57 protein-coding genes, 1 pseudogene and 1 riboswitch (1 of these 59 running past the window's edge) are annotated in these 55,322 nt (G+C 65.2%); of the genes and pseudogenes, 31 read left to right on the top strand and 27 right to left on the bottom strand.

What is annotated here, in order from left to right; translation table 11 throughout:
• Both C5689_RS13690 and C5689_RS13695 read left to right on the top strand, forming a co-directional pair.
• Positions 1-286, top strand: a pseudogene (locus C5689_RS13690) (hypothetical protein); the annotation flags it as partial.
• A gap of 198 nt (positions 287-484) precedes the next feature.
• Entirely contained in the window at positions 485-880 is a 396-nt protein-coding gene (locus tag C5689_RS13695) for a DUF3126 family protein (RefSeq protein ID WP_108917832.1), read from the top strand.
• 6 nt (positions 881-886) lie between these two features.
• Here the strand turns inward: C5689_RS13695 and C5689_RS13700 are convergent, their stop codons facing one another.
• Together C5689_RS13700 and C5689_RS13705 are read right to left on the bottom strand one after the other, a co-directional pair.
• Positions 887-1,558, bottom strand: coding sequence for a hypothetical protein (locus C5689_RS13700; protein WP_108917833.1), 672 nt, complete (start codon positions 1,556-1,558; stop codon positions 887-889).
• 518 nt (positions 1,559-2,076) lie between these two features.
• Positions 2,077-2,520 (bottom strand): DUF6678 family protein, encoded by a 444-nt coding sequence (locus C5689_RS13705; RefSeq protein ID WP_108917834.1) that lies wholly within the window; start codon positions 2,518-2,520, stop codon positions 2,077-2,079.
• Positions 2,521-2,716: 196 nt separating this feature from the next.
• Between C5689_RS13705 and C5689_RS13710 the strand changes: the two genes are divergently transcribed.
• Positions 2,717-3,130 (top strand): NUDIX domain-containing protein, encoded by a 414-nt coding sequence (locus C5689_RS13710; RefSeq protein ID WP_108917835.1) that lies wholly within the window; start codon positions 2,717-2,719, stop codon positions 3,128-3,130.
• A gap of 271 nt (positions 3,131-3,401) precedes the next feature.
• On the top strand, positions 3,402-3,929 hold the full coding sequence (locus C5689_RS13715; protein ID WP_108917836.1) for a gamma carbonic anhydrase family protein: 528 nt from the start codon (positions 3,402-3,404) through the stop codon (positions 3,927-3,929).
• Between the two features lie 42 nt (positions 3,930-3,971).
• Here C5689_RS13715 and C5689_RS13720 read toward each other — a convergent pair whose 3' ends face one another.
• The gene (locus C5689_RS13720) at positions 3,972-4,589 is read right to left on the bottom strand and encodes a transglutaminase-like cysteine peptidase (RefSeq protein WP_108917837.1); all 618 of its coding nucleotides are present in this window, start codon (positions 4,587-4,589) and stop codon (positions 3,972-3,974) included.
• A gap of 387 nt (positions 4,590-4,976) precedes the next feature.
• On the opposite strand from C5689_RS13720, the gene C5689_RS13725 reads away from it, so the two are divergent.
• Both C5689_RS13725 and C5689_RS13730 read left to right on the top strand, forming a co-directional pair.
• Entirely contained in the window at positions 4,977-5,468 is a 492-nt protein-coding gene (locus tag C5689_RS13725; RefSeq protein WP_108917838.1) for a Spy/CpxP family protein refolding chaperone, read from the top strand.
• A gap of 124 nt (positions 5,469-5,592) precedes the next feature.
• Positions 5,593-5,964, top strand: a complete 372-nt coding sequence (locus tag C5689_RS13730; protein WP_108917839.1) for a hypothetical protein — start codon at positions 5,593-5,595, stop codon at positions 5,962-5,964.
• Between the two features lie 16 nt (positions 5,965-5,980).
• Here the strand turns inward: C5689_RS13730 and C5689_RS13735 are convergent, their stop codons facing one another.
• The 3 genes from C5689_RS13735 to recA form a co-directional block, all read right to left on the bottom strand.
• On the bottom strand, positions 5,981-6,409 hold the full coding sequence (locus C5689_RS13735; protein WP_108917840.1) for a universal stress protein: 429 nt from the start codon (positions 6,407-6,409) through the stop codon (positions 5,981-5,983).
• A gap of 239 nt (positions 6,410-6,648) precedes the next feature.
• Positions 6,649-9,318 carry an alanine--tRNA ligase gene (gene alaS, locus C5689_RS13740; RefSeq protein WP_108917841.1) on the bottom strand — a complete coding sequence of 890 codons (2,670 nt, stop codon included), beginning with the start codon at positions 9,316-9,318 and terminating at the stop codon, positions 6,649-6,651.
• Between the two features lie 272 nt (positions 9,319-9,590).
• On the bottom strand, positions 9,591-10,670 hold the full coding sequence (gene recA, locus C5689_RS13745; RefSeq protein WP_108917876.1) for a recombinase RecA: 1,080 nt from the start codon (positions 10,668-10,670) through the stop codon (positions 9,591-9,593).
• 310 nt (positions 10,671-10,980) lie between these two features.
• On the opposite strand from recA, the gene pyrE reads away from it, so the two are divergent.
• Complete coding sequence (gene pyrE, locus C5689_RS13750; RefSeq protein WP_108917842.1) at positions 10,981-11,574, top strand: orotate phosphoribosyltransferase; 594 nt, start codon at positions 10,981-10,983, stop codon at positions 11,572-11,574.
• A gap of 12 nt (positions 11,575-11,586) precedes the next feature.
• Complete coding sequence (locus C5689_RS13755) at positions 11,587-11,919, top strand: c-type cytochrome (RefSeq protein WP_244594704.1); 333 nt, start codon at positions 11,587-11,589, stop codon at positions 11,917-11,919.
• Positions 11,920-11,923: 4 nt separating this feature from the next.
• On the opposite strand, the gene C5689_RS13760 is transcribed toward C5689_RS13755, so the two are convergent.
• From C5689_RS13760 to C5689_RS13770, 3 genes are all read right to left on the bottom strand, one after another.
• Complete coding sequence (locus C5689_RS13760) at positions 11,924-12,376, bottom strand: DUF3617 domain-containing protein (RefSeq protein WP_244594705.1); 453 nt, start codon at positions 12,374-12,376, stop codon at positions 11,924-11,926.
• 166 nt (positions 12,377-12,542) lie between these two features.
• Positions 12,543-13,034: a peptidoglycan-binding protein LysM gene (lysM, locus tag C5689_RS13765; RefSeq protein ID WP_036292716.1), complete on the bottom strand. Its 492-nt coding sequence runs from the start codon at positions 13,032-13,034 to the stop codon at positions 12,543-12,545.
• Positions 13,035-13,118: 84 nt separating this feature from the next.
• On the bottom strand, positions 13,119-13,763 hold the full coding sequence (locus C5689_RS13770; RefSeq protein WP_158271811.1) for an SGNH/GDSL hydrolase family protein: 645 nt from the start codon (positions 13,761-13,763) through the stop codon (positions 13,119-13,121).
• A gap of 81 nt (positions 13,764-13,844) precedes the next feature.
• On the opposite strand from C5689_RS13770, the gene C5689_RS13775 reads away from it, so the two are divergent.
• The 4 genes from C5689_RS13775 (at position 13,845) to C5689_RS13790 (ending at position 18,013) form a co-directional block, all read left to right on the top strand.
• Positions 13,845-14,339 (top strand): DUF2165 family protein, encoded by a 495-nt coding sequence (locus tag C5689_RS13775; RefSeq protein WP_108917843.1) that lies wholly within the window; start codon positions 13,845-13,847, stop codon positions 14,337-14,339.
• A gap of 123 nt (positions 14,340-14,462) precedes the next feature.
• Entirely contained in the window at positions 14,463-15,734 is a 1,272-nt protein-coding gene (locus C5689_RS13780) for a cytochrome-c peroxidase (protein ID WP_108917844.1), read from the top strand.
• Between the two features lie 102 nt (positions 15,735-15,836).
• A complete protein-coding gene (locus C5689_RS13785) occupies positions 15,837-17,507 on the top strand; it encodes a mucoidy inhibitor MuiA family protein (protein WP_108917845.1) in 1,671 nt (556 codons plus the stop codon).
• A gap of 71 nt (positions 17,508-17,578) precedes the next feature.
• On the top strand, positions 17,579-18,013 hold the full coding sequence (locus C5689_RS13790; protein ID WP_036292728.1) for a GlcG/HbpS family heme-binding protein: 435 nt from the start codon (positions 17,579-17,581) through the stop codon (positions 18,011-18,013).
• Here C5689_RS13790 and C5689_RS13795 read toward each other — a convergent pair.
• Together C5689_RS13795 and C5689_RS13800 are read right to left on the bottom strand one after the other, a co-directional pair.
• The gene (locus C5689_RS13795; RefSeq protein WP_108917880.1) at positions 17,979-18,605 is read right to left on the bottom strand and encodes a GDSL-type esterase/lipase family protein; all 627 of its coding nucleotides are present in this window, start codon (positions 18,603-18,605) and stop codon (positions 17,979-17,981) included. The genes C5689_RS13790 and C5689_RS13795 overlap by 35 nt on opposite strands.
• Positions 18,602-19,306, bottom strand: coding sequence for an RluA family pseudouridine synthase (locus C5689_RS13800; protein WP_108917846.1), 705 nt, complete (start codon positions 19,304-19,306; stop codon positions 18,602-18,604). The genes C5689_RS13795 and C5689_RS13800 overlap by 4 nt, the downstream gene beginning before the upstream one ends.
• 144 nt (positions 19,307-19,450) lie before the next feature.
• Here C5689_RS13800 and C5689_RS13805 point away from each other — a divergent pair, with 144 nt between their 5' ends.
• Positions 19,451-19,633 (top strand): hypothetical protein, encoded by a 183-nt coding sequence (locus C5689_RS13805; protein WP_108917847.1) that lies wholly within the window; start codon positions 19,451-19,453, stop codon positions 19,631-19,633.
• A 64-nt stretch (positions 19,634-19,697) separates the two neighbouring features.
• On the opposite strand, the gene C5689_RS13810 is transcribed toward C5689_RS13805, so the two are convergent.
• Positions 19,698-20,816 (bottom strand): HupE/UreJ family protein, encoded by a 1,119-nt coding sequence (locus C5689_RS13810; RefSeq protein WP_108917848.1) that lies wholly within the window; start codon positions 20,814-20,816, stop codon positions 19,698-19,700.
• Between the two features lie 190 nt (positions 20,817-21,006).
• Between C5689_RS13810 and nikR the strand changes: the two genes are divergently transcribed.
• The 3 genes from nikR to C5689_RS13825 all read left to right on the top strand — a co-directional run bounded on the left by nikR (position 21,007) and on the right by C5689_RS13825 (position 25,298).
• Complete coding sequence (gene nikR, locus C5689_RS13815; protein ID WP_108917849.1) at positions 21,007-21,465, top strand: nickel-responsive transcriptional regulator NikR; 459 nt, start codon at positions 21,007-21,009, stop codon at positions 21,463-21,465.
• Positions 21,466-21,570: 105 nt separating this feature from the next.
• Positions 21,571-23,841 (top strand): TonB-dependent receptor, encoded by a 2,271-nt coding sequence (locus C5689_RS13820; RefSeq protein ID WP_108917850.1) that lies wholly within the window; start codon positions 21,571-21,573, stop codon positions 23,839-23,841.
• Positions 23,842-24,092: 251 nt separating this feature from the next.
• Entirely contained in the window at positions 24,093-25,298 is a 1,206-nt protein-coding gene (locus C5689_RS13825) for a DUF2235 domain-containing protein (RefSeq protein ID WP_108917851.1), read from the top strand.
• A gap of 13 nt (positions 25,299-25,311) precedes the next feature.
• On the opposite strand, the gene C5689_RS13830 is transcribed toward C5689_RS13825, so the two are convergent.
• Positions 25,312-25,578, bottom strand: a complete 267-nt coding sequence (locus C5689_RS13830; protein ID WP_108917852.1) for a BrnA antitoxin family protein — start codon at positions 25,576-25,578, stop codon at positions 25,312-25,314.
• A 178-nt stretch (positions 25,579-25,756) separates the two neighbouring features.
• On the opposite strand from C5689_RS13830, the gene dnaG reads away from it, so the two are divergent.
• The 6 genes from dnaG (at position 25,757) to C5689_RS13860 (ending at position 33,148) form a co-directional block, all read left to right on the top strand.
• On the top strand, positions 25,757-27,673 hold the full coding sequence (gene dnaG / locus C5689_RS13835) for a DNA primase (RefSeq protein WP_108917853.1): 1,917 nt from the start codon (positions 25,757-25,759) through the stop codon (positions 27,671-27,673).
• Positions 27,674-27,912: 239 nt separating this feature from the next.
• Positions 27,913-29,922 (top strand): RNA polymerase sigma factor RpoD, encoded by a 2,010-nt coding sequence (gene rpoD, locus C5689_RS13840; protein WP_108917854.1) that lies wholly within the window; start codon positions 27,913-27,915, stop codon positions 29,920-29,922.
• Positions 29,923-30,020: 98 nt separating this feature from the next.
• A complete protein-coding gene (locus C5689_RS13845; protein ID WP_206605369.1) occupies positions 30,021-30,302 on the top strand; it encodes a DUF2442 domain-containing protein in 282 nt (93 codons plus the stop codon).
• Between the two features lie 43 nt (positions 30,303-30,345).
• Positions 30,346-32,115, top strand: coding sequence for an Eco57I restriction-modification methylase domain-containing protein (locus tag C5689_RS13850; protein ID WP_108917856.1), 1,770 nt, complete (start codon positions 30,346-30,348; stop codon positions 32,113-32,115).
• A 39-nt stretch (positions 32,116-32,154) separates the two neighbouring features.
• Positions 32,155-32,772: a Uma2 family endonuclease gene (locus C5689_RS13855; protein WP_108917857.1), complete on the top strand. Its 618-nt coding sequence runs from the start codon at positions 32,155-32,157 to the stop codon at positions 32,770-32,772.
• A 4-nt stretch (positions 32,773-32,776) separates the two neighbouring features.
• The gene (locus C5689_RS13860; protein ID WP_108917858.1) at positions 32,777-33,148 is read left to right on the top strand and encodes a DUF983 domain-containing protein; all 372 of its coding nucleotides are present in this window, start codon (positions 32,777-32,779) and stop codon (positions 33,146-33,148) included.
• Positions 33,149-33,169: 21 nt separating this feature from the next.
• On the opposite strand, the gene C5689_RS13865 is transcribed toward C5689_RS13860, so the two are convergent.
• The 5 genes from C5689_RS13865 to xoxF5 form a co-directional block, all read right to left on the bottom strand.
• Complete coding sequence (locus C5689_RS13865) at positions 33,170-35,635, bottom strand: TonB-dependent receptor (protein WP_244594706.1); 2,466 nt, start codon at positions 35,633-35,635, stop codon at positions 33,170-33,172.
• Positions 35,636-35,778: 143 nt separating this feature from the next.
• Positions 35,779-36,351 (bottom strand): PQQ-dependent catabolism-associated CXXCW motif protein, encoded by a 573-nt coding sequence (locus C5689_RS13870; protein WP_108917859.1) that lies wholly within the window; start codon positions 36,349-36,351, stop codon positions 35,779-35,781.
• Positions 36,348-37,244, bottom strand: a complete 897-nt coding sequence (locus C5689_RS13875) for a substrate-binding domain-containing protein (protein WP_108917882.1) — start codon at positions 37,242-37,244, stop codon at positions 36,348-36,350. Before C5689_RS13875 ends, C5689_RS13870 begins: the two co-directional genes overlap by 4 nt.
• A gap of 14 nt (positions 37,245-37,258) precedes the next feature.
• On the bottom strand, positions 37,259-37,738 hold the full coding sequence (locus C5689_RS13880; RefSeq protein WP_108917883.1) for a c-type cytochrome, methanol metabolism-related: 480 nt from the start codon (positions 37,736-37,738) through the stop codon (positions 37,259-37,261).
• A gap of 137 nt (positions 37,739-37,875) precedes the next feature.
• Positions 37,876-39,711 (bottom strand): lanthanide-dependent methanol dehydrogenase XoxF5, encoded by a 1,836-nt coding sequence (gene xoxF5 / locus C5689_RS13885; RefSeq protein WP_108917860.1) that lies wholly within the window; start codon positions 39,709-39,711, stop codon positions 37,876-37,878.
• A 311-nt stretch (positions 39,712-40,022) separates the two neighbouring features.
• Between xoxF5 and C5689_RS13890 the strand changes: the two genes are divergently transcribed.
• Together C5689_RS13890 and C5689_RS13895 are read left to right on the top strand one after the other, a co-directional pair.
• Positions 40,023-40,946, top strand: a complete 924-nt coding sequence (locus tag C5689_RS13890; protein WP_174800222.1) for a quinoprotein relay system zinc metallohydrolase 2 — start codon at positions 40,023-40,025, stop codon at positions 40,944-40,946.
• A 51-nt stretch (positions 40,947-40,997) separates the two neighbouring features.
• Positions 40,998-41,846, top strand: coding sequence for a quinoprotein dehydrogenase-associated SoxYZ-like carrier (locus C5689_RS13895; protein WP_167398725.1), 849 nt, complete (start codon positions 40,998-41,000; stop codon positions 41,844-41,846).
• Here C5689_RS13895 and C5689_RS13900 read toward each other — a convergent pair.
• From C5689_RS13900 to C5689_RS13925, 6 genes are all read right to left on the bottom strand, one after another.
• The gene (locus C5689_RS13900; protein WP_108917861.1) at positions 41,812-42,459 is read right to left on the bottom strand and encodes a thiamine phosphate synthase; all 648 of its coding nucleotides are present in this window, start codon (positions 42,457-42,459) and stop codon (positions 41,812-41,814) included. The genes C5689_RS13895 and C5689_RS13900 overlap by 35 nt on opposite strands.
• Complete coding sequence (locus C5689_RS13905; RefSeq protein WP_108917862.1) at positions 42,456-43,256, bottom strand: thiazole synthase; 801 nt, start codon at positions 43,254-43,256, stop codon at positions 42,456-42,458. Before C5689_RS13905 ends, C5689_RS13900 begins: the two co-directional genes overlap by 4 nt.
• A 7-nt stretch (positions 43,257-43,263) precedes the next feature.
• Complete coding sequence (thiS, locus tag C5689_RS13910; RefSeq protein WP_244594707.1) at positions 43,264-43,413, bottom strand: sulfur carrier protein ThiS; 150 nt, start codon at positions 43,411-43,413, stop codon at positions 43,264-43,266.
• Complete coding sequence (locus tag C5689_RS13915; RefSeq protein ID WP_108917864.1) at positions 43,382-44,443, bottom strand: FAD-dependent oxidoreductase; 1,062 nt, start codon at positions 44,441-44,443, stop codon at positions 43,382-43,384. The genes thiS and C5689_RS13915 overlap by 32 nt, the downstream gene beginning before the upstream one ends.
• A 27-nt stretch (positions 44,444-44,470) precedes the next feature.
• Positions 44,471-44,619, bottom strand: a riboswitch (TPP riboswitch).
• 55 nt (positions 44,620-44,674) lie between these two features.
• Entirely contained in the window at positions 44,675-46,963 is a 2,289-nt protein-coding gene (locus C5689_RS13920; protein WP_108917865.1) for a glycosyltransferase family protein, read from the bottom strand.
• Positions 46,964-47,049: 86 nt separating this feature from the next.
• Positions 47,050-47,460 (bottom strand): winged helix-turn-helix transcriptional regulator, encoded by a 411-nt coding sequence (locus C5689_RS13925; RefSeq protein ID WP_108917866.1) that lies wholly within the window; start codon positions 47,458-47,460, stop codon positions 47,050-47,052.
• Positions 47,461-47,537: 77 nt separating this feature from the next.
• Between C5689_RS13925 and C5689_RS13930 the strand changes: the two genes are divergently transcribed.
• On the top strand, positions 47,538-48,155 hold the full coding sequence (locus tag C5689_RS13930; protein WP_108917867.1) for an FMN-dependent NADH-azoreductase: 618 nt from the start codon (positions 47,538-47,540) through the stop codon (positions 48,153-48,155).
• 125 nt (positions 48,156-48,280) lie between these two features.
• On the opposite strand, the gene C5689_RS13935 is transcribed toward C5689_RS13930, so the two are convergent.
• Positions 48,281-48,475: a hypothetical protein gene (locus C5689_RS13935; RefSeq protein ID WP_108917868.1), complete on the bottom strand. Its 195-nt coding sequence runs from the start codon at positions 48,473-48,475 to the stop codon at positions 48,281-48,283.
• A 210-nt stretch (positions 48,476-48,685) separates the two neighbouring features.
• Here C5689_RS13935 and mch point away from each other — a divergent pair, with 210 nt between their 5' ends.
• The 5 genes from mch to fae (C5689_RS13960) all read left to right on the top strand — a co-directional run bounded on the left by mch (position 48,686) and on the right by fae (C5689_RS13960) (position 52,916).
• Complete coding sequence (mch, locus tag C5689_RS13940) at positions 48,686-49,663, top strand: methenyltetrahydromethanopterin cyclohydrolase (protein ID WP_024881061.1); 978 nt, start codon at positions 48,686-48,688, stop codon at positions 49,661-49,663.
• Positions 49,617-50,588, top strand: coding sequence for a RimK family alpha-L-glutamate ligase (locus C5689_RS13945; RefSeq protein ID WP_108917869.1), 972 nt, complete (start codon positions 49,617-49,619; stop codon positions 50,586-50,588). Before mch ends, C5689_RS13945 begins: the two co-directional genes overlap by 47 nt.
• Positions 50,581-51,444, top strand: a complete 864-nt coding sequence (locus C5689_RS13950; RefSeq protein WP_108917870.1) for a triphosphoribosyl-dephospho-CoA synthase — start codon at positions 50,581-50,583, stop codon at positions 51,442-51,444. Before C5689_RS13945 ends, C5689_RS13950 begins: the two co-directional genes overlap by 8 nt.
• A 137-nt stretch (positions 51,445-51,581) precedes the next feature.
• Positions 51,582-52,091, top strand: coding sequence for a formaldehyde-activating enzyme (gene fae / locus C5689_RS13955; protein ID WP_108917871.1), 510 nt, complete (start codon positions 51,582-51,584; stop codon positions 52,089-52,091).
• Positions 52,092-52,349: 258 nt separating this feature from the next.
• Positions 52,350-52,916, top strand: a complete 567-nt coding sequence (gene fae, locus C5689_RS13960; protein WP_108917872.1) for a formaldehyde-activating enzyme — start codon at positions 52,350-52,352, stop codon at positions 52,914-52,916.
• 251 nt (positions 52,917-53,167) lie between these two features.
• Here fae (C5689_RS13960) and C5689_RS13965 read toward each other — a convergent pair whose 3' ends face one another.
• Entirely contained in the window at positions 53,168-53,884 is a 717-nt protein-coding gene (locus C5689_RS13965; RefSeq protein ID WP_108917873.1) for a HisA/HisF-related TIM barrel protein, read from the bottom strand.
• A gap of 167 nt (positions 53,885-54,051) precedes the next feature.
• Entirely contained in the window at positions 54,052-54,654 is a 603-nt protein-coding gene (locus C5689_RS13970) for a TetR/AcrR family transcriptional regulator (RefSeq protein WP_108917874.1), read from the bottom strand.
• Between the two features lie 101 nt (positions 54,655-54,755).
• Between C5689_RS13970 and C5689_RS13975 the strand changes: the two genes are divergently transcribed.
• Positions 54,756-55,322, top strand: the 5' end (the start) of a protein-coding gene (locus tag C5689_RS13975) for a coniferyl aldehyde dehydrogenase (protein ID WP_108917875.1). Its footprint extends 861 nt past the window's final position; 567 of the gene's 1,428 nt are visible here — the first part of the coding sequence; the start codon lies at positions 54,756-54,758; its stop codon lies off the right edge, out of view.

A 55,322-nucleotide genomic window follows, 5' to 3' on the forward strand; every position in this document is an offset into this window, starting at 1 on the left:
GCCGGGGCCGGGGCATGAGTGGGAGCCGGCTCCCGCCCCGGCTCCCACTCATGCCCCGGCCCCGGCAGAAACGGCTCCCGCTCCGACGCCGGCTCCGGCCCCAACGACCGCCGCTCCCGCGGCGAAGCCCGCCACCGAAGGCAAGGCCGCCCAGGCCGCGCGCCAGAAGAAATGCGGCGCCGAATGGAAGGCGAAGAAGGCCGAGCTGCTGAAGGCCAATCCCAAGGCCACATGGCCGAAATATTGGAGCGAATGCAACAAGCGCCTCAAAGCCGCGGGCGAGTGACCGAGCGAGCGAGGCGAGATTTTCGACAGGCCCGGCGCAGCGCGCGCCGGGCTTTTTCGTTCGAGCGGAGATGGGCGAGCGGAGACGAGCGAGCGCCCGCCCCTCTTGCGGCGCGGCGGCGATTCATGGCACAGGCAGCAGGCCGCGAGACGACGGCGAGGCGCTCGGCAAGAGGCGCGTGAAGCGGGGGAACCGGAATTGGACAAGATCGAGCTGCGTAAGCTGCAGGCCTTCTTGCGCCAGTCGCTCGGCAACGACGGGATTCGCGTGACCGCCGATCCCAAAAATCCCGAGGACGCCGCCGTTCATCTCGGCGAACGCAAGATCGCCTCCATCATGGTGGACGACGAGGACGGCGACCGCTCCTTCGCCTTCGGCATGAAGCTCCCGGTCGGGCGCGAGACGCTGCAATCCTATCTGCGCAAGCTGTTCGAGAACGACAAGCTCACCATCGCCCCGCGCGGCCGCAAGACCGATTCGGTGGAGCTCAACAGCGGCGAAGATTTTCTCGGCGTCATCTCCGCCGACGACGCCAAGCAGACGAGCTACACGCTGCAGATCGCCATTCTCGACTTCGACCTCGACGATTTCTGACAGCGCTCAGCGCGGCCGCGGGGACGCGCCGTCGATCGAGGCCAGAAAGGCGCGCAGGCCCTTCGCCAGCTCCTCCCAATCGCGCAGCAGCGGCGCGGAAAAGCGCGCCTCCACATCCACGGTCTTCCAGCGCAGCGCCCAGATGCAGGGGGCCGAGCCGAGAAAGCCGGCGTCCCGACGCGGGCAGCGCGCGAAGAACGCGCGCCCGTCCGGCGGCGCGAGATAGAGCTGCTCGAGCTCATAGGGCGAGCCGGCCTCGAAGCGCCGCAGGACGAGGCCGCCCGGCCCGCTCCAGACCTCGCTCTCCAGAAAGCGCGCATAGAGACGCGACGGCCGCTCGGCCGGATCGAGCGCCTCCTCGCGCGGCGCGAGCGTGACGAAGACGCGCATCGGATCGAGCTCCTCGGCCGCGCGCCGGCGCGGATCGAGGCTGGGCTTCGGCGGCGGGGCGAAATCGGGAGCCACGGCGATGAAGGAAAGACGATCGACCGCCCCGCCATAGCGCGTCGACTCGTCGCGCGCGTGGGCCGGCGAATAGACGAAGCGCGCATCGCCGAGGCTGGCGGCGACGACGGCCGGCGCGGCCTCGTCGGCTCTTCTGAGGAGGCGAAAGGCGCCTGCGCCGAGAAGCCCCAGCGCGAGAGCGAGAAGGACGAGAACGAGGACGAAGAGACGCATGGCTCTTTGGAAAGAGGAGCGCGGAAGATTCGCGAAGCTTAGCCCATTTTCGCCGGCGCCGCTCGCGCTCGCCGGTAGTGGGTCAGTTTGAATTTCACGTCATGACCCGAAGCCGTCACGCACCTTTGCTGACCTGAAGGTCTCAGATGGGGTGAGAAGCGGAGGCCTATGCTCGGCTACCGCGGAACCAGGGCGTAGCCACTATGAATTTTTCCGCATCCGCTGGCGAAGCGAACGGACCTACCAACCTACCGGAATGCCTGTTCTTGAATGTGGTCCCTTCGACCCATTCCTGCTCGTCGAGATATGTTTCGCCGTTGCGGAACTCCAGCACGTCGGCTGCTCGTTTCCCGTCCTCGCTGTAGAGCTTGAACGCGCTTCGACATTCTTGCTCTGGCATCGGGGGCTCACTCATTCGCCGCCTCTCTGCGTCGGGTCAATCCCAGTCGTTCGACGGTTTGCCTCAGAATGCGCGCTCCTGGCGAGACGTCCCCATTCGGCAACGCGTAACTCTACATTCAACGAGAATGTGTCTCTGTCACGTGTCCCATGATCAATAAACCTCGTTCTGTGAGTTGGACTGGATATTTTCCAAACCCATCGATCGCATTCATGATTGCCTCGACGTCTTGCTCGATTTCTCCATCGGGAACGCCAGGATTGCCCCGCTTATATTTCGCTATACGGGGAACAAGCATCCATTCGATGGAGCGCAAAGGTATCGGGCCGAAGCCAAAGATGTCGACCCAAGGACGCGGGGACCATAAGCCTATCGGGAAATAGACCCTTTTTTCTTCGGTAACGTCGATAAATTTCACGATGCAATATTCCAGCCGCCACTCGGGCTTGTTGAGTTCCGAAAACACTTTCCGCCATTTCGTATCCGACATGAGCGAGGCGTGCGCGCGCGCCTGGACCCTGCGGCCAACGCACTGAAGTTCCTCACGCCCATGTGTCGCCATACCAGCACTCCTCCGCGCTAAAAAATACCTGCATAAAATTGCCTTCGCACGGCGCGAATTTTGCTCGGCGGCCCCTTTAAAGAATAGCGATTATGAGGGTAGGATTCCGGTAATCAATAGGGCTCCGAAAATTCGGACCGCACCGCCGGACACTACTTACGCCCCATTTGCTGCATTGGGAAGGCATTGTTGCTCGATGTACCAAGTGGAAAAAGTGTGCCTCGTCGTGATCCGAACGTTTGAGTGCGGGCTGGAAGTCCTTGCCTTTGTGCATCCTTCGGCTGGGAAGCAGTTCGTGAAGGGAACGATCGAAACAGGAGAGACGCCGGTCGAAGCTGCCGAGCGCGAGTTGCGAGAAGAAAGCGGACTGACCATTCAGTCGCCATTGATGTACCTCGGACAACACCAGATCGGAGCTGATCGTCAGCTGTGGCATTTCTTCCATTTTCGTTCTTCTGGCCTACCCGACACTTGGCAACATAAGGCTGAGGACGACCACGGTCATACTTTCTCATTCTTCTGGCATCCGATCGATTTGCCGCTTGATCGAGACTGGCATCCGCTCTTTCACGAGGCCTTTGAGTTCTTTGCGCCTCTTGTACCTCACTAATGTCCATACATGGCGCGACGCGGGAACGGCCAAGCGCGACCTATGCCGGACACGATGGATGAAACGTGATGGAAATTACAGTGATCGATAGGATGCGCTCGTCGAACCGCCAGGAGCTGTTGACGCTCCTTGCGACGTCGATCACGGAAATGACCATTCAAACCGACCCATAACGCGGTTTCCTCTTCGCGGCAAAAACTCTAGAAAGTCCGGCGAAGCCCCTGCGCGTCTCTCCGAGACGTCGCCGAAAGGGGCGCGGGAGACGAGGATCATGCCGCTCTACAAGCTCGACGGCGTCGCGCCGCGCGTGCCGGCTTCCGGCCGTTTTTGGGTCGCGCCGGACGCTCGGATCATCGGCCGCGTGCAGCTCGACGAAGACGCCAACATATGGTTCGGCTGCGTGCTGCGCGGCGACAATGAATGGATTGCCGTCGGCGCCCGCACCAATGTCCAGGACAACTGCATTTTCCATACGGATATGGGCTTTCCGCTGACCATCGGCGCCGATTGCACCATCGGCCATGGCGTCATTCTGCACAGCTGCGTCATCGGCGAGGCGAGCCTCGTCGGCATGGGCGCGACGATCCTCAATGGCGCGAAAATCGGCCGCAACTGCCTCGTCGGGGCCAATTCGCTGGTGACGGAAAACAAGGAATTCCCGGACAACAGCCTGATCGTCGGCTCGCCGGCCCGCGTCGTACGCACGCTCGACGAGGGCGCGCTGGCGCGCAATCTCGAATCGGCGAAGCATTATGTCGAGAACGCCGAGCGCTATGCGAAAGGGCTGGAGGCGATCTGACCGTCCCGGCGCGCCCTTCGCGGGGGCGCGCCGACCGCCGGCTCAGCGCGCGGCGAAGCGGGGCGCGTTCGGATCGTCGATCGCCACCCAGACATTCTGATCGAGCTGCGACTGCCGCTTGACGAAACGATAGGGCGTGTTGGTCCAAGGGCGCACGGCGTCGTTCATATTGTCGAGGACGAACTCGCCGCGATTGGTCTTGACTGTCAGAATCGCGTGACCGTCGCCATTCTTCTCCTTGACCACCGTCATCAGCAGCGCGGCGCGCGGATAGCCGAGCTCGACCAGCAGACGGCGCTTCATCAGCGCATAATCCTCGCAATCGCCCTTGCCGTCGGCGGGATAGTCCCAGCGATCGACGACGCCCCAATGCTCCATGTCGGAGACGGGCTCGATCGCGTGATTGACCTTCGCGTTGATGCGCTGGAGGTCCTTGTAGGCCTTGGCGGTGAGATCGATATCGCGCGGAGCGGAGGCGTCGACGTCGCATTCGCCGCGATAGCGATGACAAAAGTCCAGCCATCCGTATGGGACGCTGGTCTCGGCTCCGAGAGCCGCATGGAGCAGGGGCTCGGAGGCTGCGCGCGCAGGCGCTCCCCAGAAGGAGAATGCGCCGGCCAGCGCCGCGCTCATCGTCAGTCTCGCCACTCTACGCAACATTCTCGTCGTCTCCCCGATGTGAAGACGAGAATAGATTTATTGTTTTGCCCGCTCCGTAAGTAGATAGCTCAGTTTTTCAGCGAACACGTTTAGATTTTATGGGTTTTTTCGTAAGTATAACGAATTGCGACCGAAATAGGCGAAATTTCGCGGTATTTTCGATATGCTATTGAAAATATGCGATATCGATGGCCGCCCGAGGGGCCGCCGCGGATCGTTCGAGGCGCCGCGCCTGCTCTCGCGGGGCCCATTCGTTAACGCCGGAGCCCTATTCGTCGTTAACGGGCTCGCCTCGGCGGCGGCGGGGGAAATCACGGCGGCGGCCATGGTTCGGTCTCAAAGGCGGCGTAAGAACTCGAGCCGGGTTTCCATCGGGGTTCGACGACGATGTTGCTGCGCTTTGCAATTGCCTTGGCGGCGAGCTTTCTCGCCTTCGTAGTCTGCGACGCGCCGATCGCCGAGCCGCTCAACCGTGTGGCGGAAAATCCCTTTGTCGCGCGCCGCAGCCCGCTCGAGAGCCATATGGACGAATGGCGGCTCGCTCTGCGTCTCTCGGGTGAGCAGGACCGGCTGTTCTCCACTTTCGCGGAGCAATTGCATATCGTGGTTCGGGACCGCGACGCCGCCATCGTCGCCGCCGCGATCGACCGCAATCGGGAGGGCGCGCCGCGCGATCCCGGCGAACCGCTCCGCGCGCGCGCCGATCGTCTGAGCCGCCATGTGGAGAATTTACGCGCGCTCGCCGACGCCGAAACGAGCTTCTTCGCCTCTCTGTCCGTCGAGCAGCGACGCACAGCGGATCGCGTCATGCCGCGCGATGTGCTCGGCGCTCATGACCTGTTCCGCCGCCGCGGAATTCGCCCGGACCGAAATGGCTAGAATTTCCATGCGCACGCTCGCCGCAGCCCCCTCCCCTCGTCGGACGCAGGGAATGAAATCCGTTTCGGACGCCCGCGCCGCGCGCTGTGGGGGACTTCGGGTTCTTTTGGCCTGCGCTCTCTCTATGATGGCGCTCGCGCCTGCGGCCTCCGCCGCCAATGGCCCCGACAGGCCGCCGACCTTCGAGCCCGCCGCCCCGCCCGCGCTCGCCGGAAAATCGGCGCAGCCGGCGCAAGCGCGCAAGCGCCTGACCAAATTCGAGGCGCGACGCATTCGTCACGCCTGCCAGGGGCGCGCCAATGAGCGCGGCCTCGGCGGCCCCGAGCGCGAAGCTTTTTTGGGTCGCTGCTATTTCGGCCGCGTCTCGACCCGCGTCGAGCGCCAGCAATGCCGCCAGGAGGCGGCGGCGCGCGGCGTCGAGCGAGGGAGCCTGCGCGCCTATATCCGCGACTGCGTGCGGGACCGTCTGCGCGCCAGGGAAGAGAGAAAGAACTGATAGGCGGCCGGCGCGCTCAGCGCCGCACCACCAGCACCGAGCATTTGGCGTGGCGCACGATCGTCTTGGCGTTGGAGCCGAGAAGATAGGTCGACATCGCCGGCCGATGCGAGCCGAGCACGATGAGATCGGCGCCCCACTCTTGCGCTTCCGCGAGCACCTCCGGATAGATGGCGCCGAAACGCACCACTGTCGTCACCTTGTTCTTGGGATAGTCGAGCTTGGCGGCGACATCGGCGATTTCCTGCTCCGCCGCGGTGCGCAATTCCTCGTCGAAATTCGGCGGGATGTAATCGAGAAACGCCACCGGCACGAGAGATTGCACATTGACGAGGCGAAGTTCGGGCTGCGCCTGGCCTTTGGCCAATGCGAGCGCTTCGTCGAGCGCGAGGCGCGTCAGCTCCGGCTCTGTCAAATCGAGGGGAATGAGGATTTTCTCATGCATGGGCGCTCCTCCGCTCGGGTAACCAACCGATCATGGCCCCGAGATCGTGATGTAAGGCTCGCGCTCCGGCGTTTCAGCGCTCTAGCGCGCGACCGAACGTCGCGCGCGGAACGGTCGCCTCTTACGATGGGACGACGTCGGCCGGCGCGCCGCCAGCCGATTATATGGCGTCCGACTCGCGATTGCGCTGCGGGAAAATATTTAGGAGACGAGTGACGCCGGCGCGATCGCTCTCGGCTTCACTGCGCGGCCTTTTGGCGGAGCGTCTCCTCGACCGCCGCGAGCGCCGCATCGAGCGCCGAAGCGTCGGGACCGCCGGCCTGGGCGAGATCGGGCCGCCCTCCTCCGCCCTTGCCGCCGAGCTTCTCGGAAGCGGCGCGCACCAGATCGATGGCGTTGAAGCGGGCGGTGAGATCGGCGGTGACGCCGACGACAACTCCGGCCTTGCCGTCCGTGGAGGCGTTGGCGATGGCGACGACGCCGGAGCCGATCGTCTTCTTGGCCTCGTCGACGAGGGACTTCAAATCCTTCGCGTCTATGCCGCCGACGGCTTTGGCGAACAGCTTGATTCCAGCGACGTCGCGAACGGGCTCCGCCGCGCCATTGCCGCCGCCGCCGCCCATGGCGAGCTTGCGCTTGGCGTCGGCGAGCTCGCGCTCCAAAGTCTTGCGCTCCTCGATGAGGCTGGCCAGCCGCGCCGGGGCTTCCTCGACGGAGGCGCGGACGAGAGCGGCGATCTCGCGCAGCGCCTTGGCCTCGGAGACGAGCTGCGCGCGGGCGCCTTCCGCCGTCTTCGCCTCGATGCGGCGCACGCCCGAGGCGACCGCGCCCTGCGAGACGACGCTGATGAGGCCGATGTCGCCGGTGCGGCGCACATGCGTGCCGCCGCAGAGTTCGACGGAAAAGGCGCGATCGGCGTCGACGGGCGCATGGCCCATGGCGACGACGCGCACCTCGTCGCCATATTTTTCGCCGAACAAAGCGCGGGCGCCGGAACGAATGGCCTCGTCCTGGCCCATCAGCCGGGTTTCGACCGGGGCGTTGTCCTGCACCACTTCGTTGGCGATCTGCTCGACGGCGGCGATCTCTTCCTCGGTCAATGGCTTGGGATGGGTGAAGTCGAAGCGCAGCCGATCCGGCGCGACGAGCGAGCCCTTTTGCGCGACATGATCGCCGAGCACGCGGCGCAGCGCCTCGTGCAGAATATGCGTCGCCGAATGATTGGCGCGCACGGCGTTGCGGCGAGCGTGCTCGACCTCGAGCTCGAGCGCGAGACCAGGCGTGAGCGCGCCCTCCTCCACCACGCCCTCGTGAACGAAGAGGCCGTGAACCTTCTTTTGCGTGTTGGTGACGCGAAAGCGCACGCCCTTGGCGCGCATCACGCCGATGTCTCCGATCTGGCCGCCGGATTCCGCGTAGAAGGGCGTCTGATTGAGCAGCACGGCGCCGCGCGCGCCGGTCTCGAGCCGGAAGGTCTCCGCCCCTTCGTGGAGAAGGGCGACGATCTGGCCCTCGGACTTCTCCCGGTCATAGCCGAGAAACTCGGTCGCGCCGAGACGCTCCTCGAGCGCGAACCAGACGGCCTCGGTCGCCGTCTCGCCAGAGCCGGCCCAGGCCTTGCGCGCCTCGGCGCGCTGGCGCTCCATGGCGGTCTCGAAAGCGGCCTTGTCGACGACAATGCCGCGCGGACGCAGCGCATCCTCGGTGAGATCGAGCGGAAAGCCGTAAGTGTCGTAGAGCTTGAACGCCGTTTCGCCGGAGAAGCTCGCGCCGGCCGTGAGCGAGGCGCTCTCCTCGTCGAGGATCGAGAGGCCGCGCACGAGAGTCTGGCGGAAACGCGTCTCCTCGGTCAGCAGAGTGTCGCGAATGAGGCTTTCGGCGCGGGTCAGCTCGGGATAGGCGAGGCCCATTTCGGAAACCAGCTCGCCGACGAGGCGATGCATCAAAGGCTCGGCGGCGCCGAGAAGCTGCGCATGGCGCATGGCGCGGCGCATGATTCGGCGCAGCACATAGCCGCGGCCCTCATTCGAAGGCGTCACGCCATCGGCGACGAGAAAGGCCGACGCGCGCAGATGATCGGCGATGACGCGGTGGCTCGCCGCCTGCGGTCCGGCGGAATCGACGCTTGTCGCCTCCGCGACGGCGCCGATGAGGCGCCGGAAGAGATCGACCTCGAAGACCGATTGCACGCCCTGCAGCAGCGCGGCGATTCGCTCGAGGCCCATGCCCGTGTCGATGGAGGGACGCGGCAGCGGCGCGCGCTCGCCCGGCGCGATCTGCTCATATTGCATGAAGACGAGGTTCCAGAACTCCAGGAACCGATCGCCATCCTCGTCCGGGCTGCCGGGCGGGCCGCCGGCGACGCTGTCGCCCTGATCGAAGAAAATCTCGGAGCAAGGGCCGCAGGGGCCGACGTCGCCCATGCTCCAGAAATTATCTGCGGTGGGAATGCGGATGATGCGATCGTCAGAAAAGCCGGCGATCTTTTTCCACAGCGAAAAGGCTTCGTCGTCGTCGTGATAGACGGTGACCAGCAGCTTTTCGCGCGGCAGGGCCAGCTCGCGGGAGACGAAATTCCAGGCGAGTTCTATGGCGCCTTCCTTGAAATAATCGCCGAAAGAGAAATTGCCGAGCATCTCGAAAAAGGTCAGATGCCGCGCCGTATAGCCGACATTGTCGAGATCATTGTGCTTGCCGCCGGCGCGCATACATTTTTGCGCGGTGGCGGCGCGCGCGTAATGGCGCTTCTCGAAGCCGGTGAAGACATTCTTGAACTGCACCATGCCGGCGTTGGTGAACATCAGCGTGGGGTCGTTCTGCGGGACGAGCGGCGAGGATGCGACCTTCTCGTGTCCATTGCGCGAGAAATAGTCGAGGAAGGTCGAACGGATCTGGTTGACGCCACTCATATCGGTTCTTGTCGCCCGCTTGTTCGGCTCGAAAAGCCATCGAACGCGCGCTCGGCCGTAACCGTCGCAGGGAAAAGGAAAAGGCCCGGCGCGAACCGAGCCCTTCTAGAGCATTTGTCCGCGAAGTGGAACAGGCGGCGCGGCTCGCGGAAGGGGATGACGCTTCGGAAGTCTTCGCGCCGCCACCCCACCCCGGACGGCCACGCCGTCCGACCCTCCCGCTGAAGGGGAGGGTGGGCCGTCCTCGCTTCACCTTCGGGCGATCGCTCGACTCACTCCTCGCCGGCGTCGCCCTCGCCCTCGCCGCCGGCGTCGAGAATGCGCTCGGCGATGAGGCCGGAATTTTCGCGGATCGCCTGCTCGATCCGCTCGGCCGCCTCTTTGTTCTGCTTGAGAAAGGTCTTGGCGTTCTCGCGGCCTTGGCCGAGTCGCTGGCTGTCGTAGGAGAACCAGGCGCCGGACTTCTCGACGACACCGGCCTTCACGCCGAGGTCGATCAACTCGCCGACCTTGGAGACGCCCTCGCCATACATGATGTCGAACTCGACCTGCTTGAAAGGCGGGGCCACCTTATTCTTGACCACCTTCACGCGGGTCTGGTTGCCAGTGACCTCGTCGCGGTCCTTGATGGAGCCGATGCGGCGAATGTCGAGACGCACGGAAGCGTAGAACTTCAAGGCGTTGCCGCCCGTGGTCGTCTCCGGCGAGCCATACATGACCCCGATCTTCATGCGGATCTGATTGATGAAGATGACGAGCGTGTTGGAGCGCGAGATGGAGGCGGTGAGCTTGCGCAGCGCCTGGCTCATCAGGCGGGCCTGCAGGCCGGGCTGCACCTCGCCCATCTCCCCCTCGATCTCGGCGCGCGGCGTCAGCGCGGCGACCGAATCGATGATGAGCACATCCACCGCGCCGGAGCGCACGAGCGTGTCGGTGATCTCCAGCGCCTGCTCGCCCGTATCGGGCTGGGAGATCAGCAGCTCCTCGAGATTGACGCCGAGCTTGCGGGCGTAGACCGGATCGAGCGCATGTTCGGCGTCGACGAAGGCGCAGACGCCGCCCTTCTTCTGCGCCTCGGCGATCACATGCAGCGCCAGAGTGGTCTTGCCCGAAGATTCCGGCCCGTAAATCTCGACGATGCGGCCGCGCGGCATTCCGCCGACGCCGAGCGCTATGTCGAGGCCGAGCGAGCCGGTGGAGATCGTCTCGATCTCGACGGCCTTCTGATTCTTGCCGAGCCGCATGATCGAGCCTTTGCCGAAGGCCCGCTCGATCTGCGACAAAGCGGCGTCCAGCGCCTTGGTCTTGTCCACGGATGTTCCTTCCACGAGGCGGAGATTGGCTTGGCTCACGGCGATGATTCCTTCTGGCACGGGGCGGGCGGCAGGCGCAACGCGAGATGCGGCCCTGAAGCGAAAGAGCGGTGAAAGACTTGTGAGGATCGGACCGGTATCGGACGCGAAGATCGGATGGGCAGATTGTATCGCATTTGTTCTCTTCGCCAAGTTCTTTTTTTGTTCCGCTCGCATTTTTCGCCCCGCCTCCCGCGCCGGCGCGGGCCGAGGGAAGGAACCGGCTTGAAGTCCGCGAGTTCCTCGGCGTAAGGGACGCGAGCCGGCGCCCGGCGCCGTTCTTCTATCGACAGCGGAGTTTCGACAGCCAATGAGCGATTTGCGCGCTTCCCGTCCCGACGCCGTTCTCGATCCCGCCGATCCGCGCTGGGGGCGGCTGCATCGGCTGATCGACACGCATTCGCTGCTGCGCGGCGATTTCACGCTCTCCTCGGGCCGCAAGAGCAATTATCTCTTCCAGCTGCGCCAGACGACCATGCTGCCGGAGGGCGCGCATCTCATCGCCGATATCGTCGTCGACTATATGAAGGCGCTGGGAATAAAGGGCGTCGGCGGGCTGGCCGTGGGCGCCGTGCCCATGGTGGCGGCCATCGCCGCGGTGAGCTTTCCCAAAGGCGCGCCGGTCGAGGCTTTCTTCGTGCGCAAGGAGGCCAAGGGCCATGGCGCCAAGGAGCGTATCGACGGCTATGTGCCCAAGGGCGGCGAATCGCTGATCGTGGACGATGTGGCGACGACGGGCGGCTCTATATTGGAGGCCATCGCCGGCATGACGGAAGAGCATCCAGAGGCGAAAGCGACGCGCGCGCTGGTGGTGATCGACCGCGAGGAAGGCGCCGCGGAAAAGCTCGCCGAAAAGGGAATCACGCTGGCGTCGATCTTCAAGCGGAGCGATTTCACCATATAGAGGAGCTGCGACATGATTTGCCCGACGCCGATGATTTTTGCATTAGTCGCTTCCATAGCCGTCGCGGCGCCCGCGGCCGCGCAATCGAGCGATCCGACGGCCGGGCGACGCCTCGCCGCCTCGCTCTGCGTCGAATGTCACCGCATAGACGACAAGACGCCGGCCAAGGACGAAGCCTCCAAGGCGCCGAGCTTCGTCGATGTGGCGCGCATGCCCTCGACGACCGAGCTGGCGATCAAGGTTTTCCTGCGCAGCTCGCATCGCAACATGCCCAATCTCATCCTCACGCCGGACGAGATCGACTCGCTCGCCGCCTATATCGTCGGCCTCGCGCCGAAGCATTGACGCCTCAGGGCTGCGGACATTCCGGGCGAAGATATTTCGCGTCTATGGTGAAGCCCGAGCGCTCGCGCGTGACGCCGCTCTTTTGCGTGAGCGTCGTCTTCGATTGCGCGCGATACCAGCTCGAGAAATCGCCGGTGAACAAGAGGCTCGTCACTTCGCGCGCGCCATGGAGATCGCAGGAGAAGGTGACGATGACCTCGCCGCCCTGCGCGGATTCGACGCTCGGCTTGGTGCAATTGTCCTGCGGAACGCCGAGCAGGCCGTCGCTCGCCTCGATGCAGACGTCATGCGCCTGCAATCCCACTTCCGGCGATATGGTCTTTATGCGCCACAGGCCGGGACGACGCTGCGGGAGATCATCCGCGCGCACCGAGGACGCGCCCGCGACGACGGCGAGAGACAAGGTCGCAGCGAGCATGGCGAGATGCGGCGCGCGACGATAGATGCGGAGGTTCAACGCTTCGCCTCGATCTATGATCTTTTACGGCGCGGAATATGTGACGCGCGCCTTTGCGAGGCAATTCGTTTTCGATATCGCGCGCGATTTCGAGAATAGCTCCCGCGTGCGCATCCCTATTTTTCCCGCATGACGCGGCCTCCCGAAGGAGGCCGCGCGACAGAGATCAGGCCTGGCCGGCGGCGCCTTGGGCCTTGGGAATGCGCAGCACCTGGCCGGGATAGATCTTGTCGGGGTCAGAGAGCAGCGGCCGATTGGCGGCGAAAATCTCCTCGTATTTTCCGCCCTTGCCCTGGCCATATTGCGTCTCGGCGATCTTCCACAGCGTGTCGCCTTGGCGCACCTTGTAGAAGAAGGATTCCGTCTCCTGCTTGCCGACGACGATATTGCTCTCGACCTGCGAGACGCCCTTGGTGTTGCCGACGGCGAGCACGATCTTCTCGGCGTCGCTGGTGGAGGCCGCCTTGCCGCCGAGCTTCACCTTGTCGCCCTCGACCGAGATTTCGATCTTGGAGGCGTCGAGACCTTTCTTCTCGATCTCCTTCTTCAGCTCATCGGCGGGCGCGGCGGCGTTCTCGGTCGCGCCCTTGGGCGACGGCGCATTCTTGTCGATCTGCTCGCCGCTCTTCGAGTTGTTCCAGAAATTGAAGAGACCCATTTTTACGACCTCCTTCGCGCTTTGGCGTGAGCGCGAGCGCCGGTGGAATTGCGCCCGCGCCGCGTTACATAGGGCGCGCCGCGCTCAGGCGAGCCCATCGCGAAGAAGGCGCTCGCGCGCCGCCTGCACCCATAGCTTTGCGGCGAGCGGCGAGAAATGCAGGCCGTCATCGGTCATCTCGGCCCGCCGCGCGCCGTCTTGCGAAAGCTGCGGCGCGAGATCGACGACCGCGAGCCCGCGCGCTTCGGCGAGCGCGCGCATCAGCCGATTCATCTCGTCTATGCGCGGCGCCTGCGCCGCGTCGGCGATATGGGGCGCGAGCATCAGAACGCCGCGCGCATCCTCCGGCAGGCGGCGCAGCAGCGCGCGAAAATCATGGTCGATCTGCGTGAGCGGCGCCGCGTCGAAAAGAAGATCGTTCAAGCCGCCGTCGATGACGAAGCAGCGCGCGCCCATCATGCGCGCCTCGACGATTAGCGCGCCTATATCCTTCAGCGTCGCGCCGCCGAGGGAAAGGCGCAGCACGTCGAAGGGCCGCCGACGCAGCGGGCGCCAATCGCATTGCGCCGCGAGACTGTCGCCGACAATGGCGTAGCGCGGCGGCCGCAGACGCGCGACCCGCCGATGCAGCGCGATACGAAAGGCGCGCCGCGCGCCGGCGTCGGAGACGACGAGCAGCGCGCCGAGGAGCAGCAGGAGAAAGACGAAAATGAAAAGAATTTGCGTCACTGTCGCGATCATCGCCCTCGCCGCCTCGCCCGCGTCATCGGCGGGACATAGATCGGAATCGACTCCGGGGAGGACCCACGCATGATCGCCCGCATCGCCAAGATCCTGCTCACCGCCTGCGCCGGCCTGCTCGGCCTCGTCACCGGGCTCGGCAATATTTTCGATTATGGCACGAATTTCGAGGTCCTTCGCCATGTCGTCTCCATGGACACGACTCACGCCGACGCCGCGCTGATGAGCCGCGCCATTCTCTCCGACACGCTGCAGCGGCTGTTCTATGCCGGGATCATCGCGACGGAGCTCGCCTATGGGGCGCTCTGCCTCTATGGCGCGCTGCGGCTTTTTGGCGCACGAAAGGGCGATGCGGCGCGCTTCGAAGCGGCGAAACAATGGGCCATAGGCGGGCTCGCGCTCGGCTTCGCGCTCTATTTTTTCGGCTTCATGATCATCGGCGGCGAATGGTTCCAGATGTGGCGTTCCATTGATTGGAACTTCCAGCAGCCGGCCTTTCGATTCATCGGCTCGCTCGGCCTCATCCTGCTCTTCGTCGCTCAGCCGGAGCCCCCGCGCGGCTGAAGCGGCGAGAGCATTGTTTGGAACCGATCCAATCTATGGAGTTTGACGGAATTAGCGCTTCTTCACTAGATTTCGCGCGCCTCGCTCATTCGGAGAGTCCGCTCTCCCGATTGGAGACTCTCAATGGCGCTCGCCATTCGATCGCGCCTCTCGATAGTGTCGCGCGCCTTTTTCTTTCTGCTCGCCGCGGCCGCGCCGGCGGCGAGCTTCGAATCGACGACGAGCGACGCGCGGGCGGCCGATGAAGCCGGCCTCACGCCGCGCGAGCTGCTGGGCAAGCGGATTTTCGAGGACAAGAGCCTGTCCGAGCCCGCCGGCCTCTCCTGCGCCTCCTGCCACGATCCCGCCAAGGCGTTTCAAGGCAATAACGGCTCGCCCGTCGCGGCGCTGGCGCGCGGCAGCCGGCCGGATGCGCTCGGAACGCGCAAGACGCCTTCGCTCGCTTACGTCTCCTTCAGCCCGCGCTTTCATTTCATGAAGAAGGAGGACGAGGAGACCGGCGCGACCGAGCTCGTTCCCGCCGGCGGCCAATTCTGGGACGGACGCGCGGATGATCTGGCTGCGCAAGTGGAAGGGCCGCTGCTCAATCCGCGCGAGATGAACAATCCGTCGAGAGCCGCCGTCGTCGAGAAGATCAAATCCGGCGCCTATGCCGATCTCGCGCGGCGCGTCTATGGCGCGAAGATTTTCGACAGCGACGCCGCTTTCGACAAATTGGCGCGCGCCGTCGCCGCCTATGAGAGCAGCGCGCGCTTTCATCCCTTCTCGTCCAAATTCGACGATGTTCTGCGCGGCCGCGAGAAATTGACCGCTGAAGAAGCAAAGGGCTTCGCTCTGTTCAAGGACAAGAACAAGGGCAATTGCCTCGCCTGCCATGTCGGCGAGGAGAAATCGCGCCGGCCGCAAGACTGGCTGTTCACCGATTTCAGCTATGACGCGCTGGGCGCGCCGCGCAACGCCGCCATTCCCGACAACAAAGACCCGGCCTTTGTCGATCTCGGCCTCTGCAAACGCGAGGGCCTCGCGAAGATCGCGCCGAAAGGCTTCGACATCGACAGTCTCTGCGGCCAGTTCAAGGCGCCGAGCTTGCGCAATGTCGCCGTGACCGGGCCCTATCTGCACAATGGCGTTTTCGCCAGCCTGCGCGATGTCGTCGCCTATTATGCGACGCGCGACACCGACCCTGCGCGCTGGTATCCGAAAAAGGACGGCGCGACCGCGAAATACGACGATCTGCCGGAGAAGTTCCACGACAATGTGAACGTCAAGGAAGTTCCCTATGATCGCAAGCCGGGCGAGACGCCGCGGCTCGACGAGGGCGAAATCGACGCCATCGTCGCCTTTCTGCGCACGCTGACCGATCGGCCCGCGCCGGTCGCCAGAGCCGAGAAATAAAGCCGAGAAACAGAACGTCTCCGGCCGAAGCGCCGGCTCCGCCGCGAAAAGGACATAAGCATCGGGCCGGATGGCTCCGTCTTTCCTCGAGGAGGCGGCCCCATGCGGCTTCGTGTTTCCGCTCTCGTTTGCGTATCATCGATCGCGCTGTCCTCCGCATGGGCGAAGGAGACGATCGTCGAGGCGGCCTCGGCGGTCGAAGGCGTCGTCGTTCATCCCGACGCCGCGACGGTGACGCGCAGAGCGACGATCGATCTTCCCGCGGGGGCTTCGACCATCGTGCTCGCGAACCTGCCCGCCGGGCTCGACGCCGATTCGCTGCGCGTCTTTGGCGAAGCCGATGGCCGCGTGACGATCGGCGCCGTCGAGACGCGATTCGCTCCGGCGGATGCGCGCGCGCCGGATACGGCGATCGAGATCAAGCTGAAGCAATTGCGCCGGGCGCGCGAGAGCCTGCAGGCGACGCTGGATGCGCTCGCCGGCAAGCAGGCGATGATCGTGCGCTATTCGCAGGCCGGGCCGGAGAAGCTCGGGCCCGAGGCGCGCCCTCTCGCGATCGGCGAATGGAACGCCGCTTTCGAGACGATCGGCGCCGCGCTGGCCAAGACCGGCGAAGAATTACGCACGGCGCGCGCCAGGGCCAAGGATCTCGACGATGAGATTCATGCGCTCGAAGCGGGAGGCGGCGAACGCAAAATGCAGCGCCCGGCGCGCGAGGTCGCGATCGCCGTGGAATCGGCGAGCGGCGGAAAGCTGCGATTGACGCTCACCTATCTCGTCGCCGGCGCCTCTTGGCGGCCCGCCTATGACGCGCGGCTCGACACCGGCGGCAAGGACGGCAAGCCGCAGATCGAGCTCACCCGTCGCGCCGCGGTGACGCAGAACACGGGCGAGGACTGGAGCGACGTCGCGCTCTCCGTCTCGACGACGCGCGCGCATCGCGGCGCATCGGCGCCGGATGTGCAGCCGCAGCGCGTCGGCTTCTACGAGCCGCCCGTTCTCTATGCGGAAAAGCTCGCCGCTCCGGTCGCCGCAGCGCCCGAGCGCCAATTGCGCAGAGCCGACGCCAGGGCTTCGGCGCCCGCGCCCGTCCCCTTGGAACAGCAGACGGCAACGCTCGAATCCAACGCCTATCAGGCCAGCTTCAACATCGCGGGCCGCGTCGGCGTCCCCGGCGACGGAAGCTCGAAGAGTTTCATTCTCTCGTCGCGCCGCATCGAGCCGACGCTCGCCGCGCATATCGCGCCGGCGCAAGATCCGACCGCCTTTCTCGAGGCGCGCATCGTCAATGACGAGGACGCGCCGCTGCTGCCCGGCCCCGTCGCCGTGCAGCGCGACGGCGTTCATGTCGGGCAGAGCCGCATCGCTTTCGTCGCGCCCGGCGAGGCGGTCGAGCTCGGCTTCGGCGCCGACGACAAGATCAAGGTGACGCGCGCGCCGGTCAAGCGCGTCGAAAACGAGCCGAGCTGGTTCGGCCAGACCAAATATGAGACGCGCGACTTCAAGACGACGATTCGCAATCTGCATGATTTCGTCGTCCCGGTGACGGTGGTCGATCGAACGCCTTTTTCCGAAAACACGGCCATTACGGTGGAGACGCTGCCACAGACCACTGCGCCCACGACGAAGCAGGTGGCGGACAAGCGCGGCGTGATGGCCTGGAGCTTCGACGCCAAGCCCGGCGAGACGAAAGAGCTGCGCCTCGCCTATCGGGTCAAATGGCCGGCGGAGCGCGACATTGTGACACAGCCGGCGCCGATCGCGCAGAGATGACGGACTTGAAAGGGACTTCGGCGTAGCCATTTGTGTGGTGTCGCGGCGCTCGCGCGACGAGGAGAGTCCCCATGCATGTCAATATCGCCGCGGCGGAGGCCGCCATCACCGCCGCGCGCAAGCGCGCCGCCGAGCTCGGCACGAAAATGTGCATCGCCGTCGTTGATTCCGGCGCCGATCTGAAAGCCTTCTATCGCATGGACGACGCCTGGGTCGGCAGTATCGACATTGCGATCAAGAAGGCGAAGACGGCAGTCTTCTTCGGAATGCCGACCGGCGAGATCGGCAAGCTGTCGCAGCCGGGCGGCCCGCTCTTCGGCATAGAGCATTCCAATGACGGGCTCATCACCTTTCCCGGCGGCCTGCCCATCGTCGACGAGGATGGCGTGCTGGTCGGCGCGATCGGCGTGAGCGGCAGCTCGGTGGAGAACGACCACGCCGTCGCGCAGGCCGGCGTCGCCGTCGTCGGCGTCAGCGATCTGCCGGCGCATCCTTGGCGGACGTGAGCGCGCCGTCGAGCCATGCGCGCCATTGCGGCGCCGCGCCGATGAAATCGGCCAGCGCCGCATAGCCGCCGCTATTGGGGTGGGCGCCGTCGCCGGCGGCCGCCTCGCTCAAAAGCACGCCGCAATGCGCGGCGAAGCCGTGCGTCTCGATATAGGGAATGCGCTGCTCGGCGCAGAGCCGCTGCAATTGCGGACACAGGCGATCGATGCGCGCCACGTCCGGCAGAAACGGGCCGACCATCAAAACGGGCGCGAGCGTCGCCGCCTCGCGCAATATTTCCTGCGCATGAGCGAGCGTCTCCTCGAGCGGAACGCGCGCACAGCCCGCTTCCTCTATGCAATCATTGGCGCCGAAGGAAAACAGCAGACGCGCGTCGCAGTCTCGCGGCAGACGGCGCCGCGCCTCCTCGCGCCAACGCGCCGCGATGTCGGCGCTGGTGTCGCGGCGGACGCCGAGATTATAGGCGGTGACGTCCCGCCCGCCCCGGCGCTCCCGCGAGACGAGCCGACCCACCCAGCCGAGACCATCGTCGTCGCCGGTTCCATTGACGAGGCTGTCGCCGAAGAAGCAGATGCGAACCGGCGTGGTCATTCCGTCTCCGCGCGCCATCCGCAGAGCGCCAGCGCCTCACGCATATGCGCGGGCGCCGGGGCGCGCACGACGATGCGCTCCTTGTTCTCGCGCATCGGAATGTCGATCTCGCGCGCATGAAGATGCAGCGGCGGCGCGCCTTCGCGCTTGCCATGGCCGTAGACGGGATCGCCGAGCATGGGCCAGCCCATCGCCTGGCAATGCACGCGTAGTTGATGCGTGCGGCCGGTCTGCGGCTTCAGCTCGAGGAAGGCGAGGTCATTGCCCTGCGCGTCGCGGGCGCGGCCGAGCACGCGCCAATCCGTCTGCGCCGGCAGGCCCAGCGGATCGGGCCGCATCCACCAGCCGCGCGTCGAATCGAGCCGGCCGAGCGCCATGTCGATATGGCCCTCCTCCTCCGAAGGCGCGCCTTCGACGATCGCCCAATAGGTCTTCTCGATGCGCCCATCGTGGAACAGTCTGCCGAGCCGCTCCAGCGCCTTGCGGTGGCGGCCGAGCACGAGGCAGCCGGAAGTGTCGCGATCGAGCCGATGCGCGAGCGCCGGCGCGCGCGGCAGGCCGAAGCGCAGAGCGTCGAAATGATCCTCGAGATTTTCGCCGCCCTTGGGGCCGCGATGCACGGGCAGGCCGGCGGGCTTGTCGACGACGAGCATCAGCCCGTCCCGATAGAGGAGGCGCGAGACGAGATCATCCGGTGTCATAGGCCTCATCCTAATCGAAACATGCGGCGATTTCGCGGGGCGTCACGCGGCCCGCCCTTGCCGCCGCGCGGCGCGCGCTAGCTAGAGACATGCGGAGCCAGCCCTTGGTCCAAGGGCCAGCGATAGAGAACAACGGAGAGTACCATGGCCGAAGAAGATCAAGTCGACCGCCTGATGTCGCGGAACGCCTATATTTTCGGAGGAGTCGGGGCCGTGCTCGGCGGCATAATGGGCGCCGGCGTCGTCGGTTTCCCCGCCGCGATCGGGACAGTGATCATCGGCGCGCTGCTCGGCGGCATTCTCGGGTCCTTCATCGTCACCAAATGACCCGGGCGAGCGACGCCCATTCGACGGAGCGCGGCCGCACGAAGCCGCCGCGCTCCCGCAGCGCTCAGGCCGAATGGCCGAGATGCGCGAGCACGAAGTCGAGCGCGCCGACGCGCTCCAGCAGCCAATAGGCGCCGAGCAGCGCGATTGCCGCCGACAGCGCATAGACGAGCCGCGGGCTGCGCTTGCCGCCGGTCTGCTTGTCGATGAAGAGCAGCGCCGGCACGAAGACCAGCACGATCGCCACTTGTCCGAGCTCCACGCCGATGTTGAAGGAGGCGAGCGCCGGCAGCACGGCGTTCGCCGGCACGCCGAGCTCCTTCAAGCTGCTGGCGAAGCCGAAGCCATGGATGAAGCCGAAGAGAAATGTGTCGCGCCAGCGCCCGTCGACGCGGCGTGAGAAAAAGTTCTCGACTGCGACATAGATGATCGAGGCGGCGATCGCCGCCTCCACCCATTGCGAGGGCAGCGTCACAATGTCGAGCGCCGCCAGCGACAGCGTGATCGAATGGGAAACGGTGAAGGCGGTGACGATCTTCACCACCGGCCAGACGCGCGTCGCCCATAGAAGAATGGCGATCAGAAAGCAGACATGATCGTAGCCGGTCAGAATATGTTCGACGCCGGCCTGCACGAATTTCCACATCAGCTGCCAGACCGTCTCCAACGGCTTCGACAGATCGAGCGGCGGATCGGCGGGATAGAGCATGGTCTCGCCGGCGTTTTCGCCGGTCAGCGTCACGAGATGCTTGGCCTTGGAGCCGGCGACGGCCAGCAGCTCCTTTGCGTCGTAGAAAATCTGGCCGGCGACGCCGGAGCAGTCGAATTTCAGCTTCACCAATGCGCTGTCTGCATTGGCGGGGTCCTCTCCGGCGTAATCGACGCGGCCGGCGCAGGCGTGTCCCTCGGCGTCATGCATGGAGACGCGGCGCTGAACGAGCTTGCCGATCTGCGTCTCCAGCACGCCCGGCTGCGACAGCTCGACGCCGGCGCGCTCCGCCATGGTCTGCGAGAAGATGCGCTCGAGATCGGTCGCCAGAAAGCCGACATCGATCTGATAGGAACGATCTTTCTCGGGCGTGATCTTGGCGGTGGAAATATCCGCCGTATGGGCGAAGGCCGGCGCGAGCGATGCGAGCAATGCGGCGACGACGAGCGGCAAGCATTTCGACGACCAGCTCATTTTCGAAAGACTCCGGGACAAGCCTGAATGGCGGGGCCGCGACAATGCCCGACGCCGCGAAAATGGACAAGACCGCGCGCCGCTCGGCCCGCGCGCGATTGCGGGGCCGCTCCCGAACGGGTAAAATCAACGACATGCGGCCGAAGCTTTTCATTGGAATGCAGGGCCGCCGCGCGGGGGAGCGTCCGATATGCAGCGTGTCACCATGACCATAGACGACGATCTCATGGCCGCTCTCGACAAATATATGGAAGCCGGCGGGCATCAGAATCGATCGGAGGCGGTGCGCGATCTCGTGCGCGCCGGCCTCATGAAGCAGCCGAAGCTCGACGACAGCGATCGCCCCTGCATCGGCGCGCTCGTCTATCTCTACGACCATGAGACGCGGCAATTGTCGAAGCGGCTGATGCACGACCATCACAGCCACGCCGATCTCTCCATCGCCGCCCTGCATGTGCATGTCGACGCCGAGACCTGCCTCGAGGTCTCGCTGCTGCGCGGCGCAAAGTCGGAGGTCGAGCATTTCGCCCAGCATGTGATCGGCGAGCGCGGCGTGCGCTACGGCCAGCTCGTCGTCGCGCCGGCGGAGGCGCATTCGCCCGAGAGCGCCTCGGCGCCGAAACCGCACCACGGCCATAGCCACGCCTGAGGCCTGTGACACAAATGCAACGCTTCGGGCAAATCCGTAGGTGGGTCGTTGCCACAGCTACGTTCGTATGATCTGATAATAAAAAAATCATACGGGGGAGCTGCGATGACCGGCTGGCGAGTTGGCGAAATTTCCGCATTGGCCCTGGCGGTCGCGCTTTTCGGCGCGGACGCCGTCGCGCAGGAGAGCTTGCCGGACATAGACATCGGCGCGCCGATCGCGGCCGCGACTCCGGCGGCCGCCGCGCGCGCGGAAGACGCGCAAAAGGCGAAGGTGAGAGTCGAGGCGGCCAGCGAGACCGTCTTCAGCGGCCAGCAGGTCAACGCCGTTCCCTTCGCGCGTCCGGGCGAGGCGCTCGAGATCGTGCCCGGCCTCTCGGTCACGCAGCACAGCGGCGAGGGCAAGGCGAACCAGTATTTTCTGCGCGGCTTCCAGCTCGACCACGGCACTGATTTCTCGCTGACGCTGGACGGAATGCCGATCAATATGCGCACCCACGGCCATGGCCAGGGCTATGCGGACGCCAATTTCCTGATCCCGGAGCTGCTCTCCTCCGTCGTCGGCCGCAAGGGCCCTTATTACGCCGACAAGGGCGACTTCTCCTCGGCCGGCGCGGTCGATATGCAATATATCGACAAGCTCGATCACGGCTTCTTCCGTGCGACGGGCGGCAGCTTCGCCTATGGCCGCCTGCTCGGCGCCAAGAGCTTCGAGGTGAATGGCGGCAATCTGCTCACCGCCATCGAATCCAGCATATACAACGGCCCGTGGACGCGGCCCGACGAGATGCGCAAGATCAATTCGGTGCTGCGCTGGTCGCGCGGGACGCAGGAGGACGGCGTCTCCATCACCGCTATGGCCTACGCCAACCGCTGGTTCTCCACCGACCAGATCCCCTCGCGCGCCGTCTATGGCGGCGTCCTTCCGCTCTGGGGCAATGTCGACAGCACGGACGGCGGCGACGCCTCGCGCTTCAGCCTCTCGGCGCGCTGGAGCCAGACGGAAGGCGCGCATTCCTCGCGCGTGGAAGCCTACGCCATCCGCTCGACGCTCGATCTCTACAACAACTTCACCTATTTCCTCTCGCATCCCGACCTCGGCGACCAGTTCCGCCAATTCGACCGGCGCACCGTGCTCGGCGTCAACGCGCAGCACGCCTATAAATACGAGCTCGCCGGCCTGCCGATCGAATCGCGCATCGGCCTCGAGAGCCGCTACGACAATATTCGTCTCGGCCTCCAGGACAGCTGGCGGCGCCAGCCCTATGACACGATCACCAACAGCCATGTGGCGGAAGGCAGCGTCGGCCTTTGGACCGACACCACTGTTCGCTTCACGCCCTGGCTGCGCGCCACCGGCGGCGTGCGCTTCGATTATTTCGCCGCCAGCGTCGGCAGCCTCCAAGACCCACTCTCCGCGCCCAAGGACGAGAATGGCGCTCCGATCTGGACCGGCCCCTGGAACAGCGGCTCCAAATCGGCGACGATGGGGAGCCCGAAGGTCGGCGTCGTTATCGGCCCCTTCGAGCAGACGGAGCTCTTCCTCAATTTCGGCGAGGGACTGCATTCGACCGACGTGCGCGGAACCGTGACCCGGCTGAGCCCGGCCGACGGCTCGTCGGTGGCGACCATCCCGCTGCTGGTGAAGCAGCGCGGCGCCGAGATCGGCGTGCGGACCACGCGCCTGCTGGAAGGGCTCGAATCCTCGGTCGCCCTCTGGTGGCTGAACAATGATTCGGAAAATCAGTTCGAGGGCGATTCCGGCAGCACCTCCTTCGGCCGGCCGAGCCGGCGCTACGGCATAGAGATCATCAACCACTACACGCCCGCCTCCTGGCTGCGGATGGAGGGCAGCGTGTCGCTGTCTCATGCGCGCTTCCGCGGCGTCGATCAGCAGCAGGCGCTCGCCTGGATCGATCTTCTCTCGCCCGACGCGATCGGCTACGGAACCTATGTCGGCAACGCCCCCGGCAATTACATTCCCGATTCGCCCAACATCGTCGCCATGGGCCAGATCGAGGTGGGCGAGGCGACCGGCCCCTTCGCGGCGCTGCGCTATCGCTATCTCGGCGAGCGCCCGCTGACCGAGGACGGCTCCTTCAAATCGCCGGCGACCGGCACGCTCAATCTGCGCGCGGGCTATCGCTTCGACAATGGCTGGAGCATTCAGGCCGACGCTTTCAACGTCACCAATTCGCGCTCCGACATGATCACCTATGGCTATGGTTCGCTGATCCCCTCCGATCCGCTCTATGGCCTGTGCAAGGCGGGCGTCGCGCCGAGCAATGTCTGCTCGGTCGGCGTGATGGGCCGTCATTTCAAGCCGATGGAGCCGCCGGCCGTGCGCGTGTCGATCACCGGCCCGCTGCCCTTCTGAGCTGCGGTCGCATCAGTTTCTCGCACTGATCTGGCGCCCCGCGGAAAGCTCGGCTAGGCTGAGCGTTTCGCTGGGCGGCTTTTTGCGCGCCGCAGCGATCCGCTAGAGTGATTCCGGTTCGGATCGAACCGGAATCACTCTCCTTGTTCTGCCGTGTTTTCTTCCCGCGAACCGGTTCCCACTTCGCTCGAAAACACTCTATTGCGGCGCGCGATTTTTTCGACGCTCCGGTTTTTGCGAAAGAGACGTTTATGACCGCGACCAAGCCCAAGAAGAAGCTCGTGATCTTTTGCGACGGCACGTGGAACGAGCCGACCGAGCGCGGCACCAATGTCGTGCGAATGCTGCAGGCCACCGATTTTCTCGACGCCGACGGCAATCCGCAGCTCACCCATTACATCGCCGGCGTCGGCACTCGCAAAGACGAGAAGGTCATCGGCGGCGCATTCGGCTTCGGCATCTCCGACAATATAAAGGACGCCTACGCCTTCATCGTCAGCAATTACGAGCCGGGCGACGACATCTATCTCTTCGGCTTCAGCCGCGGCGCCTATACGGCGCGCAGCATCGCCGGGCTCATTCACAATCTCGGCGTGCTGAAGCGCTGGAATCTGCCGCTCGTCTCCATCGCCTATGACCATTACAAGGACAGGGCCGCGGAATGGCGCCCGGGCGGCGCCTCCGCGCAGACATTCCGCGACGAGAATTGCCACCCCTATCCGACCAAGATCAAATTCCTCGGCGTGTGGGACACGGTGGGCGCGCTCGGCGCACCCTATGGCGAAATTCTCGGCCGGCTGTTCGACAAGCTCTTCAAGACGAGCTTCCACGATGTGACTCTGAGCGCGAGCGTCGATTCCGCCTATCACGCGCTGGCGGCGGACGAGCGTCGCTGGCCGTTCCGGCCGACGCCGATCGCGCTCACCGATTATCATCTGGAGCGCGATGCGAAGAACATCGCCGAGAAAGGCTTTCCGCTCTACAAGCAGCGCTGGTTCCCCGGCGTCCACTCCAATGTCGGCGGCGGCTATCAGGAGCACGGCCTCTCCGACTATGCGCTGGTGTGGATGGCCGAACGCGCCGCGGAGAATGGCCTGAAGCTGTTGAAATTCGCCGATGTCAAATTCTCCGTCGACCGGCCCTTTTCACCCGATCCGACCGAGAAAATTCAAAACAGCCAGACGCTGGGCTACAAGCTCGCCACGACGCTGCTCGTCAAGCTGCCGGCGGCTTTCGGCCTGCCCTCCGTCTATCCGAAAGCGGATCAAGGGCTCGCGAAGCACGCCAGCTGGGGCGGGGATTACATCCGGCCGATCGCCCCCGACGAGGATTTCGCGCCGGTTCGCGAGAAGGCCGAGATCGACCCCTCCTATCGCCCGAAGCAGCTGACGACGATCGGCGTTCCCGTCGCGCAGGAGCAGGAAAAGGCGAAGGAGAAAGAGCGCGAGCCTGCGTGAGAAGCGCCCGGGCTCAGCGCAGGCGCTCTCTCATATAGCCGCGCAGGACGGCGTTGATGCGCCGCTGATAGCCGGGACCTTCCTTCTTGAAGAAGTCGATGAGGTCCTGGTCCAGGCGGATGGAGATCGCCTGCTTCTTGGGCGGAATGACGACCTCGGCCTTGCTCCAGTCGATCGGCTCGAATTCCGCCCAATCGGGATCGCTCGCGATCGCCGCGTCGATTTCAGCGTCCTCTCGATCGCCCGTGCGCTGCGCGGTCCCGCTCGATCTGTCCTTCATTCCGCTTCGCCCCGCATTCCGGTTCGCCCCGCGGCTCGAGCCTAGCGCTCGACGAAGGGATGCGTATATACAACCGCATTGCATGTCGAGTGGGCTGCCGACCGACCGTGTTGTGGGTAGCGGGCACAAAGCCGACGCCGCGCGCGCCGAATGCGTCGACAATGCTACTAGGGACACGATGCGATACCCTCCCTCCTTCCTCGATGAAATTCGCGCCCGCGTGCCGGTCTCGGCCGTGGTGTCGAAGAAGGTCAAGCTCAAGAAGGATCGGCGCGAATGGCGCGGGCTTTCTCCCTTTCAGGCGGAGAAGACGCCCTCCTTCTATGTCAACGACCAGAAGGGCTTCTTTCATGACTTCTCCTCCGGCAAGCATGGCGACGGCTTCACCTTTCTGATGGAGACGGAAGGCCTCACCTTCCCCGAGGCGGTCGAGCGGCTCGCCGGCATGGCCGGCCTGCCCATGCCGGTGGAGACGAAAGAGGCGCAGGAGGCGGAGCAGCGCCGCGGCTCTCTGACCGAAGTGCTGGAATGGGCGGCGCAATTCTTCGAGAAACAGCTGCGCGGGCCCGCCGGCGCCGAGGCGCGCGCCTATCTCGCCCGCCGCGAGCTCGGCGAAAAGGAGCAGACGCAGTTTCGTCTGGGCTTCGGGCCGAGTGAGCGCTATGCGCTGCGCGACCATCTCGCCGCCAAGGGCGCCAGTGTCGAGACGATGATCGAGGCTGGACTGCTCGTCCATGGCGAGGACATCGCCGTCCCCTATGACCGTTTCCGCAATCGGATCATCTTTCCGATCTCAGACCGCTCCGGCCGCGTCATCGCCTTCGGCGGGCGAGCGATGGAGAAGGACGCCAAGGCCAAATATCTCAACTCGCCGGAGACGCCGCTCTTCCACAAGGGCGCCAATCTCTACAATCTGCACAACGCCCGCAAAGCCGCCCATTCAGCGGGAAACATCATCGCCGTCGAGGGCTATGTCGACGTCATCGCCATGACGGCGGCCGGCTTTCCGCAGACGGTGGCGCCGCTCGGCACGGCGCTGACGGCGGACCAATGCGCTCTGCTCTGGAATCACGCCGAGGAGCCCATTCTCTGCTTCGACGGCGACAAGGCCGGCCGCGCCGCCGCCTTTCGGGCGATCGACACGGCCCTGCCGCTGATCGGCCCCGGCCGCAGCCTGCGCTTCGTGCTGCTGCCGGACGGCCAGGACCCGGACGAGCTCTTGCGCTCCGCCGGCCCTTCCGCCTTGGCCGCGGCGGTGGCGGCGGCGCGCCCTCTGGTCGATCTGATATGGGCGCGGGAGACGGAAGGCGCGCTGCTCGACACGCCCGAGCGCCGCGCCGGGCTCGAGCGTCGCCTCGCCGAACTCGCCCGCGCCATCGCCGACGAGAGTTTGCGCCGGCACTATCAAAAAGAATTCTCCGACCGCTGCGATTCGCTGTTCGGCCGCACGCGCGGCCAATTTCAGCGTCGGCCCGAGGGGCGTCGCCCCGGCGGACAGCAGCAGCGCTTCCGCCGCGATGCGGAGCCCATGCGCGGCCCGCTGACCATCGGCGCGGCGCTCGCCAATTCCCCGCTCTATCGCGGCACGACGCCCGCCATCGCCCCGCGCGAGGCGCTCATTTTGTTGATTCTCTTGAATCACCCGGAGCTGCTCGCGGCCAATCTCGAGGCGGTTGCGGCGCTGGACTTCGCCTCCGCCGAAGGCGAGCGGCTGCGCGCCGTGCTGGTGCGCAGCCTCGCCGACGGAAGCGGCGCGCGCGAAGAATTCGCTCGCGCCGCTTCCGAAGCCGGGCTACAAGCATTTTGCGAGAAATTGGCCGGCATGGGAGCCCATGCGACGCTGTGGAGCGTGCGCGCAGAGGCGGCTCCGGCGGACGCCGGCGAGAGCTTGCGTCAAGCTCTCGTCTTGCAACATCGCGTGCGCGCATTAGATAAAGAACTTCGGAAAATCGAGGCGAGGTTGGCGATTGCCCCCAACGACCACGATTCCGCGCGTTTAAGCGATATTCAGGCGCAATTGAACGCGCTCGATGGAACCGAAGCCGCTCTCGACGGGTTCGGTTCCCAATCGGGCCGTTCGCTGAGAAGCCTTTGACCGGCAAGCCGAACGGCCGACGAGCCAAAGCTCTACGGATTTGGTTAGGCGGACGTTAAGCCCTGGCCGCGACTGTGGGCTGGAGCGAATCGGTCGGGTCCGTTGCGGGGTCCGCCGGCTTGTCATGCGGTCGGCGCTGTGGTTTTCGTTAAAATGCGGCGAGCGAGAAAGTAAACGATCCCGGCATGGCGCAGCCTTCGGCTCGGGAAGGCGGCGTGGGGTGGGGCTTGGAGCGAAGAATGGCGAAAAAAGACGACGAGAAGGTCGAAAACGAGGGCGCAGTGGCAGTGGAGACCGCCGACGGTCCGCTGCTCGACCTCAACGACGCCGCCGTCAAGCGGATGATCAAGCTCGCCAAGAAGCGCGGCTTCGTCACTTATACCGAGCTCAACGCCGTTCTGCCCTCCGAGGAAGTCTCCTCGGACCAGATCGAGGACGTCTATGCGATGCTCCAGGAGATGGGCATCACCGTCTCCGAGGGCGACGATCCGGACGACGCCGAGGGCGAGGAGCAGCAGGAGGAGGAGGAGGCCGAAGGCGGCGAGCTCGTCGAGTCGCCCCGCGCCACAGCCGTCGCCACGCGCAGCTCGGAGCCCGCCGACCGCACCGACGATCCCGTCCGCATGTATCTGCGCGAAATGGGTTCGGTCGAGCTTTTGTCGCGCGAGGGCGAGATCGCCATCGCCAAGCGCATCGAGGCCGGCCGCGAGGCGATGATCGCCGGTCTCTGCGAGAGCCCGCTGACCTTCCAGGCCATCATCATCTGGCGCGAGGAGCTCGAGGCCGGCAAGGTCCTGCTGCGCGACATCATCGACCTCGAGGCCACCTACGCCGGCCCCGAGGGCAAGAACGCCGGCAAGCCGCCGGTCACGCCGTCCGATCTCGCGCCGGCCACCGCGCCGCGCTCGCCGCCGGCCGCGCTGGGCGACGCCGGCGCGCCGCCGGAGGAGGCTTTCGAGGAGGAGGACGACCTCGAGAATTCCGTCTCGCTCTCCGCCATGGAGACCGAGCTGAAGCCCAAAGTGCTGGAGACCTTCGCCCGCGTCGCCGACGCCTATAAGAAGCTGCGCCGGCTGCAGGATCAGAATGTCGAGAACAAGCTCAAGAACGAGACGCTGACTCCGGCGCAGGACCGCAAATACAAGCAGCTCAAGAAAGAGATCGTCACCGACGTCAAATCTCTCTCCTTGAACCAGAACCGTATCGAGGCGCTGGTCGAGCAGCTCTACGACATCAACAAGCGCCTCATCGGCTATGAGACCAAGCTGCTGCGCCTCGCCGATGCGCAGGGCGTGCAGCGCGAGGACTTCATCGACAAGTTCCAGGGCTCGGAGCTCGATCCGAAATGGATCATGCGCGTCTCCAAGCTCGGCTCGCGCGGCTGGAAGGAATTCGTCGCCAACGAGAAAGACCGGATCAAGGAGCTGCGCGGCGAGATTCACGCGCTGGCCACCGAGACGGGCCTCGAGATCGCCGAGTTCCGCAAGATCGTCCATATGGTTCAAAAGGGCGAGCGCGAGGCCCGGCAGGCGAAGAAGGAAATGGTCGAGGCCAATCTGCGCCTCGTGATCTCCATCGCCAAGAAATACACCAATCGCGGCCTGCAGTTCCTGGACCTCATCCAGGAGGGCAATATCGGCCTGATGAAGGCGGTCGATAAGTTCGAATATCGCCGCGGCTATAAATTCTCGACCTACGCCACCTGGTGGATTCGGCAGGCGATCACGCGCTCCATCGCGGATCAGGCGCGCACGATCCGCATTCCGGTGCATATGATCGAGACGATCAACAAGATCGTGCGCACCTCGCGCCAGATGCTGCACGAGATCGGCCGCGAGCCGACGCCGGAGGAATTGTCCGAAAAGCTCGCCATGCCGCTGGAAAAAGTGCGCAAGGTGCTGAAGATCGCCAAGGAGCCGATCAGCCTGGAGACGCCGATCGGCGACGAGGAGGATTCGCATCTCGGCGATTTCATCGAGGATAAGAACGCCGTTCTGCCGATCGAGGCGGCGATCCAGTCCAACCTCCGCGAGACAACGACGCGCGTCCTGGCCTCACTGACGCCGCGTGAGGAGCGCGTGCTGCGTATGCGCTTCGGCATCGGCATGAACACCGACCATACGCTCGAGGAAGTCGGCCAGCAATTCTCGGTGACCAGAGAGCGCATTCGCCAGATCGAGGCGAAGGCGCTGAGGAAGCTCAAGCACCCGAGCCGAAGCCGGAAGCTGCGGAGCTTCCTGGACAATTGAGCTATTGGCGATGCCGACGATCGCTTCGTTCTACGGCATCGCCATTCGGATGTACCTCGAATCAAACTGGCGTCGCCGCGAGACGTTGGAGCAGATCGATGGGTTCGATGCCGAACGAGGTCGTTCAGATCGCGGCAGTAGGCCATTACTGCATCGCTGTCTGTTTTCAGGATGGCGCCTCGGGCCTTCACGACTGCTCCTCGCTCCTTCGGGAGGAAGGTCCGATGGCAATTCCGTTTCGTGATCCCGATTTTTTTGCGAAGGTCCGGCTCGAGGACGGCGCGCCGACATGGCCGAACGGCTACGACATGTGCCCGGATTGGCTGCGGATGGAAATGGAAGCCGGCGGCGAATTGTCGGGGCCGCTCGCAGCGGAATAATCTGTCGCCGCTGTAAGCGACAACAGTCGGCGCATTCGCATTCATGGATGAATCAGTCTCCCGAGAACGGCTTTCCGAAGGACGCAAGCGCCGCGGCGTCGTCTACACGCCCGCCCCCATCGCCCGTTTTCTCGTCGCCCGCACCATTGCGCTGTCGCTCGACGAGCGGCGCGCGGCGCTCCTCGTGCAGCATGGCGGATGCGAGACGCCCGCCTTCTGGCGCGCATGGCTCGACGCTCTTCGTTCCTTCAAGATCATCGATCCCGCCTGCGGCGACGGCGCGCTTCTCGACGCCGCCTTCGACGAAATGGCGCGACGCTATGAGGAGATTACGTTCGGCGCCATGATCGCGCTCGATGCGGCGCGCGAGACGATCGCCAATAATCTCTTCGGCATGGACATAGATGCGCGCGCGGTGGAAGCCGCCCGCCGCGCGCTATGGAGCCGATGCCCGCAGATCGCTCTCGATCCAAACAATCCGCACGACAATTTGCGCGTCGGCGACAGCCTCATCGACGATATTGCGGCGCGCGGCCGCTTCGATATCGTCATCGGCAATCCGCCCTATGTGCGGATGGAATATCTGAAAGCGGCGAGGCCCCATCTCGCGAAACATTACGCCGTCGCCGCCGAGCGCGCCGATCTCTACGCCTATTTCTTCGAGAAAGGCGTGCGCTTGCTGAAAGACGGCGGACGGCTGGGCTTCATCTCCTCGTCGAGCTTTTTCCGCACCGGCGCCGGCGAGACTTTGCGCCGCTTCCTCACTGCCAATGCAACGATCGAAAGCGTCGTCGATTTCGGCGATTTGCGCGTCTTCGACGGCGTCGTCACCTATCCGGCGATCGTGACGCTGAGGAAGTGCGCCGAGCGCGGCGATCTATCCTTTCTGCTGTTGAAGGATCGCGCGCCGCAGGACCTCGAATCGGAGTTTGCGGAGAATGCGCGGCCCATGCCGCAGGCGCGGCTCGGCGCCGCCTTCTGGCGCTTCGAGGAAGAGGCGCTGGCGCTGCTGCGCGACAAGATCGCGCGGGGCCGCAAGACGCTGCACAAGGTCTATGGATCGCCGCTCTGGGGGATCAAGACGGGGCTCAACGACGCTTTCGTCATCGATGGCGCGACGCGCGACGCGCTCGTCGCCGCCGATCCGCGCAGCGCCGAGATTTTGAAGCCCTATATGCGCGGCGCGAGCATCGGCCGCTGGCGCAGGGCGAGCGAGGACTGGCTCGTCGATGCGCCGAAAGGCGCTTTCGACATTGCGGAATATCCGGCCGTGGAGGCATGGCTCACGCCTCTGCGCTCGCGGCTGGAGCGCCGCGCCACGCGACAAAAATGGTTCGAGCTGCAGCAGGCGCAGCTCGCCTATCGCGCCGGCTTCGCGGCGCCGAAGATCGTCTTTCCGGACATTTCGCAAGGGCCGAAATTCGCGCTCGACGAAAGCGGCGGCCTCATCGACGCCACCTGCTTCTGTCTGCCCTGCGCCGATCTCGCGCTGCTCGCCTTTCTCAATTCACGGCTCTGCTGGTTCCTGCTGCATTCGGTGTCCAATCCGCTGCGCGGCGGCAAATGGCGGCTGCGGCTGAAGGCGCAATATTTGGAGCCGCTGCCGCTGCCCGACTTCGACCCGCAGGCCGCGGACCGGCTCACGGCGCTGGCGCGCGCCAATTGCGATGCGGCCGCCGACCCCGACGATGCCGAGCGCCTCGCCGAGATCGAAATCCGGGAGAGGGAGATCGATGCGATCGTCTACGATCTCTTCGGCTTGTCCGCGGCGGAGGCGGAATTGCTGGAAGCCTCGCTCGCCGGCCAATATTGACACGCGAAATCCCGCCGGGATTGCGCTATATTGCGCTGCATGAACCCGCATCTGCGCCCGATCGGCCTTCCGCTCGAGACTCAGGCCGCCGAGGGACTCCCCCGGCGCTGCTGGAGCGTGGCGGAAATCGAGGAGATGCTGCGCGCCGGCATCATCGATGACGACGAGCGGTTCGAGCTGATCGGCGGGGAGGTCGTGCCAATGTCGCCCAAGGGCGCCCGACACGAATGGGTGAAGATCGCGGTTAATCGCTTCCTTATCAAGGCAGCGCCCCCACATCTCGAGGTTGCCCCGGAAACGACGCTGCGCCTCGACGCCCGCACTTTCGTCGAGCCGGATTTCTGCGTCTTTCCACGCGGCCTCCCGCTGACGGCCCTCGACGGGCCGGCGCTGCTGCTGGCGATCGAGATCGCCGATTCGAGCCTCGCCTATGACAAGGGCCGCAAGATCGGCGTCTACGCCGCTTTCGGCGTGCGCGAGGTCTGGGTCGTCGACGCCGTGCGGGCCGTGACCTTCGTTCATCGCCGGCTGGGCGCGGCGGGCTATGCCGAGATCGTCGAGCTCGCCGGCGGAGCGCGCCTCGAGCCCATGCTCGCGCCCGAGCTCTCCTTCAGCCTCGCCGAACTCGGCGTAACGCCCGGCGCGGAAACGCAGTGATCCCATGACGCCGACGACGATCGCCCGGCCCTCGACGACCACCGCGCTGCTGCGCGGCTTTCTGCGCAAATGCCCCCGCTGCGGGCAGGGCGCGCTCTTCGACGGCTATCTGAAGCGCGCCGACGCCTGCCCGCATTGCGCGGAGAGTTTCATCGGCGTCGACGCCGATGATGGCCCGGCCTGGCTCACCATCGGCGTCGTCGCCCATATTATCGTGCCGCTGCTCATATTTCTGGAGACGCGCGGAACGCTGTCCTACGGCGCGGAGGCGGCGCTGGTGCTGTCCGCGACCGTCGTCTCCACCCTGCTGCTGCTGCCGCTCTGCAAAGGCTTTTTCATCGCGGCGGTGTGGGCGTTGGCGAGAAAGGCCGGCTGATCGCCTCGCGCCGATCCTCGATCAGAAAAACTTCACGCGCAGCGTGCCGCCGACAGTCCGCACCGTGTCGGGCAAGCCGATCGTCGTCGGACTGGTCGCCGTGCCGGGACTGAAAGAGGTGGCCGGCCGGACGTCCGCAATGTTCTTCGCCCAGACGTTGAGGCTGTAGCGGTCGTCGTCGGTGCGAACGCCGAAGCCGAGGTTGATCAAAGCGTAAGCGTCTTGCCAATAATGAATGACCGCGGTCGGGTCCGTGAGCTCGGATTTGTCGCGCCAGGCGACATTGGCGTAGGTGAATCCGGTGACAGGACGATTCGCCCAATCGCCGAGGCCGTCGAAAATCACGCCGAGCGGACGCTCGTAGTTGAAACCCACGTTGAAGGCGAACGTCGGCACATCGTTGAAGCGCGAATGCGACCTCGACACCTGGGTCGGCGCCGCCACGGCTCCGCCGCTCCATGTCCAGGCGGCGTCGAGCGGAGCATCGTCGAAGTCGATCCAGCGCGGCTCGGTGATGGCTCCGGCGAAATTCACCCACAGGCCTTCATAGGCGTTCCAGCGGCCGTCGAACTCGAAGCCGCGCAGGCGGGCGTGCTTGGCCGTGCCGAGATAGGTCTGCCGCGTCGGCACGCCGTTGGCGTCGACGACGGAGGTGTCGACGAAATTGGTCTGGAAATTATAGAGATCGTTCCAATAGAAATTGGCATTGATGATCAGCGTCTCGTCGAACCAATTGGTCTTGACGCCGATCTCATAGTCCCATGAGATCTCGGGTTTGGTGATGACGGGCTGGAACTTCTGGAACACGCCGCCGACGAATATGGCCTGCGCGCCGGTGTTGACGGCGCCCGCCTTCTCGCCGCGTCCGACGAGACCGTAGAAAGTCACATTCTCGGTCGCCTTGTATTGCGGATTGAAAATGCCGGTGAGCGCGTTTAGCGTCGCCTTCTGTCCGCCTGTGTCGTAGAAGCGCTGCCCGCCGCCGGCGACGATCGCGTCGACCTGCTCGACGATCGTGCCATTGCCCGGAACGATCGTGTTCCAGCTGAAATTGGAGCCCGAGCGCACCTCCCAGCTGTCGCGGAGCCCTAGGGTCAGGCTGAACTGCTCGTCGATATGATAGGTGGCGTTGCCATAGGCGGCGATCTGCAGGTCTCGCGCCTTGCCGTCGCGATTGTTGGTCATGTCGCGCAGCAGACGCGGTGCGCTGAACCAAGCCGCGGCGTCCGAGCCGAAATTCGTGTAGGACCGGTTCCAGACATATTCGTAGAAGGAGAAAAGGCCCACCTTCCACTCCAGTGGCTGATCCTCGGGGGAGGAGAGTCTGAACTCCTGGGAGAACTGCTCCACATAGGTGTTCGAGGCGGTGTTGGTGATCTCGGTCAGATTATTGCCGCCGGTGTTGCGCGGCAGCAGGCGGAACTTGCCGAAGGCGGTGATAGACGTGAAAGTGTTCCGGCCGACCTCGACGTTCAGCTCGTTGGAGACGAGATGCTGGCGCTCGTCGAGCGTGCCGAGCCTGGTGTTGAGCGACTTGTAGGGATCGAGCGTCAAGACCGAGCGCCCCAGCCGGCTCTGGAGATTTTGGAAATAGCTGCGGGCCGGCGTCGTGCCATTGGCGTAGATCAACGACGTGTCGCCGATCGGACCGCTGGCGCTGTTGTTGTATTCGTGCGAGGCCGAATAATTGAAAATCAGCCGGTCGGTGAAATTCTCGCCGACATAATAGAGCTGCCCGCGCACGCCCCAACGATTGTCGCCCGGCATGCTCGCGCCCGATATCTGATCGAAGAAATAGCCGTCGCCCTTGTCGTAATAAGCGGCGATGCGATAGGCGAGCTTGTCGTCGATGATCGGCCCGGTGGCGTTGAACTGCTGGAGAACATGCAGATGATTGCCGAACTGGGTCTCGAAGACTTCTTTGCGCTGGAAGGACGGAAGCTGCGTGCGGATCACGATGGAGCCGACCGTCGTGTTCTTTCCGCCATTCGTTCCCTGCGGGCCGAGTGCGACCTCGAGCGATTCGGTGTCGATGAAATTCGCCCATTGGAAGCCGACATGCTTCAGGAACACATTGTCGACCATGAAGCCGGTGTCGAACTCCGATCCGTCGCCGGCTCCCGCGCCTTTGGCGACGCCGCGGATCGCCGGACGCGAGGTGCGTGGATTGCCGAGGCCCGGATTGTAGCTCGGCAGTTTTTGGGCGAAATCGCGCAGATTGTAGAGCTGCTCGCGCTCGGCGGTCTTGGGATCGACGACGACGATCGGACGCGGGATTTTCAACACCTCGACCTTTCGCTTCGACAATTCACCCGGGAGCCCCGGGGCGCCGGCTCCGACGACGACATCGGCGATTTGCGCCTCCTCGGCGCGCGCGAGAGCGGCGACGGCCGCGGCCAAAGCGAGCGCGGACGACATGGTCAGCATCGCGCGCAGAAGCGCGGGGTAGGCGAGGAAGCAGCGGCGCGGCGCGAGTTCGAAAGTCATGAAGGCCCCCATATATATCTATAATCATACTAGATAAATATATTTATGTAACGCGTGCAAGCACGAATCGTCTGCAGTGACGCGTTCGATGTCGGCCGCTCGCTTCGTCCAGCGAGGCTATTATCCCATCACTGCAACAGGATTTAGTCCGGGCGCAGCGCCGGCTCGCGCAGCTCCAACGGATGGCCGGCGGCGGACCAGCCATCCGTGCCGCGAGAAAACCAGGAGACATTCGAATAGCCGAGCGCGAGCGCCCGCTTGGCGGCGTTCCACGACATCCAGCAATCGGCGAGGCAATAGAAGACGAGCGGCCGGCTTTTGTCTTCGGCGGTCGCCCTGGCGAGGCCGCTTTCGAAATAATGCAATGCGGCCGGCGCCAATTCGCCATAGCCGGTCTCGGGAAGCCAGACGCTGCCCGGAATGTCGAAACGCGGCTTGTCGCGCCAGACGGCGTCGGGCGGCAGGCCGGCGGGCCTCGGCGGGCGCGGCAGAACATCGACGAAAACCGCCGCCTTGTCCCGCCAGATCGCGAAAGCCTGCGGCGTGTCGATGACGCGGGCGCCGCGCAGAGTGGCGGGAACGGCCGCGCGAAAATCCGACATCCTGTAGCCGTCGGGCTCCGGGACGGTCTCGGCGGCCGCCGCCGTCGCGGCGAGCAGCGCGAGGCCGATCGCGGCGACGACCCCACGGGCGCCGGTCGGCCGCCGCCGCGTCATGGGGCGGGCGTGACCGGGGCGGGCGTGATCGGCGCGTCCGCCTCGTCGATCATCGGCACGCCGAAATCGGCGAGCAGCCTGTCGATCTCGTTCTGATTTTGGGCGATGAGCCGATTGAGCTCGCGTTTCCATTCCTGGTCGGAATGGCGCACCCCCATGGCGATGCGAAAGCTCATGCGCGCGCCCTTGTCCCCCGAAAGCAGCGCCAGCTTCAGCCGGCCCGCGGATTTTTTCGCATGATAGCCGGCGATCGGCCCCCAGAGAATAGCGACGTCGATCGCGCCGCTTTCGAGATCGCGGATCATATCGGCGCCCGGCGCGTCGACGCGCGTGTCGACGACGAGCGGATAGGGCTTCACGGCTCCGAGCAGGCCATAGCGCGCCAGAAGATTGCCCGGCGGCGTGTTGGCGACGAGGCCGATACGCTTGGCCTCGGCGAGGCGCGGATCGGCGAGAGAGGTCAGCCCCTCGAGGTCGGAGCCGGCGCGATAGACCGCCGCATAGGAGGTTCGGTAATAGGGATTGGTCGGCTGAACGAGATCGTCGCCCTGCGGCATTCCCATCACCACATCGCACAAATGCGCATTGAGCGTGTTGCGGATGAAGCCGGTCGCGCCCGGATAATAGGAATAGGCGAGATCCTTGCCGAGCTTCTTGGCCAGCAACGCCGCCAGCCGATTCTCGAAGCCGTCGCCGGCGCGGTCGGAGAAGGGCAGATTGCTGGGATCGGCGCAGACGCGCAGAACTTTGGGATCGACGAGTTCGATCGAGCCGCGCGCGTCATCGGCGGCGCCCCGAGGGCGCGCGACGAGCCCCGGCGATTGGGAATGGGCAGGGGCCGTCGCGAGCAGGCTCGCGACGGCGACCAGGGAAAAAGCGAGACGGCGCGACATGGCGCGCGCGGACGCTATTTGGCGCTCATGCACTTCGATTCGGCCTCGGCGAAAGCCGCGGGCTTCTCGGCCTTCTTCTCTGGACGACCGCGGCCGACCGCCTCGGTCGAGCGGGCGCGGATGTAGATGTAGAGGTCGTCGATATAGCACATGGCGTTCTTATTGTCGGCGAAAGCCGGCATGACGCTGTCATTGCCCGCCTGCTTGTTCTCGCGACCGCCGACGACGATGCCGTAGAATTCTTCATAGTTGAAGTTCTTCAGCGAGTTCTTCAGCGCCGGAGCATAGGTCGAGCCTTCGGCGTTGGGGCCGTGGCAGACGTGGCATTCGGCATGATAGCGGCGATAGCCGGAGAAAGTGTACCAGTCGACCGTGCCGTCCGCCTGCACCTTATAGGTCGGCTTGCCCTGGGCGTCGAACCACTTGCCGTCCACTTCCTTGACCGCGGTCGGGTCTCCCGGCGCTTCGGCGCGCGCGGTCGTTCCAACACCCATGAAGACGCTCAGGGCGAGGGCCCCGACGAGCGGCAGTCTCATTACTCCATCCTCCAGCTTTCCATCCACTTAAACACGAGGCGCCCGGCGACGCGCCACGGGGCGTTCGCCGAGCGCCAATCTTATTTTTGGCCTTATCAGTTCGCCGGAGCGACGATCGGCAGCGCGTAGTCGGGCAGAGCGAAGACGGTCAGCACGCCGCCGAGGGCGGTGTAGTCGGACAGCGCCTTATAGCCGCCGACCGCGCCGAGGCCTTCATTGCTCTTGGACAGGCCGGCCGCGAGGCCGATGCCGGCCCAGCCGCCGACGCCGGACAGAACCGCGACATACTGCTTGCCCTTGTGCTCATAGGTCATCACATTGCCGATGATGCCCGACGGAGTCTTGTACTTATACAGCTCCTTGCCGGTCTTGACGTCGACGGCCTTCAGATAGCCCTCGAGCGTGCCGTAGAAGGCGAGACCGCCGGCCGTGGTGACCGTGCCGGACCAGACCGAGAACTGCTCCTTGTTGGACCAGACGATCTTGCCGACGCGAGCGTCCCAAGCGATGAAATTGCCCATATTGGTGTCGCCGGGCGGCGGGAACATCTCCAGCGTCGCGCCGACATAGGGCTGACCCGCCGTGTAGCTGACGCGGAAGGGCTCATAGTCCATGCAGACGTGGTTGGTCGGCACATAGAACAGGCCGGTGTCCGGGTTGAAGGACGCGGGCTGCATGTCCTTGGAGCCGAGAGCCGCCGGGCAGACGCCCTTGGTGTTGACGTCCTCGCCGTTCTGCTGCGTCGAATATTTCGACACGACGAGCGGACGGCCATAGGTCTTGGAGTTCTTGTCCATGTCGACCTTGGTCGCCCAATTGACGGCCGGGTCATATTTCTCGGCGACGAGCAGCTCGCCGGTCACGCGGTCGAGCGTGTAGCCGAAGCCGTTGCGGTCGAAGTGGACGAGCGTCTTGCGCTTGGCGCCGCCGATCGTCTGGTCGGCGAGGATCGTCTCATTGATGCCGTCATAGTCCCACTCGTCGTGGGGGGTCATCTGATAGACCCATTTGGCGACGCCGGTATCGAGATCGCGCGCCCAGATCGTCATGGACCAGCGATTGTCGCCGGGACGCTGAGACGGGTTCCAGGTCGAGGGATTGCCCGAGCCGTAATAGACGAGGTTCAGCTCCGGGTCATAGGAATACCAGCCCCAGGTCGTGCCGCCGCCGATCTTCCACTGATCGCCTTCCCAGGTGTTCAGGCCCGAGTCCTTGCCGACCGGCTTGCCGAGATGGGTGGTCTTCTCGCCGTCGATCAGCGTGTCGCTGTCCGGGCCCATGGAGTAGCCGCGCCAGGCGAGCTTGCCATCGGCGACATTATAGGCCGTGATGCTGCCGCGCACGCCGAACTCGCCGCCGGCGATGCCGACGAAGACCTTGTCCTTGAAGACATGCGGAGCGGCGGTCGAAGTGGCGCCCTTGGACGGATCGCCGTTCTTCACCGACCAGACCAGCTTGCCGGTCTTGGCGTCGAGAGCGACGAGGGTGGTGTCGGCCTGGGCGAGGAAGATCTTGCCGTCGGCATAGGCGAGGCCGCGGTTGACCGTGTCGCAGCACATCACCGGAACGACGCTCGGATCCTGCTTGGGCTCATACTTCCAGAGGATCTTGCCTTCGTTGTTGAGGTCGAGAGCGTAGACGATATTGGGGAAAGGCGTATGCAGATACATCACGTCGCCGAGGACGAGCGGGGCGCCTTCGTGGCCGCGCAGCACGCCGGTCGAGAAGCTCCAGGCGGGAGCCAGCTTGCCGACGTTCTCGGTGGTGATCTGCTTCAGTTTCGAGTAACGCAGATTGGCGTAGTCGCCCGTCGGCGACACCCAGTCCTTCGGGTTCTTCTGGAGCTCGAGAAGCGCGTCGGCGGCGTTCGCCACGCCGGCCCCGAACAGCGCGAGAATCCCCACCGAAGTCGACAACAACAGCTTATGCATGAGCTTTTCCTCCTGACGACATCACCGTGCGAAAGGCCCGGCGACGCCGCCGACATCGCGCCTTTTCGACGCCCTAAGGCTTTGGGAAGCCGTTTCCTCGTTTTTGCCACGTCGATCAGACGGAACGCCGCGCCCGCAGCCCCGCCAACATCTCCGTCGAGACGCCTTCCGGTTCCCGGCCGGAAAGCCTCTTTTAGGTCGGAAACGGCGGGATAATATGTCGCACAGAATTGAAGCGCAATCCCCAAAACAAGTTCCCGACTTTCCTGATTTCGTGCGTGAAACCGGCGAAAAGCGAGGCTGAAAAACCGATGCTGCAATGCACTATTCGACGGCTCGCCATCGCGTGTCTCTGCCTCGTCGCGAGCGGCGCGAAAAGCTTCGAGCTGACCGAGATCGCGCCCGGCGTCTTCGTCCATCAGGGCGAGACCGCTTTGATGTCTCGCGACAACTTGGGCGGTATCGCCAATCTCGGGGCGATTGTCGGCGAAGAGGCGATCGCTGTCATCGACACCGGCGGCAGCCGCGCCGAGGGGGAAGCGTTTCTCGCTGCGTTGCAGCAGCGCTCGACCAAGCCCATCCGCTATGTGATCGACACCCATGTCCATCCCGATCATATTTTCGGGAATATTGCCTTTCGAGACACGGGAGCCGTCTTCGTCGGGCACAAGAATCTTCCCCGCGCCATGGCGGCGCGCGGCCCGCATTATCTCGCTTCGTTTCGCGAGACGATGGGAACGCTGCTCGACGATGTGAGTCTGGTCCCGCCGACCCTCACCGTCGAGCGCGAGACGACACTCGATCTCGGCGGCCGCAAAATCGTGCTGAAAGCCTGGCGCACCGCTCACAGCGATAGCGACCTCACCGCGCTCGATCCGCAGAGCGGCACGCTCTTTACCGGCGATCTGCTGTTTTTGCAGCATGTTCCGATCGTCGACGGCAGCCTTTTGGGCTTTCTCTCCGTCATCGACGAATTGCGCAAGATCGAGGCGGCGCGCGTCGTTCCGGGCCATGGGCCGGCGGTCGCCCCCTGGCCGCAGGCGCTCGCCGCGCAAAAGGCCTATCTCGACCATCTCACCCGCGATTTGCGCGCCTCTATCGCCAAGGGCGAGAGTCTCGCGCGCGCGGCGGCGGCCGCCGGCCGCAGCGAAAAGCCCAATTGGCTTTTGTTCGAGGATTATCACACGCGCAACGCCACGGCCGGCTTCGCCGAGCTGGAATGGGAGGCCCCTTGAGCGGCCCGCGCGCGGGGCGCTATGGTTTTAAAAAGCGCCGGAGGAAGCCAGATGAGCCCTTGGACCGCGAGCCTTCAGGCTCGCAAATCGCCGAATGAGAGCGAGCCTCGAGGCTCGCGGCCCGGTCTCCTTCGTGTCGCGACGGCGGCGGCCCTCTTTTGGGCCGGCGCGGCGCTGGCCCAGGAGCCCAAGATCGATCCCTGGCCGGGCCTCGTCACCGATATTTTCCACGACCGCGCGATAAAGGAGCATGAGGGCGTCGTCGCGCTCGATGCGCCGAAGCGGGCCGAGGACGCCGCCATCGTGCCGATGACGATCACCCTCCTCGAGCCGGGCCTGCGCGCGGCGACGCTGGTCATCGACGAGAATCCCATGCCCATGGCCGCCGCCTTCTCCTTCGGCGTGGGCGCCGGCGTCGCCAAGATCGAGACGCGCGTGCGCGTGAATTCCTACACCAATGTGCATGTCGTCGGCCAAACGGCCGATGGCGCGCTGCATTCGGTGGCGAAATTCGTGAAAGCCTCGGGCGGCTGCTCGGCCCCGGCGATCAAGGATCAGGACGAGGCCGCCGCCAATCTCGGCAAGATGAAATATCGCGAGTTCACGAGCGAGACCCCCGCGCTGCGCGAAGCGCAGATCATGATCCGCCATCCCAATAATTCGGGATTGCAGATGGACCCGATCACCCGCGCCTATCTTCCCGCCCATTATGTCGACAAGGTGGAGGTGCGCCAGGGCGAGGCGCTGATCTTCTCCATGGAGGGCGGAATTTCCCTGTCCGAGGATCCGAGCTTTCGCTTCGCCTACAAGCCAAATGGCGCCAAGGTGATGCGCGTCGAGGCGCGCGACAATCAGGGCAATGTGTTCAAAGGGGAGTGGCCGATCGGCGGGGCGTCCTGAGGCGCTTTTCGTCCGTCGCCTCCACCCACTCGCGGGCGCGCGCCTCCGGCTCCGAGGCGCGCAATATATCGGTGACGACGCAGGCGCTGTCCGCCCCCGCCGCCAGCGCCGCGCGGGCGCGCTCCGGCGTCAGCCCGCCGATGGCGACGAGCGGAATCGCGCCGATGCGGCGTTTCCAGACGCCGATCTTTTCCAGCCCTTGCGGGGTGAAGGCCATTTGCTTCAGCAAGGTCGGATAGATCGGCCCCAGCGCGACATAATCGGGAGCGAGCGCCAACGCCCGTTCCAGCTCCGCCGCGTCATGCGTGCTGACGCCGAGCCTTATGCCATGGGCGCGGATCGCGGCGATATCGGCCGTGTCGAGATCGCCTTGGCCGAGATGCACGAAATCGCAGGAAAGATCGATGGCGAGCTGCCAGTAATCATTGACGACGAGCTGCGCGCCATGGGCGGCGCAAAGGTCGCGAGCGCGGGCGATCTCCGCGCGCAGCGCCGCCTCCTCACGATCCTTGACGCGCAATTGCACGAGCCGCACGCCGCAAGGCAGCAGCCGCGGCAGCCAATCGGCGGAATCGACGATGAGATAAAACGGGTCGAGCGAAAACGCGCTCATGCCTCGAATCCGTCGCCGAAGGCGCGGCCGAGCACGGGCGTCGAGGGCGCCGCCATGTCGCGCGGCTCCATCAGGCCGGAGAGATAGGCCGCCCGGCCCGCCTCTATGGCGAGCGAAAAGGCCCGCGCCATGGCCACCGGATCGCCGGCGCGCGCCACCGCCGTGTTGAGCAGCGCCGCGTCGAAGCCGAGCTCCATGACCGCCGCCGCCTGCGAGGGCGCGCCGAGGCCGGCGTCGACGATCAGCGGCGTATCGGGAAAATGCGCGCGCAGCGCTCTGAGGCCGAAGAGATTATTGATCCCGCGGCCGGAGCCGATCGGCGCGGCCCAGGGCATCAGCACGCGGCAGCCGGCGTCGAGCAGCCTCTCGGCGACGACGAGATCCTCGGTCGTATAGGGAAAGACGCAAAAGCCGTCGTCGCTGAGGATGCGCGCCGCCTCCACCAGGCCGAAGACGTCCGGTTGCAGCGTGTCCTCCTCGCCGATCACCTCGAGCTTGATCCAGCTGGTTCCGAACAGCTCGCGCGCCATTTGCGCGGTGGCGACGGCCTCCTTGGCCGTGCGGCAACCGGCTGTGTTGGGCAATACGCGCACGCCCAGCTCGCGAATGAGCCGCCAAAAGCTCTCGCCCGCGCGCGAGCCCCCGGCCTCCCGCCGCAGCGAGACGGTGACGATCTCCGCTCCCGCCGTGCGGATCGCCTCGGCGAGAATGGCGGGCGAAGGATAGCGCGCCGTGCCCAGCAGGAAGCGGGAGGATAGTCTCGCATCATAGACGACGAGGTCGTCGGACTTGCCCATTAAACCTTCACCCTCCCTGCCGCGGCGTGACGATCTCGACCGTATCGTCCTCGACCAGCAGCGTCTCGCCGCGATCCTTGCTGCGCACGAATTCCTGGTTGACCGCCGTGGCGACGGTCTGCTCGCTAAAGCCCAATTCCTCGATGAGGCGCTCCAATGTCGGCGCCTCGACCTCGAGCGTCTGTCCATTCACCCTGATTCGCATTCATGACCTCCGGGAAGATCTCGCCCGCGAAGAGAAAACGCGCGACGCGACGCGCCAGCGCCGGCGCCAGAAGAAAACCATGCCGATAGAGCCCGTTCACATAGAGCGTCCGGCCCTGCCGCGAAATGCGCGGCAGATTGTCCGGAAATGCCGGCCGCACATCCGAGCCCGTCTCGACGATCTCCGCCTCGGCGAAAGCAGGATGAATGGCGAAAGCCGAATTGACCAGCTCGACGATGGAGCGCGCGGTGACGCGCGAGCGCTCCTCATTCTCGATCATCGTCGCGCCGATCATGAACACGCCCTGCCCGCGCGGCACCACATAGACCGGATGACGCGGATGCAACATGCGGACGGGGCGGGACAATTCGATCTCCTCGCTGCGCAGCACCAGCATCTCGCCCTTGACGCCGCGCAGCTCCGCCAGTTCGCCGCGCGCGGCGAAGCCGCGGCAATCGACGATCCAATCCGCCTGCGGAACCGAATCGGCGCAGAGCCGGATGCGGACATTGTCCATTGTCTGCAAACGTTCGAACAGCGCCCGCATCGCCGCGCGCGGCTCGAGATGCGCCTCCTCGCGAAAATAGAGCCCGCTCGAAAAGCGCCCGGCCAGCGCCGGCTCCAGCGCCGCGAGAGCGTCCGCGTCCAGCCGCTCGAACCGCCGGGTGCGGCGGGAGAATTCGGTCAGCTCGGCGCGGTCGCGCGGCGGCGCGATGACGAGGCTGCCGGCGATTTTCGCGACGGGAATGTCCCTGGTCCAGAAGGCGAGCGCCTCCTCGCCGAGCGTCGCCACAATGGGCTCGGCGCTCTCCAATTCGCACCAGGGCGCGATCATGCCGCCGGCGTAATGCGAGCAGCCGCGGCCGGGTCCGTCGGCTTTCTCGATCAGCTCGACCTCGGCGCCATGGGGCGCGCCGGCGCGGGCGATCTCGAAAGCCGCAGTCAGGCCGGCGACGCCGGCGCCGATCACGCCGATCAGCATCGATGCGCCCCGGTAGGGCCGAGGAAAATCAGGAACATGCGGCCTCCCTACGCCAGCGCGAACTGGATCAGGTTCGAAGGGTCGCCGAGCCGCTTTTTTAAAAAAAAGCTCTTCGGCCTCTCAGCCTCTTGCCGCGCGCAGAGCGCGCCGGCGGCGAGGCTCCCCCGGGCGTTGCGAGAGTCGCGCAGGAATGGCGATGCGTCAAGCGGGGCCGCAACGGCTAGACGCCGGCTAGCCCCCGGATCGCCCCGTCAGCCGCCGCCACAGGCTGAGAAACGGCCGATAGACGAACCGCACCTCATGCCTGCCCTGCGGCGCGGCGACGGCGCGGAACATCACATTGGCGCGCATGATGTCCGCCGGCTCGCCGTCGATCTGCGCCGTCCAGGACGGATGAAAAATATCGTTCAGCACCACATAGCCGCCGCCCTGCGGAACATCGGCGTCGATGATTACCTCCGTATTGCCGTAAGAGCGGATGCGCGCGCCGCTCGCCTCCCCCGGCTCGGGGCGCGAATGCCGGCAGACGGGCGGCTCCTCGAGAAGCACGCTGGCGCGATAGTCGAGATCGGGCCACACGCCATCCTCGATCATCTGCGCGAAATCGACGCGCGTGGCGCAGGTCGCGAGCAGCACGCGCGGCAACGCGCGCTTGTTCTCATAGACATAAGCGTCCTTGGTGCGCGCGATGAATTCGAGATCGCCCGGCTTCAAATTCTTGTCGATCTCCTCGATCGGAACGCCGGTCGCGATGAAGCGCAGCCCGATGAGATCGGCGAGCGTCGAGCGATAGGAGGGATAGAGCTTGGAGAAAACGCGCTGCTCGGGCAGAGCGAGATGATCGCCGACGCCGGTCGCCTCCTCGAGCAGGCGCAGCCGCACCGGGTTGTAGCCGAACTCCTGGTCGAAGCCATGCACCAGCGAGGCGTTGGGCCAGTGGAAATCTATGCCCGCGAGCTCGACGCGATCGCGCCGGTCCGGCGCCGCCGTCGCCGCGAGACGCGCCCGCAGCAGAGCGATCGTGTCGTTTTGCGTGTCGGCGCGCAGCACGTCGAAATTCTGCGGCGGCAGCGCGGTCGATTCATTGGGCCCGTTGTTGAAGGCGAGATCGAGCGTCATCGTCGCGCCGACGGCCGCGAGCAGCGCATAGCGGCGCATGGCGAGCTGCGGCGCGAAGGCGATGACGAGAAAGGCCAGCGCGGCGAAGCCGGCGCTCTCGGCGAGCGGCAGGAGCGCCGCGGAAAGATGATCCTTGCTCCAGGCGAGCGCAATGGCGAGCGCAAATAGCGCGGCCAGCGCCGCCGTGAGGAAGCGCAGCGGCGGTCTGCTCGGCGCATTGGCGACGACGTTGAGGCCGAAGCCGGCGAGAATGGCGAGCACGGCGCAGAGCGGAAAGGTCGCGTCCGCCGGGCGGCGGAAGAGATCGACTCCCGGAATATGGAACATCAGCGCAAAGGCCGGCGTGAAGCGGCCGAGCGCATAGAGCAGCAGCGCCAGCGCTGCGGCGGTGAAAAAGCTTATCTCGCGATTGGACGGCAGGCCGTGGCGCGTCAGAGCGATGAGCGAGACCAGAGGCAGCGCGCCCATATAGACGTCGCACATATTGCGCGCGAGAAAGAGATCCGGCGAGCCGAAGACGAGCGCCGGCGGACCCCAGAAATTCGCGAGCGGACCATCCGTGCCGAAGAGATTGGCCGAGACGAAAGTGAGCAGCGCCGCCGGATGCAGCGAGCCGCGCAAGGCGCCCGCGAGATCGATGGCCGGCCGATTGGATTGCGACGCCAGCTCCATCGTCAGCGAGAGCGGAACGATGATGATGGCGACGCCGCAGGCCGCGCCGGCGACGAGCGGCGCGATGGCGGTGGAAATCTTCGCGTCGTCCGAGAAGACGCGAAAGACGGCGTAGGCCGAGAGGACGAGCACTTCGAGAAAAGCGACCTGATCGCGCCCGAGCACGAGAAAGGCCGCCGCCACGCCGGCATAGGCGCCCCATTGCGCCGAGCGGCGATCGAGCGCACGCGCGAGCAGAAAGAGCGTCACCGGGAACCAGGCGAGGCTCATCACCTGCCCCGTATGCTGAATGCGCCAGGCGGCCGAGCCGCCGAAAGCGAAGGCGAGCGCGCAGAGCAGCGCGCCTTCCGCCGAGAATTTGCGGTCGCGGAAATAGGCGATGAAGGCGAGCCCGCCCGTCGCCAGCATCGCGAAGACGATTGCATCCTCGAGCGCGAAAGAGGGTTCGGGAACGAGCCAGGCCGCGATGAGGAAGAAGGGTGAGAAGATCAGCGATTGCGGATCGGCGAGCTGCGGCGAGCCGGCGAAGACATTGGGCGTCCAGAAGGGCGATTGGCCAGAATGCAGCGCATGGGCGAGAAAGGCGAATTGCGGCTGGAAATGCGCCTTGGCGTCCCAGGGGACGGTGACGCGGCCGGACAGCCACGGAAAAGCGAGAGCTACCGCCGCCGCCAGAAAGACGAGCGCAGCGGCGCCATAGGAAACAGTGGTCTGCGGACGCTCGGTCACTCTCGGCTCACTCCGACGAATCTCGATCACGCGGCATTGCGCATGATTTTTTCAAAAGCGCAAAGGAGAAGGCCGCGCTGGCGCGCTCACGCGCCGACGGCGCGCTGCGGCCGCGGCGCAGCGGCCTGCTTTTCCGCCTCGCCGTCGAAACGGCGCCGCGATTCCTCGATGGTTTCGACATTCTCGAGCGCCCAGTCACCCAGCCGATGCAGCGGCTCACGCAGAGAGCGGCCGAGCGGCGTCAGCTCATAATCGACGCGGGGCGGGATGGTCGGAAAGACGGTGCGCGTCACGAAGCCGTCGCGCTCGGCCGCACGCAGCGTCAGCGTCAGCATACGTTGCGAAATGCCGCCGATGCGCCGCCGCAGCTCGTTGAACCGCAAAGGCCCGTTCCCGAGCGATTCGACGACCAGCACGGTCCATTTGTCGCCGATGCGCGATAGAATGGCCGCAATACGCCCGCATTGGGCAGGAACATGAATGTGACCGCGTTCCAAAAATGTGCCTCCTTGCGCGCCGTCGCGACAGGGAGCAACCTAGCCTAAGTTACCTCTTTATACCAGGAGCGAGCCGCATGACCCGCCTGTTGCACATCGATTCGAGCATTATGGGAGAAAAATCGCTCAGCCGCCGCCTCACCGCCGAGCTGGTGGAGAAGCTGCGCGGCGACATCCCCGGCCTCGAGGTCGCCTATCGTGACGTCGCCGCCGCGGCGCCGCCCATGCTCTCCAGCGCTCTCTTTTTCGCTCGCGGGGCCGGGACGGAGCCGGAGGACGCCGCGCTGCGGGCCGAGCTGTCCACCGCCCGCGACATTCTCGAGGAGTTTCTCGCGGCCGATATCGTCGTGATCGGCGCGCCAATGTATAATTTCTCCATTCCCACGCAGCTTCGCGGCTGGATCGACCATCTCGTCGTGCCCGGCAAGACCTTCGCCTATACGGCCGCCGGGCTTCAGGGCCTCGTGACCGGCAAGCGGCTCATCGTCGTCTCGACGCGCGGCAGCCTCTATGCGGGGAATGAGGCGCTTTCGGCGCAGGACCATCAGGAGGCCTATTTGCGCACCACCTTCGGCAATCTGGGCGTCACCGATTTCGCCTTCATCCGCGCCGAGGGCGTCGGCCTCGGCCCGGCGCAGAAGGAGGAGGCGCTCGCTTCCGCCCGCCGCGACATCGCCGCTTTGGCGGCCGCCTGAGCAAAAAAAAACGGCCCCACGGGCGAACGTGGGGCCGCGACCTGAAGGGGAAATGACTACGTCCTAGAATTCCGCACGACCGCCGGAAAAGCGGCGACTCGCGACGCCACACGCAACCGACGCGATCAATCGAACACGGAGCCCAGCGCCGCTCCGATGAGACCGAAAACCACTGCGCTGGCGAGAATGGCCGGGCCGCCCAGCAGGCCGTAGCCCACCACGCCGCCGATGACCGCCGCTATGCCGCCGACGATCAGCTTGCCCGTGTAATTGTCCTTCTTGCCGGCCTCGCCGGACTTTTCCGCGATATTGTCGGCCATTTGCGCTGCTCCTCGAGAAGGGTGAGCCCTCGACGCCGCATCACGGCTCCTCTCCTAGCAGGCGCGTGTAATGCTCTCGTGAGAGTCTCTTGACGGGGAAGTGACAGGCCTTTCGCCCGGCGCGGCTTTCGCCGGGGACGAAAGCTTAGTAAAGTCGCGCCGCAATTTCGGCCGGCGCGGGGAGCCGGTCCCCAATCGAGGACAAAAGACGTGACAGGGACATTGGATACGAGCGGGCGCGCCACGGCGAGCGTCAATGCGCTGGCGGGCGAGATCGTCGACAGACTCGTCGCGGGCGCGGAGCGCTATCGCCTCGCCGTTTCGCGCGGAAGCCTCGGAGAGCTGCTGATCGACGCCGGCGCCAAGGTGGCGGGCGGCATAGACGCCGGCCTTCTGCTCACGGAGATCTGCCTCGGCGGCCTCGGCAAGGTTACGCTCTCGCCGGCGCCCGGCCAGAAGAACTGGCCCTTCTGGCTCACCGTCTCCAGCAATGACCCGGTCGTCGCCTGCCTCGCCAGCCAATATGCCGGCTGGAGCCTCAGCCACGAGAAATTCTTTGCGCTCGGCTCCGGCCCCGGCCGCTCGCTGGCGCGCAAGGAGGCGCTGTTCCAGGAGCTTCCTTATAAGGACTCCGCCGATCGCTCGACCATCGTGCTCGAGGCCGGCGCGCCGCCGCCGGAGGCCGTCGTGGCCAAGGTCGCCAATGATTGCGGCGTCTCTCCCGACAAGCTCGCCTTCGTCTATGCGCCGACGCAGAGCCTCGCCGGCAGCGTGCAGGTCGTCGGCCGCGTGCTCGAGGTGGCGCTGCACAAGGCGCATGAGCTGAAATTCCCGCTCGAGCATATTGTGGACGGCATAGCCACCGCGCCGCTCTCGCCGCCTCACCCGGATTTCGTCACGGCCATGGGCCGCACAAACGATGCGATCATCTATTCCGGCCGCGCTCATCTCTTCGTGCGCGGATCGGCGGCGGCGGCCAAGGAGCTGGCCGAGAAACTGCCGAGCTCGACCTCGCGCGACTACGGACGGCCTTTCGCGGAAATTTTCAAAGCGTATAAGGGCGACTTCTACAAGATCGACCCCAGCCTGTTCTCGCCCGCCGAGGCGATCGTGACGGCAGTGGAGACAGGCGAGACTTTCCGTGGCGGAGCCATCGACGAAAAACTGCTCGAAGCCTCTTTCGGCTGAGCCCGCGCGCCCCCGTGAGGGGGCGCCGCGCATCGCGATCTTCACCGACGAGCTCGACTGGCATGTCGAGCGCCTCATCAAGGGCTTCGCGCGCCATGGCGCGCGGGCCGTTCCCGTGCGGCTTTCCGCCTGCAAGATCGACACGACGCGGCCGCAGCACATCGCCATTCCTGGCTTTCACGGCGGCCTGCCGGACGCCGCCGTCGTGCGCGCGATCGGCGACGGCTCGCTGGAGACGGTCACGCTGCGGCTCGGCGTGCTGCACGCGCTCGGCGCGCTCGGCGTTCCGCTGGTCAATAGCGCGCGCGCGATCGAGCGCTGCACCGACAAATCCGCGGCGAGCTTTCTGCTCGCCGCCGCGCGCATTCCGACGCCCGCGACTTTCGTGACCGGCTCGCGCGCCGAGGCGCTGCGCATCATCCGCAGCGAATGCGGGCGCGCGCCGCTGGTGCTGAAGCCGCTGTTCGGCGCGCAAGGCTGGGGCCTCAAGCTCATCCGCCGCGAGGAGGATCTGCCGACGACGAAGGAAGCGCGCGGCGTCTTCTATCTGCAGCGCTTCGTCCCGCCGCGGGACGTCTGGTACGAAGATATGCGCATTCTCGTCTCCCATGGCGAGATCATCGGCGCGATGCGGCGGCGCTCGCGACGCTGGATCACCAATATCCGGCAGGGCGCAAAGCCGACGCCCTGCGAGCCGAGCGCGCGCGAGCGCGAATTGGCGCTGCGCGCCGCCGCCGCGCTCAGCGCGGATTTCGCCGGCGTCGACATCATCGCCGGCGCGGACGGCCTGCCCATGGTGCTGGAGGTCAATAGTATGCCGGGCTGGAGCGGGTTGCAGAGCGTGACCCCTTTCCAGATCGCCGAACGCCTCGCCGGCGACATAATGGCGGCGATCGGCGCCGCCGCGCGCCGCGCCAATGGCTGACGCGGAACAAATCGCGAGCGCCTTCATCGCCGCCTGCGCGGACGAACTCGCCGCGCCCAAGCCCGGCAATGTCCATATCTATGCGCCGGGCCATGGAATGGAGGCCGCGGATTTCATCGCCAGCGCGAAGGCCGCCGCGCCGCATATTTCCGCGCCGGGCGCGCGCGTCGGCGCCCGCATATCGGAGGCGGTGGAAGCGACCTGGACGCGCGTCGGCTGCAACACCAATCTCGGCATTATACTCTTATGCGCGCCGCTCGCTCACGCCGCCTCACGAGCGGGCGAAGGCTCTCTCGACGAAAAACTCGCGCGGACGCTGGAAGCGCTCGATTTTTCCGACGCCGATCTCGCCTTTCGCGCCATTGTGCGCGCCTCCCCCGCCGGGCTCGGCGCCGCGCCGCAGCACGATGTCGCCGCCCCGGCGCGCGTCTCCCTGCGCGAAGCCATGGCGCTCGCCGCCGATCGCGATCTCGTCGCAAGGCAATACGCCAACGGCTTTTCCGAGATTTTCGGCATGGGCCGCGAGGCGATCCGGCGCGCGCGAGAGAGAGGCCATGACAGAGAGACCACGACCCTGCTTCTCTTCATGACTTACGCGCGACATTTCCCCGATACGCATATCCAGCGGAAATTCGGCGAAAAAGTCGCGCGCGAGACCTTGACGCGCTTTCAAGAAGCGGCTTCTCTTATCGACGCCGTCGACGACAGAGACTCCATGTTCCGCATCGCGCTGGAACTGGATCGTTCTCTCAAAAAAAGCGGCTATAATCCGGGCGCCTGCGCGGACCTGACGGTCGCCGCGCTTTTTGTCGATTATCTGCTCGCCATCTTGCCGAACGTTCACAAAAATGGTTGAGTTCGCGCCGCGCGAGATGGTCTCGCGACCGGCTCGTCCGGCTCGGCCGCATTTCGGCCTGACGCCGGAGAGATGGGGGAGGCGCCCGCGCCGGCAGCCGCGCGGGCGACAAGTCGAGTTTATCGAAAGGAAGAAACATGGCCGTGATCAACAAGCTCCTGGTCGGCGAGTCGCTCGTCGGCGAAGGCAATGAAGTCGCTCACATCGACCTGCTGATCGGACCGCGCGGCAGCGCCGCCGAGACCGCCTTCGCCAATGCGCTGGTCAACAACAAGGACGGCTTCACCACGCTGCTCGCCGTCGTCGCGCCGAACCTGCTGGCCAAGCCGAACACGATCCTTTTCAACAAGGTCACCATCAAGAACGCCAAGCAGGCCGTTCAGATGTTCGGACCGGCGCAGGCCGGCGTCGCCAAGGCCGTCGCCGACTCCGTCGCCGAAGGCGTGATCCCGCTCGCCGAGGCCGATGACCTGTTCATCTCGGTCGGCGTGTTCATCCATTGGGAAGCCAACGACGACAAGAAGATCCAGGAGTACAACTATCAGGCCACCAAGGAAGCCATCGCGCGCGCCGTCAAGGGCGAGCCGAAGGCCGCCGAAGTCGTCGCCAAGCGCAACGACGTCAAGCATCCTTTCGGCGCCAACTGAGCTTTTGCTCGGTCGGCCGGCGAGCGACGGCGTGCATCCCGCGCGCCGCTGTCTCGCTGCGATGCGGCGCTCCGTCGCCGGATTTTCGAGGAGCCGTTCGCGGCTCCTCTTCGTCGACTCGAATTGAAGCGAATCGATCCGCGGTCGGCGCGTCACCAGTCGGCTTCCTGACGGAAGTTGCAGCGAGATTGGGGGGCCTCGCGCAGGCCGAGAACAACGCCGCCAAGGCGTGACGAACAGACCGAAAGGAAATCGAATATGGCTTCGATACTGGACAAAATTCTCGGCGCTCTCTTTCCGAAGGCCGGCGCCTCCTCCTCGACTCCGAAGCTGCTGGTCGGCGAATCGCTCGTCGGCGAGGGCAATGAGGTCGCGCATATCGACCTGCTGATGGGCCCGCGCGGCAGCTCCGCCGAGACGGCCTTCGCCAATGCGCTGGTCAACAACAAGGACGGCTTCACCACCCTGCTCGCGGTGGTCGCGCCGAACCTTCTGGTCAAGCCCTACACCATTCTCTTCAACAAGGTGACGATCAAGAACGCCAAGCAGGCCGTTCAGATGTTCGGCCCGGCGCAATATGGCGTCGCCAAGGCCGTCGCCGACAGCGTCGCCGAGGGGATCATCCCGATCGAGCAGGCCGAGGACCTCTTCATCTCGGTCGGCGTGTTCATTCATTGGGAAGCCAATGACGATCAGAAGATCCAGGAGTTCAACTATCGCGCCACGAAGGAAGCCATCGCCCGCGCGATGAAGGGCGATCCGAGCGCCTCCCGCGTCCTCTCCGAGCGCGTGACCGCCAAGCACCCCTTCGCCGCCGCCGAGTGAGGCGCGGACATATTTCGACCGATCAAAGAGGAGCCGCCGCCCGCGGCTCCTCTTTCTGTTTTGGCGGCGCTCATTTCCGCACGGCGCATTCATACGGTTCCGTCGGATTCGAATATCGCGAAACTCTGCAGCCGTCTTGACCGGGACGCGCCCGGCCAGGACGCCGTGGGGCGAGGAGCGTGTGCATTCGATAGGCGCGAGCGGGGAGAAGGAAGCGGCGATTCCGCGCCGAGCGATCAGATGAAAACGCATCACATGGCGCGACGCAGCTCCTGCGCCGACAGCCGCCCGTCGTGCAGCGCCGAGGCGACGAGAACGCCGGCGACGCCGATGCGCGCCAGCGCCTCGAGATCGCGCGTGTCGCGCAGCCCGCCGGCGGCGTAGATTTCCCTGCCCTGCGCGCGCCGCTCCAGCGACGACAAAAGCGCGAGATCCGGCCCGGCGAAGGCGCCGACGCGCGCCAGAGTCATGGCGATGAGTCGCGGCGGCCAGAGTTGCGGATCGTCCAGAAGCGCGCGCGGGCCGAGAAATTCATCGCCGCGAAAATCGAGCGAGAGAATCGCCCCCGTCTCCCGCGAGAGATCGGGCGCGACAGTCCGCGCGAGACTTTCGCTGCCGATGACGGGCGCGAGATTGGCGAGCTCGAAGGCTCGCGGTTTAGGCGCCGCATCGGACCGCGCGCCTCCGGGCGCGCTTTCGGCGCCACTATCGACCCAGAAACGGATTTGCGGAAAGCGCCGCGCCAGCGCCTCGATCGCCGCGCCATGATCGCCGCATCGCTCTATGGCGTCGAGATCGGCGATATAGATCGTATCGAAAGCAAAGAGCCGCAGAAATCCCGCGACGATCGCCTCCGGCGCGCTGCCGGCGGCGAGCGGCGTGACGATCGGCGCATAGGCGGCGCGCTCGCCGCGAAAGGCGCGCACGACATGGCCGGCTTTCAGGTCGATGACGGGGATGATCCGCATGAGGGCGCGTTATAAGGGATGACCGGCGCCCGAGCGCCGGCGGGGTCGCGGTTTGAATTTCCATGATGCGCTATGAGCCGTCATTCGAGTGAATTCCGTATCGCACATCGAGGTATTCATGCGTGGCGACTGGGTTGTTCCCGTGAGCGAGAAAGGTGGCGCGGCCGTTACTCCTCCAGACCTTCGAGCAAGGTAACGAGCGCCGCCTCGATGGCGTCCGGTCCGACTTTCTCCGGCCGGAGCAATCCGCCGATGGAAAGCATAGTAAGCCCGTGCACCAGCGCCCAGCATGTCGTCGCTTGGCCTTGAATAGCCCGTTTTCGCAAGACGCCTTCCCTCTGGCTGCGCTCCAGCGTTTCGAGCATGACGCCGAACGCGGCGAGCGCGCGTTCGCCCGAGTGGATGTCCGGCGCCTTGCCCGCATCCGCGCCGAACATCAGCCGGTAGAGCGCCGGACTGGAAGTTCCGAACCCGACATAAGCGTGCGCCAAAGTTAAGAACTCCTCGCGGTGCGAGGCGAAAGCGCCGCGTCTGGCCGCCGTCAGTTGTTCGCGGAGGCGGTCGAAGCCGAGCATGGCCATTTCAGCGAGCAGGGCGCCCTTGTCGGCAAAGTGCTTATAGGGAGCGGCATGGCTTACGCCAGCTCGACGCGCGACCTCTCGCAGCGTGAATTGCCACCCCTGCTCCTCGTCCAGCATGTCCATCGCCGTCTCGATAATCGTCCGTCTCAGATCGCCGTGGTGATACGGGCGCTCGGATGTCTCTTGCATGGCTCCTCGAAGTTGCCAGTGAAAACATATGTAGACACTGCCTACTTTTGGGCCTATGTCAATGGCGGGATGTTTTCGCTGTCAACATTGACGGAGGCGCCATGAACTCTTCTTCCGAAATCCGGACCGACGCCCGGTTCCGCGACATCTTCGCCCGTCAGCGCGCCGCCTTCCTGAACGATGGCCCGCCTCCGCTCGGCCGACGCCGGGCTGATCTGAAGAAGCTCAGAGCCGCCGTTATAGCCCGGCGACTCGCCATCGAAACGGCGCTGAACGCCGATTTCGGCCATCGCTCGCGGCATGAAACGGCGATGATGGAGATAATGACGCTGGTCATGGGCATCGACTATCTTCACCGCAATCTGCGCCGCTTCATGCGGCCGACGCGTCGGCATGTCGCGCTGTCTTTCCAGCTCGGCAGCGCGCGCATCGAGTATCAGCCGCTCGGCGTCATCGGCGTCGTGTCGCCATGGAACTATCCCTTCTCGCTGGCGCTGATGCCGCTGGCCACGGCGATTGCGGCCGGCAATCGGGCGATGATCAAGCCGTCGGAGCTCACGCCTACGACAAGCGATCTGCTCGAGACGCTGCTCGCGGATATCTTCCCCGAGGAGCAGGTGGCGGTGGTGACCGGCGACGCGGCGGTGGGCGCCGCCTTCTCCGCCCTG

This window comes from Methylosinus sporium (genome assembly GCF_003113265.1).
Taxonomy (GTDB): Bacteria; Pseudomonadota; Alphaproteobacteria; order Rhizobiales; family Beijerinckiaceae; genus Methylosinus; species Methylosinus sporium.

Bases quoted from the DNA above. Each gene is read 5' to 3' on its own strand.
- C5689_RS13830 (WP_108917852.1), bottom strand. From the start codon at position 25,578: ATGAAGGACAGATCGAGCGGGACCGCGCAGCGCACGGGCGATCGAGAG.
- C5689_RS13705 (WP_108917834.1), bottom strand. From the start codon at position 2,520: ATGGCGACACATGGGCGTGAGGAACTTCAGTGCGTTGGCCGCAGGGTC.
- C5689_RS13820 (WP_108917850.1), top strand. From the start codon at position 21,571: ATGACCGGCTGGCGAGTTGGCGAAATTTCCGCATTGGCCCTGGCGGTC.
- C5689_RS13805 (WP_108917847.1), top strand. From the start codon at position 19,451: ATGGCCGAAGAAGATCAAGTCGACCGCCTGATGTCGCGGAACGCCTAT.
- C5689_RS13890 (WP_174800222.1), top strand. From the start codon at position 40,023: ATGCTGCAATGCACTATTCGACGGCTCGCCATCGCGTGTCTCTGCCTC.
- C5689_RS13730 (WP_108917839.1), top strand. From the start codon at position 5,593: ATGATGGCGCTCGCGCCTGCGGCCTCCGCCGCCAATGGCCCCGACAGG.
- C5689_RS13935 (WP_108917868.1), bottom strand. From the start codon at position 48,475: ATGGCCGACAATATCGCGGAAAAGTCCGGCGAGGCCGGCAAGAAGGAC.
- C5689_RS13860 (WP_108917858.1), top strand. From the start codon at position 32,777: ATGACGCCGACGACGATCGCCCGGCCCTCGACGACCACCGCGCTGCTG.
- C5689_RS13895 (WP_167398725.1), top strand. From the start codon at position 40,998: ATGAGCCCTTGGACCGCGAGCCTTCAGGCTCGCAAATCGCCGAATGAG.
- C5689_RS13725 (WP_108917838.1), top strand. From the start codon at position 4,977: ATGTTGCTGCGCTTTGCAATTGCCTTGGCGGCGAGCTTTCTCGCCTTC.
- pyrE (WP_108917842.1), top strand. From the start codon at position 10,981: ATGAGCGATTTGCGCGCTTCCCGTCCCGACGCCGTTCTCGATCCCGCC.
- C5689_RS13735 (WP_108917840.1), bottom strand. From the start codon at position 6,409: ATGCATGAGAAAATCCTCATTCCCCTCGATTTGACAGAGCCGGAGCTG.
- C5689_RS13710 (WP_108917835.1), top strand. From the start codon at position 2,717: ATGTACCAAGTGGAAAAAGTGTGCCTCGTCGTGATCCGAACGTTTGAG.
- C5689_RS13900 (WP_108917861.1), bottom strand. From the start codon at position 42,459: ATGAGCGCGTTTTCGCTCGACCCGTTTTATCTCATCGTCGATTCCGCC.
- dnaG (WP_108917853.1), top strand. From the start codon at position 25,757: ATGCGATACCCTCCCTCCTTCCTCGATGAAATTCGCGCCCGCGTGCCG.
- fae (WP_108917872.1), top strand. From the start codon at position 52,350: ATGGCTTCGATACTGGACAAAATTCTCGGCGCTCTCTTTCCGAAGGCC.
- C5689_RS13755 (WP_244594704.1), top strand. From the start codon at position 11,587: ATGATTTGCCCGACGCCGATGATTTTTGCATTAGTCGCTTCCATAGCC.
- C5689_RS13720 (WP_108917837.1), bottom strand. From the start codon at position 4,589: ATGTTGCGTAGAGTGGCGAGACTGACGATGAGCGCGGCGCTGGCCGGC.
- C5689_RS13875 (WP_108917882.1), bottom strand. From the start codon at position 37,244: ATGTCGCGCCGTCTCGCTTTTTCCCTGGTCGCCGTCGCGAGCCTGCTC.
- C5689_RS13930 (WP_108917867.1), top strand. From the start codon at position 47,538: ATGACCCGCCTGTTGCACATCGATTCGAGCATTATGGGAGAAAAATCG.
- C5689_RS13880 (WP_108917883.1), bottom strand. From the start codon at position 37,738: ATGGGTGTTGGAACGACCGCGCGCGCCGAAGCGCCGGGAGACCCGACC.
- C5689_RS13905 (WP_108917862.1), bottom strand. From the start codon at position 43,256: ATGGGCAAGTCCGACGACCTCGTCGTCTATGATGCGAGACTATCCTCC.
- fae (WP_108917871.1), top strand. From the start codon at position 51,582: ATGGCCGTGATCAACAAGCTCCTGGTCGGCGAGTCGCTCGTCGGCGAA.
- C5689_RS13845 (WP_206605369.1), top strand. From the start codon at position 30,021: ATGGGTTCGATGCCGAACGAGGTCGTTCAGATCGCGGCAGTAGGCCAT.
- C5689_RS13850 (WP_108917856.1), top strand. From the start codon at position 30,346: ATGGATGAATCAGTCTCCCGAGAACGGCTTTCCGAAGGACGCAAGCGC.
- C5689_RS13785 (WP_108917845.1), top strand. From the start codon at position 15,837: ATGCGGCTTCGTGTTTCCGCTCTCGTTTGCGTATCATCGATCGCGCTG.
- C5689_RS13775 (WP_108917843.1), top strand. From the start codon at position 13,845: ATGATCGCCCGCATCGCCAAGATCCTGCTCACCGCCTGCGCCGGCCTG.
- C5689_RS13870 (WP_108917859.1), bottom strand. From the start codon at position 36,351: ATGACGCGGCGGCGGCCGACCGGCGCCCGTGGGGTCGTCGCCGCGATC.
- C5689_RS13825 (WP_108917851.1), top strand. From the start codon at position 24,093: ATGACCGCGACCAAGCCCAAGAAGAAGCTCGTGATCTTTTGCGACGGC.
- C5689_RS13795 (WP_108917880.1), bottom strand. From the start codon at position 18,605: ATGACCACGCCGGTTCGCATCTGCTTCTTCGGCGACAGCCTCGTCAAT.
- C5689_RS13790 (WP_036292728.1), top strand. From the start codon at position 17,579: ATGCATGTCAATATCGCCGCGGCGGAGGCCGCCATCACCGCCGCGCGC.
- C5689_RS13965 (WP_108917873.1), bottom strand. From the start codon at position 53,884: ATGCGGATCATCCCCGTCATCGACCTGAAAGCCGGCCATGTCGTGCGC.
- C5689_RS13700 (WP_108917833.1), bottom strand. From the start codon at position 1,558: ATGCGTCTCTTCGTCCTCGTTCTCGTCCTTCTCGCTCTCGCGCTGGGG.
- C5689_RS13865 (WP_244594706.1), bottom strand. From the start codon at position 35,635: ATGACTTTCGAACTCGCGCCGCGCCGCTGCTTCCTCGCCTACCCCGCG.
- C5689_RS13950 (WP_108917870.1), top strand. From the start codon at position 50,581: ATGGCTGACGCGGAACAAATCGCGAGCGCCTTCATCGCCGCCTGCGCG.
- lysM (WP_036292716.1), bottom strand. From the start codon at position 13,034: ATGGGTCTCTTCAATTTCTGGAACAACTCGAAGAGCGGCGAGCAGATC.
- xoxF5 (WP_108917860.1), bottom strand. From the start codon at position 39,711: ATGCATAAGCTGTTGTTGTCGACTTCGGTGGGGATTCTCGCGCTGTTC.
- nikR (WP_108917849.1), top strand. From the start codon at position 21,007: ATGCAGCGTGTCACCATGACCATAGACGACGATCTCATGGCCGCTCTC.
- C5689_RS13915 (WP_108917864.1), bottom strand. From the start codon at position 44,443: ATGCTGATCGGCGTGATCGGCGCCGGCGTCGCCGGCCTGACTGCGGCT.
- C5689_RS13855 (WP_108917857.1), top strand. From the start codon at position 32,155: ATGAACCCGCATCTGCGCCCGATCGGCCTTCCGCTCGAGACTCAGGCC.
- C5689_RS13800 (WP_108917846.1), bottom strand. From the start codon at position 19,306: ATGACACCGGATGATCTCGTCTCGCGCCTCCTCTATCGGGACGGGCTG.
- C5689_RS13780 (WP_108917844.1), top strand. From the start codon at position 14,463: ATGGCGCTCGCCATTCGATCGCGCCTCTCGATAGTGTCGCGCGCCTTT.
- rpoD (WP_108917854.1), top strand. From the start codon at position 27,913: ATGGCGAAAAAAGACGACGAGAAGGTCGAAAACGAGGGCGCAGTGGCA.
- C5689_RS13715 (WP_108917836.1), top strand. From the start codon at position 3,402: ATGCCGCTCTACAAGCTCGACGGCGTCGCGCCGCGCGTGCCGGCTTCC.
- C5689_RS13810 (WP_108917848.1), bottom strand. From the start codon at position 20,816: ATGAGCTGGTCGTCGAAATGCTTGCCGCTCGTCGTCGCCGCATTGCTC.
- alaS (WP_108917841.1), bottom strand. From the start codon at position 9,318: ATGAGTGGCGTCAACCAGATCCGTTCGACCTTCCTCGACTATTTCTCG.
- C5689_RS13970 (WP_108917874.1), bottom strand. From the start codon at position 54,654: ATGCAAGAGACATCCGAGCGCCCGTATCACCACGGCGATCTGAGACGG.